The 57,154-nt window shown below is 64.5% G+C and carries 50 protein-coding genes and 1 tRNA gene (1 of these 51 cut by a window edge); 28 read left to right on the top strand and 23 right to left on the bottom strand.

The window, feature by feature from the left end; all coding sequences use genetic code 11:
• From rplI to rpsF, 3 genes are all read right to left on the bottom strand, one after another.
• Nucleotides 1-462, bottom strand: partial view of a 50S ribosomal protein L9 gene (gene rplI, locus ACSQ23_RS18210; RefSeq protein WP_055879315.1) — the 5' portion only. It extends 117 nt beyond the left edge of the window; only the first 462 of its 579 coding nucleotides appear in the window; the start codon lies at nt 460-462; the stop codon falls past the left edge of the window.
• Nucleotides 463-546: 84 nt separating this feature from the next.
• Nucleotides 547-801, bottom strand: coding sequence for a 30S ribosomal protein S18 (gene rpsR / locus ACSQ23_RS18205; RefSeq protein ID WP_055048535.1), 255 nt, complete (start codon nt 799-801; stop codon nt 547-549).
• A gap of 78 nt (nt 802-879) precedes the next feature.
• Entirely contained in the window at nt 880-1,293 is a 414-nt protein-coding gene (gene rpsF / locus ACSQ23_RS18200; RefSeq protein WP_055879312.1) for a 30S ribosomal protein S6, read from the bottom strand.
• 296 nt (nt 1,294-1,589) lie between these two features.
• On the opposite strand from rpsF, the gene ACSQ23_RS18195 reads away from it, so the two are divergent.
• The gene (locus tag ACSQ23_RS18195) at nt 1,590-1,778 is read left to right on the top strand and encodes a hypothetical protein (RefSeq protein ID WP_055879310.1); all 189 of its coding nucleotides are present in this window, start codon (nt 1,590-1,592) and stop codon (nt 1,776-1,778) included.
• Nucleotides 1,779-1,783: 5 nt separating this feature from the next.
• On the opposite strand, the gene ACSQ23_RS18190 is transcribed toward ACSQ23_RS18195, so the two are convergent.
• Complete coding sequence (locus ACSQ23_RS18190) at nt 1,784-1,981, bottom strand: hypothetical protein (protein ID WP_055998018.1); 198 nt, start codon at nt 1,979-1,981, stop codon at nt 1,784-1,786.
• Between the two features lie 81 nt (nt 1,982-2,062).
• Here ACSQ23_RS18190 and ACSQ23_RS18185 point away from each other — a divergent pair, with 81 nt between their 5' ends.
• The 9 genes from ACSQ23_RS18185 to ACSQ23_RS18145 all read left to right on the top strand — a co-directional run bounded on the left by ACSQ23_RS18185 (nt 2,063) and on the right by ACSQ23_RS18145 (nt 9,972).
• The gene (locus tag ACSQ23_RS18185) at nt 2,063-3,019 is read left to right on the top strand and encodes a threonine/serine dehydratase (RefSeq protein ID WP_436091439.1); all 957 of its coding nucleotides are present in this window, start codon (nt 2,063-2,065) and stop codon (nt 3,017-3,019) included.
• Between the two features lie 114 nt (nt 3,020-3,133).
• Nucleotides 3,134-4,084, top strand: a complete 951-nt coding sequence (gene fabD / locus ACSQ23_RS18180; protein ID WP_082528110.1) for an ACP S-malonyltransferase — start codon at nt 3,134-3,136, stop codon at nt 4,082-4,084.
• 26 nt (nt 4,085-4,110) lie between these two features.
• Entirely contained in the window at nt 4,111-4,851 is a 741-nt protein-coding gene (gene fabG, locus ACSQ23_RS18175) for a 3-oxoacyl-[acyl-carrier-protein] reductase (protein WP_055879302.1), read from the top strand.
• 288 nt (nt 4,852-5,139) lie between these two features.
• Nucleotides 5,140-5,376, top strand: a complete 237-nt coding sequence (locus ACSQ23_RS18170) for an acyl carrier protein (RefSeq protein WP_055048542.1) — start codon at nt 5,140-5,142, stop codon at nt 5,374-5,376.
• Nucleotides 5,377-5,409: 33 nt separating this feature from the next.
• Nucleotides 5,410-6,672 carry a beta-ketoacyl-ACP synthase II gene (fabF, locus tag ACSQ23_RS18165; protein WP_055879909.1) on the top strand — a complete coding sequence of 421 codons (1,263 nt, stop codon included), beginning with the start codon at nt 5,410-5,412 and terminating at the stop codon, nt 6,670-6,672.
• Nucleotides 6,673-6,761: 89 nt separating this feature from the next.
• Nucleotides 6,762-7,904 carry an endolytic transglycosylase MltG gene (gene mltG / locus ACSQ23_RS18160; RefSeq protein WP_055879299.1) on the top strand — a complete coding sequence of 381 codons (1,143 nt, stop codon included), beginning with the start codon at nt 6,762-6,764 and terminating at the stop codon, nt 7,902-7,904.
• Nucleotides 7,904-8,797 carry a YicC/YloC family endoribonuclease gene (locus ACSQ23_RS18155; protein WP_055879296.1) on the top strand — a complete coding sequence of 298 codons (894 nt, stop codon included), beginning with the start codon at nt 7,904-7,906 and terminating at the stop codon, nt 8,795-8,797. The genes mltG and ACSQ23_RS18155 overlap by 1 nt, the downstream gene beginning before the upstream one ends.
• A gap of 59 nt (nt 8,798-8,856) precedes the next feature.
• A complete protein-coding gene (gmk, locus tag ACSQ23_RS18150) occupies nt 8,857-9,495 on the top strand; it encodes a guanylate kinase (protein ID WP_055879293.1) in 639 nt (212 codons plus the stop codon).
• Between the two features lie 183 nt (nt 9,496-9,678).
• Nucleotides 9,679-9,972, top strand: coding sequence for a hypothetical protein (locus ACSQ23_RS18145; RefSeq protein ID WP_055879290.1), 294 nt, complete (start codon nt 9,679-9,681; stop codon nt 9,970-9,972).
• A gap of 59 nt (nt 9,973-10,031) precedes the next feature.
• Here ACSQ23_RS18145 and ACSQ23_RS18140 read toward each other — a convergent pair whose 3' ends face one another.
• Together ACSQ23_RS18140 and rsmA are read right to left on the bottom strand one after the other, a co-directional pair.
• On the bottom strand, nt 10,032-10,289 hold the full coding sequence (locus tag ACSQ23_RS18140) for a hypothetical protein (protein ID WP_055879287.1): 258 nt from the start codon (nt 10,287-10,289) through the stop codon (nt 10,032-10,034).
• Complete coding sequence (rsmA, locus tag ACSQ23_RS18135) at nt 10,289-11,119, bottom strand: 16S rRNA (adenine(1518)-N(6)/adenine(1519)-N(6))-dimethyltransferase RsmA (RefSeq protein WP_055879284.1); 831 nt, start codon at nt 11,117-11,119, stop codon at nt 10,289-10,291. The genes ACSQ23_RS18140 and rsmA overlap by 1 nt, the downstream gene beginning before the upstream one ends.
• A gap of 130 nt (nt 11,120-11,249) precedes the next feature.
• Here rsmA and copM point away from each other — a divergent pair, with 130 nt between their 5' ends.
• Nucleotides 11,250-11,681, top strand: coding sequence for a CopM family metallochaperone (gene copM / locus ACSQ23_RS18130; protein ID WP_082528109.1), 432 nt, complete (start codon nt 11,250-11,252; stop codon nt 11,679-11,681).
• Nucleotides 11,682-11,912: 231 nt separating this feature from the next.
• On the opposite strand, the gene pdxA is transcribed toward copM, so the two are convergent.
• The 5 genes from pdxA to ACSQ23_RS18105 all read right to left on the bottom strand — a co-directional run bounded on the left by pdxA (nt 11,913) and on the right by ACSQ23_RS18105 (nt 18,523).
• The gene (gene pdxA, locus ACSQ23_RS18125) at nt 11,913-12,941 is read right to left on the bottom strand and encodes a 4-hydroxythreonine-4-phosphate dehydrogenase PdxA (protein WP_082528108.1); all 1,029 of its coding nucleotides are present in this window, start codon (nt 12,939-12,941) and stop codon (nt 11,913-11,915) included.
• A 130-nt stretch (nt 12,942-13,071) separates the two neighbouring features.
• A complete protein-coding gene (locus ACSQ23_RS18120) occupies nt 13,072-13,947 on the bottom strand; it encodes a SurA N-terminal domain-containing protein (protein WP_436091438.1) in 876 nt (291 codons plus the stop codon).
• A gap of 129 nt (nt 13,948-14,076) precedes the next feature.
• Nucleotides 14,077-16,371: an LPS-assembly protein LptD gene (locus ACSQ23_RS18115; RefSeq protein ID WP_436091785.1), complete on the bottom strand. Its 2,295-nt coding sequence runs from the start codon at nt 16,369-16,371 to the stop codon at nt 14,077-14,079.
• A 5-nt stretch (nt 16,372-16,376) separates the two neighbouring features.
• A complete protein-coding gene (locus tag ACSQ23_RS18110) occupies nt 16,377-17,438 on the bottom strand; it encodes an LptF/LptG family permease (RefSeq protein WP_436091437.1) in 1,062 nt (353 codons plus the stop codon).
• Nucleotides 17,435-18,523 (bottom strand): LptF/LptG family permease, encoded by a 1,089-nt coding sequence (locus ACSQ23_RS18105; RefSeq protein WP_436091436.1) that lies wholly within the window; start codon nt 18,521-18,523, stop codon nt 17,435-17,437. The genes ACSQ23_RS18110 and ACSQ23_RS18105 overlap by 4 nt, the downstream gene beginning before the upstream one ends.
• 229 nt (nt 18,524-18,752) lie before the next feature.
• Here ACSQ23_RS18105 and ACSQ23_RS18100 point away from each other — a divergent pair, with 229 nt between their 5' ends.
• Genes ACSQ23_RS18100 through ACSQ23_RS18090 form a run of 3 tightly spaced genes read left to right on the top strand, consistent with a single transcriptional unit; the run spans nt 18,753 to nt 21,267 of the window.
• Nucleotides 18,753-20,249 (top strand): leucyl aminopeptidase, encoded by a 1,497-nt coding sequence (locus ACSQ23_RS18100; RefSeq protein WP_436091435.1) that lies wholly within the window; start codon nt 18,753-18,755, stop codon nt 20,247-20,249.
• Nucleotides 20,246-20,824: a hypothetical protein gene (locus ACSQ23_RS18095; protein ID WP_436091434.1), complete on the top strand. Its 579-nt coding sequence runs from the start codon at nt 20,246-20,248 to the stop codon at nt 20,822-20,824. Before ACSQ23_RS18100 ends, ACSQ23_RS18095 begins: the two co-directional genes overlap by 4 nt.
• Nucleotides 20,821-21,267, top strand: coding sequence for a DNA polymerase III subunit chi (locus ACSQ23_RS18090; RefSeq protein ID WP_055879267.1), 447 nt, complete (start codon nt 20,821-20,823; stop codon nt 21,265-21,267). The genes ACSQ23_RS18095 and ACSQ23_RS18090 overlap by 4 nt, the downstream gene beginning before the upstream one ends.
• Nucleotides 21,268-21,283: 16 nt before the next feature.
• On the opposite strand, the gene ACSQ23_RS18085 is transcribed toward ACSQ23_RS18090, so the two are convergent.
• On the bottom strand, nt 21,284-21,715 hold the full coding sequence (locus ACSQ23_RS18085) for a cupin domain-containing protein (RefSeq protein WP_436091433.1): 432 nt from the start codon (nt 21,713-21,715) through the stop codon (nt 21,284-21,286).
• Nucleotides 21,712-23,598, bottom strand: a complete 1,887-nt coding sequence (locus ACSQ23_RS18080; RefSeq protein ID WP_436091432.1) for an ATP-binding cassette domain-containing protein — start codon at nt 23,596-23,598, stop codon at nt 21,712-21,714. The genes ACSQ23_RS18085 and ACSQ23_RS18080 overlap by 4 nt, the downstream gene beginning before the upstream one ends.
• Nucleotides 23,599-23,694: 96 nt before the next feature.
• Between ACSQ23_RS18080 and ACSQ23_RS18075 the strand changes: the two genes are divergently transcribed.
• Nucleotides 23,695-24,096, top strand: coding sequence for a hypothetical protein (locus ACSQ23_RS18075; protein ID WP_436091431.1), 402 nt, complete (start codon nt 23,695-23,697; stop codon nt 24,094-24,096).
• Nucleotides 24,097-24,132: 36 nt separating this feature from the next.
• Here the strand turns inward: ACSQ23_RS18075 and ACSQ23_RS18070 are convergent, their stop codons facing one another.
• On the bottom strand, nt 24,133-25,041 hold the full coding sequence (locus ACSQ23_RS18070) for a hypothetical protein (RefSeq protein WP_436091430.1): 909 nt from the start codon (nt 25,039-25,041) through the stop codon (nt 24,133-24,135).
• A gap of 116 nt (nt 25,042-25,157) precedes the next feature.
• Nucleotides 25,158-25,616, bottom strand: a complete 459-nt coding sequence (locus ACSQ23_RS18065) for a GNAT family N-acetyltransferase (RefSeq protein ID WP_436091429.1) — start codon at nt 25,614-25,616, stop codon at nt 25,158-25,160.
• 109 nt (nt 25,617-25,725) lie between these two features.
• Between ACSQ23_RS18065 and ndk the strand changes: the two genes are divergently transcribed.
• From ndk to ACSQ23_RS18045, 4 genes are all read left to right on the top strand, one after another.
• Nucleotides 25,726-26,148: a nucleoside-diphosphate kinase gene (ndk, locus tag ACSQ23_RS18060; protein ID WP_055879252.1), complete on the top strand. Its 423-nt coding sequence runs from the start codon at nt 25,726-25,728 to the stop codon at nt 26,146-26,148.
• Between the two features lie 204 nt (nt 26,149-26,352).
• Nucleotides 26,353-28,362 carry a DEAD/DEAH box helicase gene (locus ACSQ23_RS18055; protein ID WP_082533298.1) on the top strand — a complete coding sequence of 670 codons (2,010 nt, stop codon included), beginning with the start codon at nt 26,353-26,355 and terminating at the stop codon, nt 28,360-28,362.
• A 51-nt stretch (nt 28,363-28,413) separates the two neighbouring features.
• Nucleotides 28,414-28,698, top strand: coding sequence for a tautomerase family protein (locus ACSQ23_RS18050; protein ID WP_082528104.1), 285 nt, complete (start codon nt 28,414-28,416; stop codon nt 28,696-28,698).
• Between the two features lies 1 nt (nt 28,699).
• Nucleotides 28,700-28,885, top strand: a complete 186-nt coding sequence (locus tag ACSQ23_RS18045) for a 2-hydroxymuconate tautomerase (RefSeq protein WP_055879248.1) — start codon at nt 28,700-28,702, stop codon at nt 28,883-28,885.
• 269 nt (nt 28,886-29,154) lie between these two features.
• Here the strand turns inward: ACSQ23_RS18045 and ACSQ23_RS18040 are convergent, their stop codons facing one another.
• The 3 genes from ACSQ23_RS18040 to ACSQ23_RS18030 all read right to left on the bottom strand — a co-directional run bounded on the left by ACSQ23_RS18040 (nt 29,155) and on the right by ACSQ23_RS18030 (nt 32,004).
• The gene (locus ACSQ23_RS18040) at nt 29,155-29,943 is read right to left on the bottom strand and encodes a potassium channel family protein (protein WP_436091428.1); all 789 of its coding nucleotides are present in this window, start codon (nt 29,941-29,943) and stop codon (nt 29,155-29,157) included.
• A 44-nt stretch (nt 29,944-29,987) separates the two neighbouring features.
• Nucleotides 29,988-31,190, bottom strand: coding sequence for a sugar efflux transporter (locus ACSQ23_RS18035; RefSeq protein WP_436091427.1), 1,203 nt, complete (start codon nt 31,188-31,190; stop codon nt 29,988-29,990).
• Nucleotides 31,191-31,296: 106 nt separating this feature from the next.
• Nucleotides 31,297-32,004: a FecR family protein gene (locus ACSQ23_RS18030; protein WP_436091426.1), complete on the bottom strand. Its 708-nt coding sequence runs from the start codon at nt 32,002-32,004 to the stop codon at nt 31,297-31,299.
• Between the two features lie 396 nt (nt 32,005-32,400).
• Between ACSQ23_RS18030 and sugE the strand changes: the two genes are divergently transcribed.
• Together sugE and ACSQ23_RS18020 are read left to right on the top strand one after the other, a co-directional pair.
• Nucleotides 32,401-32,715, top strand: a complete 315-nt coding sequence (gene sugE / locus ACSQ23_RS18025; protein ID WP_055997649.1) for a quaternary ammonium compound efflux SMR transporter SugE — start codon at nt 32,401-32,403, stop codon at nt 32,713-32,715.
• A gap of 204 nt (nt 32,716-32,919) precedes the next feature.
• Nucleotides 32,920-33,075, top strand: a complete 156-nt coding sequence (locus ACSQ23_RS18020) for a hypothetical protein (protein ID WP_156384573.1) — start codon at nt 32,920-32,922, stop codon at nt 33,073-33,075.
• A 20-nt stretch (nt 33,076-33,095) separates the two neighbouring features.
• Here ACSQ23_RS18020 and ACSQ23_RS18015 read toward each other — a convergent pair whose 3' ends face one another.
• From ACSQ23_RS18015 to ACSQ23_RS18005, 3 genes are all read right to left on the bottom strand, one after another.
• Nucleotides 33,096-33,890, bottom strand: a complete 795-nt coding sequence (locus tag ACSQ23_RS18015; RefSeq protein WP_436091425.1) for a calcium-binding protein — start codon at nt 33,888-33,890, stop codon at nt 33,096-33,098.
• Nucleotides 33,891-34,004: 114 nt separating this feature from the next.
• The gene (locus ACSQ23_RS18010; protein WP_436091424.1) at nt 34,005-36,140 is read right to left on the bottom strand and encodes a hypothetical protein; all 2,136 of its coding nucleotides are present in this window, start codon (nt 36,138-36,140) and stop codon (nt 34,005-34,007) included.
• A 228-nt stretch (nt 36,141-36,368) separates the two neighbouring features.
• The gene (locus ACSQ23_RS18005) at nt 36,369-37,181 is read right to left on the bottom strand and encodes a calcium-binding protein (protein ID WP_436091423.1); all 813 of its coding nucleotides are present in this window, start codon (nt 37,179-37,181) and stop codon (nt 36,369-36,371) included.
• 232 nt (nt 37,182-37,413) lie between these two features.
• Here ACSQ23_RS18005 and ACSQ23_RS18000 point away from each other — a divergent pair, with 232 nt between their 5' ends.
• Entirely contained in the window at nt 37,414-39,501 is a 2,088-nt protein-coding gene (locus tag ACSQ23_RS18000) for a molybdopterin-containing oxidoreductase family protein (protein WP_436091422.1), read from the top strand.
• A 138-nt stretch (nt 39,502-39,639) separates the two neighbouring features.
• On the opposite strand, the gene ACSQ23_RS17995 is transcribed toward ACSQ23_RS18000, so the two are convergent.
• The gene (locus tag ACSQ23_RS17995) at nt 39,640-40,458 is read right to left on the bottom strand and encodes a sulfite exporter TauE/SafE family protein (protein WP_244488438.1); all 819 of its coding nucleotides are present in this window, start codon (nt 40,456-40,458) and stop codon (nt 39,640-39,642) included.
• A gap of 45 nt (nt 40,459-40,503) precedes the next feature.
• On the opposite strand from ACSQ23_RS17995, the gene ACSQ23_RS17990 reads away from it, so the two are divergent.
• The 3 genes from ACSQ23_RS17990 to ACSQ23_RS17980 all read left to right on the top strand — a co-directional run bounded on the left by ACSQ23_RS17990 (nt 40,504) and on the right by ACSQ23_RS17980 (nt 42,033).
• Entirely contained in the window at nt 40,504-40,752 is a 249-nt protein-coding gene (locus ACSQ23_RS17990) for a hypothetical protein (protein WP_156384574.1), read from the top strand.
• Complete coding sequence (locus tag ACSQ23_RS17985) at nt 40,727-41,170, top strand: glyoxalase superfamily protein (protein WP_055879224.1); 444 nt, start codon at nt 40,727-40,729, stop codon at nt 41,168-41,170. Before ACSQ23_RS17990 ends, ACSQ23_RS17985 begins: the two co-directional genes overlap by 26 nt.
• A gap of 146 nt (nt 41,171-41,316) precedes the next feature.
• Complete coding sequence (locus tag ACSQ23_RS17980) at nt 41,317-42,033, top strand: glutathione S-transferase N-terminal domain-containing protein (protein WP_436091421.1); 717 nt, start codon at nt 41,317-41,319, stop codon at nt 42,031-42,033.
• Between the two features lie 385 nt (nt 42,034-42,418).
• On the opposite strand, the gene ACSQ23_RS17975 is transcribed toward ACSQ23_RS17980, so the two are convergent.
• On the bottom strand, nt 42,419-42,916 hold the full coding sequence (locus ACSQ23_RS17975; RefSeq protein WP_436091420.1) for a DUF2147 domain-containing protein: 498 nt from the start codon (nt 42,914-42,916) through the stop codon (nt 42,419-42,421).
• A gap of 250 nt (nt 42,917-43,166) precedes the next feature.
• Here ACSQ23_RS17975 and ACSQ23_RS17970 point away from each other — a divergent pair.
• From ACSQ23_RS17970 to ACSQ23_RS17960, 3 genes are all read left to right on the top strand, one after another.
• Nucleotides 43,167-43,257, top strand: a tRNA-Ser gene (locus ACSQ23_RS17970).
• Between the two features lie 640 nt (nt 43,258-43,897).
• Nucleotides 43,898-44,458, top strand: coding sequence for a hypothetical protein (locus ACSQ23_RS17965; RefSeq protein ID WP_436091419.1), 561 nt, complete (start codon nt 43,898-43,900; stop codon nt 44,456-44,458).
• Between the two features lie 1,069 nt (nt 44,459-45,527).
• Nucleotides 45,528-57,154 (top strand): beta strand repeat-containing protein (locus ACSQ23_RS17960; protein WP_436091418.1); only part of this gene is annotated, 11,627 nt, incomplete at its 3' end.

Raw genomic sequence — 57,154 nt, 5'->3', positions numbered from 1 at the left:
CTGACGGGCAGCCTCGTCTTCCGAGCGCGCCACGTTGACGGTGATCGACACGGCAACTTCGGCGTGCAGGTGCAGCGGCACCGGGTGGACGCCGACGGTCTTGATCGGGTTGGCGAGGTCGACCTGCGAACGCGAAACGGTGAAGCCGTCCGAGATCAGCGCGTCGGCCACGTCACGCGACGACACCGAGCCGTAAAGCTGGCCGGTTTCGCCGGCCTGGCGGATGATGACCACCGACTTGCCGTTGAGGCCCGAGGCGATACCGGCAGCGGCCTCGCGGCGCTCCTGGTTGCGCTGCTCGATGTCGGCGCGATCGCGCTCGAACTTCTTGCGGTTGGCCTCGGTGGCGCGCAGCGCCTTCTGCTGCGGGAGCAGGAAGTTACGGGCGAAACCGTCCTTCACCGACACTTCGTCGCCGATGTGGCCGTGCTTGCCGATACGCTCGAGGAGAATGACTTTCATGGTGCTTTCCTTTGCTGTCCTGCCTCGAAGGCAGTTAGGAGCCGCCGACGATCGGCAGCCCCAGCGAGTCCCTGAAACCGGTTCTTACTGAACGGCGTAGGGCATGATGCCGATGAAGCGGGCGCGCTTGATGGCCTTGGCCAGTTCGCGCTGCTTCAGGGCGGAGACCGCAGTGATGCGGGAGGGGACGATCTTGCCGCGCTCCGACACGTAGCGCTGCAGCAGGCGAACGTCCTTGTAGTCGATCTTCGGCGCGTTCGGGCCCGAGAACGGGCAGGTCTTGCGGCGGCGCTGGAACGGACGGCGGGCCGTGGTCGTGGTCAGGTCTTTGATGGCCATTTGGCTTATCCTTCTGGGTGGGTCGCATTCCGAACCGGAAAAGTTTGCAACTTTTCCTGGAATACTCCCGAAGCGTTCTTAGAAGCGGCGCGGGCGACGGTCGCCGCGGTCGAAACCACCACGGTCGCCACGCGGGCCACCCGGACGGTCACCGCGGTCGTCATCGCGATCGCGCTTCTGCATCATGGCCGACGGGCCTTCCTCGAGCTCGTCTACCCGGATGGTCATGAAGCGCAGGATGTCTTCATTGATGCCCATCTGGCGCTCCATCTCGGCCACCGCGGCGTGCGGAGCGTCGATGTTGAGCAGGGTGTAGTGCGCCTTGCGGTTCTTTTTGATGCGGTACGAGAGCGACTTCAGGCCCCAGTACTCGTTCTTGGTGACCTTGCCGCCGCCATTGCTGAGCACTTCGGTCAGGGCTGCGGTCAGCTCTTCCACCTGCGTGGGGGAAACGTCCTGGCGGGCCAGGAAAATGTGTTCGTAAAGGGCCATAAGCGCCTTCCTTCAAGTTGGTTCACAACACTTCCACTCGGCGCGGAGCCCCTTTGAAGCCGGAAAGGCGATCAAAGCAGTCTTCTAAAGAGCGGGAACACGGGAGGACGGGCGAACCCTATCGTACAAATGCACGAACCCTCCGTTCAGCCCCCGGCCGAACGAATGCGAGGCGGGCTATAGGGGAAAACGCCGGCAATGGCAAGCGGCGCGGGGCGGTGACGTCCCGAAGGCGTCTGCCACAGGCGGAACGATATCGGCCAGCCGACCCTTTCCCTTTACATAAGGAGAAGGTCATGACCAATCGCAAAACGCCAGTGCCGCCTGCCACCCAGCCCGACGACATCCCCTTGGACATTCCCGATGCCGAGCAGACCGAGAGGGAACTGCCGGAAGGACAACTGCCCGGCCTGCCGGTATGGCGCGATCCGCTGCTGAACCCGGGGCCGACGCCTTCGGAGCGCGAAACGCCACCGCTCGACTGATCCGGTCAGCCCGATGCGGAGATCTCGCCGGCGCGCTTCGGGATCTCATATCCCTCTGATACCAGCAGCGAGGTGATGGTCGGCGTCAGCGCCCGGCAGCCGCAGTGCTGGGCGTGCTCGTAATGCCAGGCGGCGCGCTGCTTTTTGGTCGCATTGGCCGGCATCCGGTGTTCGCGGTGCCACTCGGAGTTGATCTTGCCCATCGTCGCGGCCTCTTTCATCGTCCCGACACTTGCTTTAGGCAGGCCGGGCGGCTCCACTATGTTAACCTTGTCGAGACCGCCATGACCACCACCGAAGCTGTCGCGTCTGCTCCGCCTGATCGCAACGCGATCCGCGCCGCCGAAGCGGTGATCCGCCCGCACATCCGGCGCACCCCGGTGGGCGAGGTGGCGGCGGCCGATTTCGGGCTCGATGGTGCGCCGTTCTCCTTCAAGCTCGAATTCATGCAGCACTCCGGCACCTTCAAGGCCCGCGGCGCCTTCGCCAACCTCTTGATTCGGCCGGGCGCCGCACGCGGCGTGGTGGCGGCATCGGGCGGCAACCATGGCGCCGCCGTCGCCTACGCGGCGCATAAGCTCGGTATCAAGGCGCATATCTACGTGCCGCGCATCTCCTCGCAGGCCAAGATCAACCGCATCCTGCAATATGGCGCCGAGATCGTCATCGGCGGCGACACCTACATCGATGCCTACAATGCCAGCCACACCTTCGCCGCTGAGAACGACCTGCTCGAGGTGCACGCCTATGACATGTTCGAGACGCTGTGCGGGCAGGGGACGGTCGGGCTCGAATGGCTGGAGCAGGCGCCAGGTCTCGATACGCTGCTGGTGGCAGTGGGTGGTGGCGGGCTGATCGGCGGCATCGCCGCGGCGGCTGCTGGCCGGGTCCGGCTGATCGGCGTCGAGCCGGAGAATGCGCCGACCATGCACAACGCCATCGAGGCGGGGCGGCCGGTCGATGTTCCGGTCAGCGGCGTCGCCGCTGACAGCCTCGGCGCCCGCCGCATCGGCAGCCTGAGCTTTGCGCTGTCCGGCTTCATCGACCGCTCGGCGCTGGTCACAGACGAGGCGATCGTCGCGGCGCAGAAGGCGATCTGGGATGTGCTGCGCGTCGCCGTGGAACCCGGCGGGGCGGCCGCCTTGGCCGCCGTGCTGTCGGGCCGCTATGTCCCGGCGCCCGGCGAAAAGGTCGGGGTGTTGCTCTGCGGTGCCAATACGACGGCGGTGAAGTTCGACTAGCCCGCCTTGACTTTGCCATCCCCCTCCTGCAAACGCCGCCGCCAACTGGACGCCTGTCCGGGCGGGGCTTAGGCTCGGCCTCAACGACGAAGAACAACGGCGGAGGCCACCACCTTGACCAAGCGCGCATTCACCTTCCCGGGGCAGGGCAGCCAGGCTGTCGGCATGGGCAAGGATCTCGCCGACGCTTACCAGGAAGCCCGCAACGTCTTCGCCGAAGTCGACGACGCGCTCGGCCAGAAACTCTCCGCCATCATGTTCGAAGGGCCGGACGAGACGCTGCGCCTCACCGAGAACGCCCAGCCGGCGCTGATGGCCGTCTCCGTCGCGGTGACGCGCGTACTCGAAAGCCGCGGCTTCTCGCTGAAGGATAATGCCGCTTACGTGGCTGGCCACTCGCTCGGCGAATACTCGGCGCTGGCTGCGGCCGGCGCCTTCAGCCTTGCCGACGCGGCGCGGCTGCTGAAGATCCGCGGCCAGGCCATGCAGCAGGCCGTGCCGGTCGGGCAGGGCGCCATGGCGGCGATCCTCGGGCTCGACCTCGAAACCGTGCTGCGCGCCGCCAATGATGCCGAGGACGGTGAGATCTGCGGCGTCGCCAATGACAATGCCCCCGGCCAGGTGGTGATCTCCGGCCATGTCGGCGCGGTCAACCGCGCGATCGAGCTGTTGAAGGCGGCCGGCGCCAAACGCGCCCTGCCGCTGCCGGTCAGCGCCCCGTTCCATTGCGCGCTGATGCGCCCCGCCGCCGACGCGATGGAGCATGCGCTCAACCAGGTGACGGTGAAGTCCCCCATCGTGCCGGTGGTCGCCAACGTCCTGGCCAAGCCCATCACCGATCCCGAAGAGATCAAGAAGCGTCTCGTCGAGCAGGTCACCGGCATGGTCCGCTGGACCGAGTGCGTTGGCTGGCTGGTGAAAGACGGGGGCGTGACGCAGCTGGTCGAGCTCGGCTCAGGCAAGGTGCTCTCGGGCCTCGCCAAGCGCATCGCGCCGGAAACGGCGGCCGTATCGATCGGCGCACCGGCCGATGTCGATGCGTTCCTCGCCGAACTCGGCGCTTGAATCAGTTTCTCCTGAGGAGTCCGTAAATGTTTGATCTCACGGGCAAACGCGCCCTCGTCACCGGTGCTTCCGGCGGCATCGGGCGCGAAATCGCCAAGGCCCTCGCCGCGTCCGGCGCGCGCGTGGCGCTGAGCGGCACCCGCGTCGGTGCCCTCGAAGAGACCCGCGACCTGCTCGGCGGCGGCGATCACCCGATCCTGCCGACCAACCTCTCCGACCTCGACGCGGTGGATAAGCTCATCCCCTCGGCCGAGGCGGCGCTGGGCGGCATCGACATTCTCGTCAACAATGCCGGCGTCACCCGCGACAACCTATTCATGCGCATGAAGAACGAGGAGTGGGACGAGGTGCTGGCGGTGAACCTCACCTCGGCGTTCCACCTCACCCGCGCCGTGCTGCGCGGAATGATGAAGCAGCGCTTCGGCCGCATCATCGGCATCACCTCGGTGGTCGGCGTCGTTGGCAACCCGGGGCAGGGCAACTACGCAGCGTCGAAGGCCGGTCTCATCGGCATGAGCAAGGCCCTGGCCTATGAGGTCGCCTCGCGCAACATCACGGTCAACACCGTGGCGCCCGGCTTTATCGGCTCGGCCATGACCGACGAATTGAACGATAAGCAGCGTGAAAGCATTCTGGGTAAGGTGCCGGCTGGCCGGCTCGGCGCCGCCGATGAGGTTGCTGCTGCGGTGGTGTTCCTTGCCAGCAACGAGGCCGGCTACATCACCGGCCATACGCTGAACGTCAACGGCGGCATGGTGATGCTGTAAGCCGGAGCGTGAGCAGCAAAAGTTGCAGACTTTTGCGGTTCGCGAGCGCGACAAAGGAAAACGTGCCATCGCGAAGGCTGGGGAAACCGGGGCCTGCGCAATATGGCAATGGCGGGGGAAGTATGTTACCTCCGCCGCTGATTTCGGGTTCGGCCCGTACTTGCGAGGGTACGAAGCCGCGCCTACAGTCTGCCGCGAACGGCGGCAAAGGTCGGTGGGCCCGGGCAATTCCGGTGTCTGGGGCCGCGTACGAACGAACAACCTGTTTGGTAACAAGGGAAGTCAAATATGAGCGATATCGCTGATCGCGTCCGCAAGATCGTGGTCGAACACCTCAACGTCGATGCGGAGAAGGTCGTCGATAAGGCCAGCTTCATTGACGATCTGGGCGCGGACTCGCTCGATCAGGTCGAGCTGGTTATGGCTTTCGAAGAAGAGTTCAACGTCGAAATCCCGGACGATGCCGCGGAATCGATCCAGACCTTCGGTGACGCCGTCGCCTATCTGACCAAGGCCGTCGGCTGATCGCCGACCGCTAACGGCTCTTCTTCGATGGAACTGCGCCGCGTCGTCGTCACCGGGATGGGGATCGTCAGCCCTTTGGGCTGCGGGATCGAACCAACCTGGGCCAACATCCTCGCATCCAAGAGCGGTGCTAAGCGCATCGACGACTTCCAGGTCGACGATATTGCTTGCCAGATCGCTCACCGGATCCCGTTGGGCGACTACGCCGACGGCAAGTTCAATCCCGACGAATGGATGGACGTGAAGGATCAACGTAAGGTTGATCCCTTCATCATCTACGCCATGGCGGCGGCCACTCAGGCGATCGAAGATGCCGGGGTGGAACCCAAGACCGAAGAAGAAAAGCACCGCATCGGCACGCTGATCGGCTCGGGCATCGGCGGCATCGGGGGCATCTACGAGACCTCGATCATCCTGCATGAAAAGGGGCCGCGCCGCGTCAGCCCGTTCTTCATCCCGGGCCGCATCATCAACATGGCATCGGGCAACGTCTCGATCCGCTTCGGCCTGAAGGGCCCGAACCACTCGGTGGTGACGGCCTGTTCGACCGGCGCGCACGCCATCGGCGATGCCGCCCGGCTGATCATGCTGGGCGATGCCGACGTGATGGTGGCCGGCGGCGCTGAATCGCCGGTCAACCGCATCTCGATCGCTGGCTTCGCCGCCTGTCGCGCCCTCTCCACCGGTTTCAACGATCGCCCGGAAATGGCTTCGCGTCCCTACGACAAGGACCGCGACGGCTTCGTCATGGGCGAAGGCGCCGGCATCGTCGTGCTCGAGGAATACGAGCGCGCCAAGGCCCGCGGCGCCAAGATCTATGGCGAAGTCATCGGCTACGGCCTCTCTGGCGATGCCTACCACATCACCGCTCCCTCCGAGGACGGCGATGGCGGTTTCCGTTGCATGCAGATGGCGGTCAAGCGGGCCGGCATCGATCCCTCCGAGATCGACTACATCAACGCCCACGGCACCTCGACGCCGCTCGGTGACGAGATCGAACTCGGCTCGGTCACCCGCATGCTGGGTGACGCTGCTCCGAAGGCGGCGATGAGTTCCACCAAGTCGGCCATCGGGCACCTGCTCGGCGCCGCCGGTTCGGTCGAAGCGATCTTCTGCCTGCTCGCCATGCGCGACTCGATCGTGCCGCCGACCATCAATCTCGACAATCCGTCGGTCGCCTCGGTGATCGACCTGGTGCCCCATAAGCCCAGGAAGAAAGAGGTCAATATTGCCCTCTCGAACTCCTTCGGCTTCGGCGGCACCAATGCCTCGCTGATCTTCCGCAAGGCGAGCTAAGCGACCGAACCCTGGCATCCTGCCGGATGCCGGGTTCGCATTGATGTCATTTTTCAAGCGATTAGTGCGCGTTTCTGGAGGTTCGACCGATGGCTAACGAGCGCAGCGAGAAGCGAGCCCGCAAGAAACGGCGGAGCGGCGGCCTCCTCAGCGTCATCAACGCGCTGCTGACTCTGCTTGTGCTCGGCATCCTCGTTGCCGTCGGGATTTTCCTTTACGGCGCCAGCCAGTTCTATGCCCCAGGCGCGGTCAAGACCGAGGCCAACTTCACCGTCGAGAAGGGCTCGTCGGTAATGACCACGGCTCGCCGGCTCGAAGAGCAGGGGCTGATCCCGCAGGGCCAGTTGCTGCCGTCCGAATGGTTATTTTGGGGCGGCGCTCGTGCCTTGAAGAAAGAGGGTGACCTCAAGGCCGGCGTCTACGCGCTGAAGCCGAATTCGTCGATGGCCGACATCCTCACCGAGCTGACCGAGGGCAAGCCGCTCGATTTCTTCGTCAACGTCATCCCGGGCGATACTTCGTTTCAGGTGGCCGAGCGGCTGAATGCCGTAGGCCCGAACCTCACCGGCGAGCCGGTCCCGGTTCCCCCCGAAGGGACGCTCCTGGCGGTGCGCTATGATTTCTTCCCCGGCGACTCCCGCATCTCGGTGCTCGAAAAGATGCAGGCCGAGATGAAGAAGACGGTCGACGAGATCTGGGCCGGCCGCGACCCTGCCATCGACTCGGTGATCAAATCGCCGGCCGAACTGGTGACCATGGCTTCGATCGTCGAGAAGGAAACCGGGGTCGCCTCCGAGCGCCCGCAGGTGGCCGCGGTGTTCATCAACCGGCTGAAGAAGTCGATGCGCCTGCAGACCGACCCCACGGTCCTCTACGGTGTTACCGAGGGTAAGGCGGTGCTGAGCCGCGGCCCGACCTCTTCGGAGCTGAAGGCTAAAACCGCCTACAACACCTACCAGATCGATGGCTTGCCCCCCGGCCCGATCGCCAATCCGGGCGAGGACGCGCTGCGCGCCGTCGCGCACCCGGCGGCGATCAAGGACCTCTACTTCGTCGCCAAGAGCGCCAACCCGGCCGACGGCCACCTCTTCGCTGAGACTTATGCCGAGCACCGAAAGAACGTGAGGCTCTACCGTAAGGCGGCGGCCGAGGCGGACTCGGAAGCCGCCAAGGAAGCGCTGGAAGCCGAGCAGGCCGAGGACGCCGGCGAGACCGTCGAGCCCGCCAACTGATGGCTGCATCGCTTGCCAGCATGACCGGCTACGCCCGCGCCGGCGGTTCGCTGCCGGGCGTCGGTTTCACCATCGAGATCAAGTCGGTCAATGGCCGCGGCCTCGACCTCAGGATGCGCCTCGCCTCCGGCTTCGATGCGCTGGAGAGTGAGATCCGTCGGCTGATCGGCAAATCGATCACCCGCGGCTCGCTGACCATATCGCTGAATGTCGACCGCGAAGGGGAGGGCGGCCGCGTCGTCGTCAATCACCAGGCGCTGGAAGCCGTGCTCGAGGGCTTCAAGTGGCTGGAGGGCCGCGTCGATGCCGACAAGCCCCGCCTCGACGGCATCCTGGCGCTGCGCGGCGTGCTCGAGCAGCACGAGACGGCGCTGTCGGCCGACGAGGAGGAAGCGCTCAACGCCGCCATTCTCGGCGCCGTGGCGGAGGCCGTCACCGGCCTGGTCGCGGCGCGACGCGAGGAGGGGGCCCGTATCGCGGCCATTCTCGCCGAGCGCATCGACGAGATCGCCGCCCTCACCAAGGCCGCCGAGATCCACCCGGGCCGCAGCCGCGACGCCATCCTCGCCCGGCTGCGCCAGCAGGTGGCCGAGCTCAGCGAAGCGAGCCCGACGTTGTCGGATGAGCGGCTGGCGCAGGAAGCCGTGCTGCTCGCCACCAAGGCGGATATCCGTGAAGAGCTCGATCGGCTCGGCGCCCACATCGCTGCGGCGCGCCAGTTGATCTCGGGCGGCGGACCGGTGGGCCGCAAGCTCGACTTCCTGTCACAGGAATTTAACCGCGAAGCGAATACGCTTTGCTCGAAATCCAACGACGTGGCCCTGACCGGCATCGGCCTCGACCTGAAGGCGGTGATCGATCAGCTCCGCGAACAGGTCCAGAATATCGAGTAACCCGGCGAGCGCCGCGAAGCGGCCGAGAGTTCTGCGCAGGGCATAAGGACGAAGTACGAATGGAATTCACCCGACGCGGAGTGATGCTGGTTCTCGCCTCGCCGTCCGGCGCGGGCAAGTCGTCGATTTCTCGCGCCCTGTTCGAGGACGACCCGAACATCGCACTGTCGGTCTCGGTGACGACGCGCGCCCGCCGCACCGATGAGATCGACGGCAAGCACTACCACTTCATCGACGTGCCGACCTTCAAGAAGATGCGTGAGGACGGCGAGCTCTTGGAGAGCGCCGAGGTGCACGGCAATTTCTACGGCACGCCGCGCTCACGCGTCGAAGAGCGGCTCTCGGCCGGCCGCGACATCCTGTTCGATATCGATTTCCAGGGCACGCTGCAGCTCTATGAGAAGTGCCGCAGCGACATGGTGACCATCTTCATCCTGCCGCCATCGATCAAGGAGCTGCGCAAGCGCCTCGAGCGGCGCGCCCAGGATAGCGCCGGCACCATCGAGAAGCGGCTGAAGAACGCCCGCATCGAAATGGAGCACTACGGCGAGTACGACTACGTGCTCGTCAACGAGGATCTCGAGGATTCCACCTCGCGCGTCCGCACGATCCTCGCCGCGGCTCGCCTTGCTCGTCCGCGATTCATCCAATTGGATAAGTTCGTCAAAGACTTGCAGGATCAGATCGACTCTCTCTAACAAGAGACGAGAGGGTTGCGAGCCTCAGGGCGCCAGCAAGGCGCAATAAAATCGTTAAGGTAACACCTTAACTCTTCCGATAGCTGCCTGTGGATAAGCCATGGACATCTGTGGATGGTTCGCGCGCCCGCAGTTCCGAAACCTCGGAATTGGGCGGAACCTACCCTCGCGGGGGACTTGAGCATGCCGTTCGAAGTGAAAGCGTGCAGCATCGATGAAATGCAGCGCCATCCGACCTTTGCCGATCGGACCCAGGCAAAGGTGAAGGTGCTGCTGCGCGAGATCCGCTCGCGCGAAACCTTCGATCACAACCTCACCTTGCGCGTCTGGGCCAACACCCACGACAAGATGAGCCCATCGGAAGTCAAGACCGCGCTGCTGGTCAAGGCCGCCGCCATCCTCAAGCGCACTGTCTCGGTCGCCGAGATCGAGATCAGCGGCGACGGCGCCGTGACCCGGCCGACGATCAGCGGCTGATCTTCTCGCCAAATTATGGTCCGGTGCGGGCCGCAGCCACCGGCCTGTAGGGCGGTCGCCTACCGCCGCGACACCAGCATCACGAACTTCGCGATCGCCCCGGCGGCGAAGCCGAACAGCATCAGGCCGAAGGTGAACGGCCCCAGCGTCTGGGTGATGCCGTCGGGTGAGGCGAGGTCGAGGTTGACCCAGGCGAAGAACAGAGCGCCGAGCCCCAGCAGGATAACCAGGGTCCGCCAGCGCTGCGCGAACAGTGGCACGGCGATCGGGATGCCGAACGCCAGCAGTGCGGTGACGATGGCGATGACGCCGCCCATCAGCGCCGTGCCTTCGCCAGTTTCAGGAACGTCTCGACCGGCAGCACTTCGGCGCGCTCGTCGCCCCTGAGTTCGGCCGCCGTCAGCAGCGGCTCCATCGGCACGCCCAGCGATTTGAGGCTCTGGCGCACCATCTTGCGGCGTTGCCCGAAGGCGGCGCGGGTGACCGCCTCGAGGTCGCGTACGGCGACGCCGTCATTGGTCGCCTTGGGCTTCAGGTGCACCACGCTGGAGGTGATCTTGGGCGGCGGCGTGAACGCCTCGCGCCCGACATTGAAGGCGATCCGGGCCTCGGTGCGCCAGCCGCACAAGACGCCCAGCCGGCCATAGTGATTGTCTCCGGCCTTGGCGACGATCCGCTCGGCTACCTCGCGCTGGAACATCAGCGTCAGGCTCTCGAAGAACGGTGGCCAGTTCTCCACTGTGAGCCAGCGCGTCAGCAGCTCGGTGCCGATATTGTAGGGCAGGTTCGAGACGATGCGGGTAGGGCCGTCGGCCAGCGCGGCGTAGTCGATCTCGAGCGCATCGCCAGCGATCACTTCGAGCCGTCCAGGATAGGCCTCGGCGATCTGGGCAAGCGCGGGCAGGGTGCGCTCGTCGCGCTCGATGGCGATGACCTTCCTCGCGCCCTCGGCGAGCAGCGCCCGGGTCAGCCCGCCGGGACCGGGGCCTACTTCGATCACCGTCGTCGCCTCCAGCGGACCGGCGACGCGGGCGATCCGCGCCGTGAGGTTGAGGTCGAGCAGGAAGTTCTGCCCGAGCTCCTTCTTGGCCCTCAGGTCGTGTGCGGCGATGACCTCGCGAAGCGGCGGGAGATTGTCGATCTGCATGGCAGGGGGATAGCGGATTTATCGGCGAAGGCAAATGGGCCGCGCAGAACACGCTTGACCTTGCCACGATGGGAAGGTGCAGGAAGAGGGTACGGCCACTGAATCAGGCCCGATCTGGAAGGAGATTGATATGCACAAGTTCACCCTCGCCGCCGCGCTGCTGCTGGCACTCGCCGCCCCCGCTGTGGCGCAGCAGGATCATGGCGCTCACGCCGCCACGCCGGCCGCCAACCTTCCGGCCATCTGCCTCGCCAACGCTCCTCAGGCGACAGCCCCCATGACCATGCAGCACCAGGCAGGGGCTTCCGAAGCCCATACCGAGCTGATGGCCGGGATGGACGCGATGAACGCCGACATGATGGCCGGCGGCACGGCCACCGATATCGACGTCGCCTTCGTCTGCTCGATGATCCCGCATCACCGCGGCGCCATCGACATGGCCAAGGCGGAGCTCAAGCACGGCGACGATCCGTGGGTGCGGGAAGTGGCTCAGGCGGTGATCACCGCCCAGGAAAAGGAAATCGCCGACATGCTGGCCTGGCTGGCAAAGCAACCGCAGTAGCAGCCGTACTGAAGCAGACGGCCCCTCCCGGCCTCCCCCATGAAGGGGGAGGTGAAGAGTCGAGGCTCGGCCTTCGATCGCGCCAAATACACCGGCGGAGCACCTCCCCCTTCATGGGGGACTTCGAGCCGTCCCGTAGGGCAAATCGCTCCAGTGGAGCGATTTGAGGGGAGAAGGCCATGAGAGCTACGCTCGAATGGCCACGGAGGGGGCCGTCTCTCTCAGTAGTGCCTACTGCGCCGCCGCCCGATGCACTGCGCCGCCAGTCAGCTCATCCGCCAGCCGGATCGCATTGAGGAAGCTTGCATCTGAGCCCTTGCCGGTCCCGGCGAGGTCGAACGCCGTGCCGTGGTCGGGCGAGGTGCGCACGATCGGCAGCCCGAGCGTGACATTGACCGCCTGGTCGAACGCCACCGTCTTGATCGGGATCAGCGCCTGGTCGTGGTACATGGCGATCACCGCGTCATACCTCCGCCAGTGCGGCAGGTGGAACAGCGTGTCCGCCGGCATCGGGCCTTCGGCGAGGATCCCCTCGTGCTGCAATTGGGCGATCGCCGGGCCGACAATGTCATAATCCTCGGTGCCGATATTGCCGCCTTCGCTGGCATGCGGATTGAGCCCGGCAAAGCCGATGCGGGGCTCGGCGATGCCGAAGCGGGTCCTGAGGCTGTGCGCCACGATCCGCCCGGTGCTCACCACCAGCTCGAACGTCAGCAGCGAGGGCACGGCGCTGATCGGCACGTGGATGGTCGCCGGGATCACCCGCAGCGCCTCATGCGCCAGCATCATCACCGGCGTCGGCGTTGCGCCGCCCTGAGCACAGAGCGCCGCGAGGAACTCGGTATGACCGGGATACTTGAAGCCGGCGGAATACAGCACCGCCTTATGAATCGGCGCCGTGACGATGGCGCGGCAGACGCCGGTAAGGCTGTGCTCCACGGCGCGGCTGATCGCTTCAATCACCACCTTGCCCGAGAGCGCTGTCGGATCGCCCGGCTTGTCGGGCACGAGCCCGTCGATATGCACCACCGGCAGCGCTTCGGCGAACCTGGCCGGCGCCTCGAGCGGCGTGCTCTCGACCATCGCCACCGGCAGCCGCAGCCGCGCAGCACGGGCGCGCAGAAAGTCGACATGGCCGTAGACGATAAACGGTGGCAGGCCCAGCTCGTCGCGCTTGGCATAGAGCCTCAGGATCAGGTCTGGCCCGATCCCCGCGGGCTCACCCATGCTCACGGCCAGCGGCGCTTGATTGTCGGCCACGGTGTCCTCGCTTGCGTAAACACAACTGGCGCAGCCAATCGCCGCGCCAGGTCTGCTGCCACTAGCATGGACTCGCTAAGCCAACGGGCTGCTATTGCCTTCGATTTGTCGAAAGGCCGGCAAGAGTCCGTTAGTTGTAGACGATCTTGGCCTTGGTCCGCAGCTCGGCCTTGTACTTCTCGGCCTCGGTCTTCATCTGCTCGCCGCCCTGCTCGTTGCGCAGCTTGTTCTTGAGGAAGGTGGTGTCGCGCGCTTCGTTCTTGGCGCAGATGGCCAGCATCGACACACCCGACTCGGTCACGCGCGGCTTAGTGATGCCGCCCACGTTGAGTTTGGCGAGTTCGGCGGCCAGCGGCTCGGGCAACTGGGTGGCGTGGCGGCGGCCCATGTCGCGTACTGCGGCGTCGGTGAAGTTCAGCGACACCTGCACAGCGCTGTCGCAGCCTTTGAAGGCCTGGCGATACTGGTTGGCCTGGCCGGTGCGGGCCGAAGCATTGCCGGTCGAGCTGATGAACAGCACTTCCTTGAGGATGTAGTCATAGCTCGACGCCTGGTCGAGCTTGGCCTCGGCGGCCTTCTCGAGGTCGAGGTCCGACACCTTGACGCGCGAGGCGACCACCATGCCGCTCACCTGCTGCCAGGCGATCGCGGCGCGGAGGCGGGCGCGCATCGTCTCATTGTTGACGCCGGCCTGCTGCAGAATCTGGCGAAGCTTGTCGCTCGACACCTTGATGTTGCGCGCCACCTGCTGGAACGCGTCATCGACCTGCTGGTCGGAAATGACGATGTTCATCCGCTTGGCTTCCTGGATCTGCAACTGCTCGTCGATCAGCTGTTCCATGGCCTTCTTGGTGCCGCCGCCGCCTTCCAGCGCCAGCAGCTTGGTGCGCTGGGCGACTTCGATATCCGAGATCGGCACGCCGTTGACCGTGACCTTGGTCGCGGCGAAGGCCGGCATGACGCTCAGGGTAAGGCCGATCAGCGTTGCAGCGATGAGGCGGAGCATTGTCGTCACCATTTTCAGTTCTTTGGGAAAGCCACCGGATCGCCCCCGGCTCGGCCATCTCAATGTTGGAAGAATACGGCCAAAATCGGTTGGCCGAGGTCGTTGCACCGGTCGATCGCACCGACCGGACTAGTAGTTGAGAATATCGAACTGCGCCCCTGGCGCCTTCAGCTTGAACTGCACGCCGAACGTCACCGAGTTTGGCGTCTCGTGCGTCGCCCCGTTCGCCTGCGCAAAGCCGCCTGCGAGGAAGAAGCCGTCGTCATAAATCAGCTCGCCTCGGGCCTCCAGCCACTCGCTGGCGGCGATATCCCACGAAACGCTGCCGATGGCGCGCCAGTAGTCGAGCGGCAGTGGCGTGCTGCCACGCACCGTCACTTCATGTTGATCCACCGGCACGCCCGTTGCAGCGTCGGCAGGCAGGTAGACGTAGTCGCTGCCCACCGAGTAGGGGCCGATGGCATAGTTGCCGCCGACGCCGGCGCGCGCCACGCGTGGACCGTCGGGGTCGACCTGCAGCTTGGCGCCCAGCGTCAGCCCCGCATAGGGCGAGCCGCGAGCGCCCAGCACCATGTAGGACGCATCGTCCTCCATGCCGCTGCCGAGGCCGGTATTGACCGGATCGTCGACGCCGAACGCGTTGACCCCGGCAAGATGGAAGCTCTGCCCGGCGACGATCTCCAGCCACTGGCCACCGGAGAAATTGGCGAGATAGCGTGCCCCGACATTGGCGCGGAGCCCGGTTTCCTGCCGGTCGGTGCCGGTGAAGCGATCGTAGGAGAAGATGTTGGTGTCATCGAGCACGAAGCTGTGCGCGTTGTCGTTGGTGATGCCCACCAGCGAGGTGTCGCTGCCGCGATAGACCAACTGCGCGATCGGCTCGAGCAGGTGGGTATCGAGCCCGTTGGCGGCAAACAGCGGCCAGCGGAAATCGACCGCGGCAATCGGCGTCGCCGCAAAAAGAAACTGGTCGGAGGGCTCACCAGCGGTGAGGGCATCGCCACTGTCGTAGTTCGCGACGTCGGCGCGGAGCCCAAGGTACGGCGTCACGACCACGCCGCCCGACGCGATGATCTGGTTCTGCCAGACGAGTTCGCCCGAGGCATGGGTCTTGGAGCCTTCGTAGCCGAACACGTAGTCCTTCGTGCCATATGTTGCCGCAGAATCCAGGTCGCGTTGAACGCCGAGCAAATTGCCGTTAGCTCGCACCTGGCCCCAGTCACCGAGGTCGAAGTAGCCAGCTCCTCGAGCATTCGGCACTGCCAGTGCCTGCTGGGCCTGTGCGTCGTCTGCGCCCTTGATCGTGCCGTACTGCCCCAGCTTCAGAAACTCCTGCAGGCGCAGATCGGCATAAAAATCGCTGCTGAGGTGCGTCGCGTAGACCTCGTTGGTCACCCAGTCGGCGGTGCTGAAATCGTAGTCGTCGAAATAGGCGGCATCGGTGAAGGCGCTGTACGACCAGCCGACGGTCCAGTCGGCAATCGGCTGGAAGCGGCCGGAGCTCTGGATCGCGCCGCGCCATTCGCGGTTGCCGAGCTCGCTGAACGCACCCGGATCGAGCTGGTAGAGGCCCGACGCCTTCACCGTAAGCGAGCCGTAGTCGAACTGCTGCTGCCACTCGGCTGCCATCAGGAAGCCCTGGCGCGACATCAGCGAGGGCGCCAGCAGGATCTGCGTGTCGTCGCCGATATTGATGAAATACGGCGCCGTGATCCGGCCGCCATAGATCTGCTTGTAGTTGACCCGGGGGAGCAGGAACCCGTTGCTCTGCTTCGAGCTCGGATCGGGCAGCGACAACCACGGCAGCCAGGCCACGGGAATGCCGAGCACTTCCAGCGACGGCTGCTCGAAATAGATCGTCTTGGTGTCGGCGTTCTGGATCAGCTTGGCGGCTTTCACCCTCCAGCCGATGCGGTTGCCCTTGGCGTCGATACATTCGCCGCACGGCGTGTAGGTCGCCTGGTTGAGCACGGTCTCGAGCGTGCTGGAATACTGCACGTCGTTGGCGGTCACCCGCGCGCCATCGGTGGTCGTAAGGGTCAGCGACTGGATGAAGGCCTGCTTCATCCCGCCGGTTACCTCGATCGTCTCGGCGGTGTATCTGGTGCCCGCCGGATCAACCAGTTGCACGTTGCCGATGCAATTCAGGTTGCCGGTCTGCTGCTCATAGCGCAGGTCGTCGCAGGCGATCGAATAGCCTTCGTACTGCATCAGCACGCGGCCCTGCGCGCTGATCACGTCGCTGCTTTTGTCATAGGAGAGGACGTTGGCCTCGACCTTGGCCGGGGCACCCGGCTCGGGCAGCGTGGCAAAGAACCCTTCGGGCAGGAACTGCGCCGCGGCGGGCGATGCGGCCACCAGGGCGAGCACAAGCACCGCGCCGAACTGGCGCAGGCGCGTCCCCATCCCCCGGTCGCGGCGCATAATGCTCACGTCCGCCCGTCTTCCCTGTTGAGCAGCACCGTCACTCCAATGACGATAGCTACTACCGCCGGCCCTGCAACTGCGATGGCCGGATGCATCACGCCGGCACCCCCGGCGCGTCCCGCCATCTCGGTCACGACATAAACCAAGACGCCAAGGACGATACCATAAAGCACCGCCCCACCATACTTATTGGTCCTTCGATAACCGGCCGTAAACGCGAAGGCAATGACCAGCGAGCCACACAGCGTAAGTGGCAGTGCAAGCAGCCTGAGGAACCGCGTTTCCGTCTCGGCGCGTTCCCGGGAATCGGTGAGCCGGGCCGCCAGCGATCCGGCCAGTTCCCACACTGTCATGTCCTTGATCGAGGCGATCCGGGCCCGCATGTCGCCGGCCGTCCGAGCGGTTGGCAGCCGGAAATCGGTCATTGCCTCAGGCATTTCGTTGGAGCGATAGCGCGTCGCTTGCGCCATCACCCACTCGTTGCCGACCAGCTCGGCAGCCGGCGCCTCGATCCGGTCGCGCGGGGCTTCCATCATGAAGACGTTGATGCTGCCCAGCGCCGTCCCCGACGGGTTCACGTACCCGGCCTCGAGAATGTAGTGGACATCGCCCTGTCGCTCGTCGAGCCAAAGCGTGCCGGAACTGCCGACCTCGCCGCTCGTGGTGCTTAGCGACAGCGTGCGATTGAGCTGAATCACCGCCGTGTCGACCAGCAGCGTCACCAGCACCCCGCCGGCGAAGGTGACCGCCAGCGGCACCATCATCACCCGCCAGACCGAGCGGCCCGAGGCCTTGATCACCGTCATCTCGCGTGTCGCCTGCAGGTTCAGCAACCCGGCGACGGTGCCGACGAGGAAGGTGAGCGGCAGCGTGTCGATGATCCATCGGGCCGCTGCCAGCGCCACGGCGGTCAGCGCCAGCGGTGCACCGCCGGTTGCCGAGAGGGCTGAAAAGCGGCTGGTATTGAGCGATTCGACCAGCAGTACGATGCCGAACAGCACGGCGAGCGTCAGCCCGACATTGCTCGCCACGCGCCGAACGATGATCAGGTCGATCCGGTTCATCGGCTGTGCGCCTCCCGGGGCAGCGGAGCAAACAGCCGCAACCGGTAGATCAGGATGGCCACTGAGATCACGATCAGCGCGATGACGCCGCTGGTCTCGCGCGCCCAGCCCGCAACCGGCGCGTAGGAGGTGACCGCGCGCTCGAACAGCACTGCGCCCAGCACGGTGATTTCTACCGGCAGCACCGGCTCCTTGCGGCGCCCCGAGGGGAAAGCGCTGATCGCGGCGACGAACAGGCAGAGCGCCAGCACCCGGAAGCCGTCCGATGTCCGTTCGGCCATGCGGCGCAGCGACTCGGCGGGCCACTCCCCCTCCGTCAGCCCGCGCATGATCATGCCGTAGGTACTCTGATCGCCGCGCCGCTCGCCGGTGTCTTCATCGCCGGTCAGGCGCTCCAGTGCGATGTCGTAGCGCTCGAACGAGATCTCCGAGAACTGCCCGTCGGCGGTGCGATACTGGATGGTCCCGTCTTCGAGCTGCAGCACGTAGCCGAGCTCGTCGGCCGTAATCAGGGCAGAGTCGGCGATGTAGGTGCGTCGGGTGCCCGCGTCGCGCCGGTCGTCGGCGAAGAACGAGGTGATCTCGCCGTCGGCTCCGCGACCGCCAACCGTGATCGTCACGCCATCACCCAGTTCGGCGAAGCGGTTGGGCACCAGCGAACGCCCCACCAGGTCCGCCGCAGCCTGGGCCTTGATCTGGTTGTTCTCGCGGCTCGCCAGCGGTTCGATCACATGCGCCAGCAGCAGGACCATCAGCGTGCCGATGGCAGCGTACCCAAGGATGGTACCGATCAGCGCCGGCAGCCGCTGCGAGACATGGATGATGTGCAACTCGCGCGAGCCTTGCATGGCGCGCAGCGCCCGCGCCAGCCCGATGGCGAGGCACACATAGAGGAACGCGATGGAGAGTGGTGGCAGGCCGAGAATGGTCTGCCAGAACAGGGTACCCAGCCCGCGATCGCGCACGGCCCCGATCTCGACGATTCTGAGCAACTGCACGAGGTATAGAATGGTCAGCGCGACCCCGAAAAGCGCAGCGGCCTCGGCGGCAAAAAGCCTGAAAAGATAAGTGCCTAGCCGAGTCATGCCGACAATCTGGTTCCGACGCGCGCTCACCTCCCGTCTGCCCCCGGGCAGGTGAACCGGGCGGACATTGCCCGCCCCCGACATGGCTTGGCAAGCCAATCGGGCGGGGTCGTGGCGGTCGGCCTCCCGGGTGTTGCGGGATTGACGCGACGGGCGTAGCCACTATCAGTCGTGAACCTGCCGTTCTCGGACAACGCGTCCGCCCCATTGCCATAAGGTATTTTCGCCCATGCCGAACCGGATCGAGATCAAGACCGCCGCCCTGCCGCTGAAGGCGACCGGGACACTGGTTGTCTACGTCGCCGAAGGCGCTGCGCCTGCCGGGGCCGCAGCCGACGTCTGGAAGGCCACCGGGCTCGACTGGCAGAAGGTCTCCGCCGCCGCCAGCTTCAAGGGCAAACAAGGGCAGGTGATCGACCTGCTGGCGCCGGCCGGTGTGGCGGCTGACCGCTTGCTGGTGCTGGGCAGCGGCAAGGCAGAGCAGGGCGCCAGCCTGTCGGCCTGGACCGACCGTGGCGGCTCGCTCGCCGGCAAGCTCACGGCGATCAAGGCAAGCAAGGCTGCGGTGCTGCTGGACGAGGCCGAAGCGACGCCCGAACGCATCGGCGAACTCGCTGCCGGCCTCCGGCTCCGCCACTACAAGTTCGACCGCTACAAGCCGGCCAAGCCCGACGACAACGGCAATAGCGCGTTGACCGTCACGCTGCACGTCGATGCCAAATCCGCCGTCGATAAGGCCATCGCCGACCGCCAGGCCACTGCCGAAGGGACGCTGCTGGCCCGCGATCTGATCCATCTGCCGCCCAACGTCCTGGGCACCCTCGAATTTGCCGCCGAGGCGGCCAAGCTCGCCGAGCTTGGCGTCGAGATCGAACAGCTCGACGAAAAGGCCATGCGCAAGCTTGGGATGAACGCGCTGCTCGGGGTGGCGCAGGGCTCGGCCCGGCCGCCGCGGCTCGTCATCATGCGCTGGAATGGTGGCAAGGCGAAGGAGCAGCCGATCGCCTTCATCGGCAAAGGCGTGGTGTTCGATTCCGGCGGCATCTCGCTGAAGCCCGGCCTCGGCATGGAGGATATGAAGGGCGATATGGGCGGCGCCGCCGCCGTCACCGGGCTGATGCATGCGCTCGCCAGCCGCAAGGCCAAGGTCAACGCCATCGGCATCATCGGGCTGGTCGAGAACATGCCGTCGGGCACGGCTTATCGCCCGGGCGATATCCTCACGGCGATGAGCGGCACCACCATCGAGATCGTCAACACCGACGCCGAGGGCCGCCTCGTCCTCGCCGACGCGCTCTGGTACACACAGGACCGCTTCAAGCCGAAGTTCATGATCAACCTCGCGACCCTCACCGGCGCTATCGGCGTGGCGCTCGGCAGCGATCACGCCGGCCTCTTCTCCAACAACGACGATCTTTCGGCCAAGCTGCTGGCGGCTGGCCTCGCCACCGGCGAAAAGCTCTGGCGCCTGCCGATGGGCGCTGCCTATGACAAGCAGATCGACAGCCGCTTCGCCGACATCAAGAACTCGGGCGGCCGCCCGGCCGGCTCGATCACCGCTGCGCAGTTCCTCGCCCGTTTCGTCAACGATGTGCCATGGGCGCACCTCGACATCGCCGCCGTGGCGCTGGCCTCACCCACCAGCGAGACCAACACCGCCTGGGCTTCCGGCTTCGGCGTAGCGTTGCTCGATCGGCTGGTGCGCGATAATTACGAGGCCAAATGACCGGCGCCCAAACCACCGGCGCGCTACCTGATCTGCCGCTCGTCGCCAACCCCTCGCGCCTGTGGCTGTCGCCGATCGCGGCGATCGCCCTGTTCGCCGGACTGGTGGCGCTGCTGCCGACCCTCCTGCTGCTGGCGAGCCTCGTTGGCTTGCTCGGCATGCACCCGAGTGTCGAATTGACGCTGCTGGCGCTGCCGACGCTGGCGGTCGGGGTGTTCTTCCTCGCCGTCGGCAGCGTGGTGATCGGTGATCTCCGCCTCATGCGTCCGGTACTGACCATCGACGAGCACGGCGTCTTCGACCGCCGCGTCACCGACAGCCCGATCGCCTGGTCCGACGTGGTGGAGGTCGCCCCAGCCCCTGGGGGCGGCGGCGTCCTGCTGGCGCTGAAGACGCCGCTCGAAACCCGCCTCAGCCCCTATCGCGCCGGAACTGCCGGATTTCGCCAACCGGCCGCCGGCCTCGCCAACATCCCGGTACGGGGCATGGACCGCCCGGCAAAGCTGCTTGCCGAAACGCTGACCGCGCTGGCGCTGCGCAACGGCGCCGTACCGCCGGCGGAGGAAGCCGCGTGACCGAGATCCTGTTCTATCACCTCGAAAGCCAGCCGCTCGAACGCGTGCTGCCGGTGCTCCTGGAAAAGTCGCTGGAGCGCGGCTGGAGCGCCGTTGTCGAGACCAGCAGCGACGAGCGTGCGCAGGAACTCGATTACATACTCTGGACCTACCGCGACGACAGTTTCTTGCCGCACTCACTCGCCGGCGGCGATGCCGACCACCTGCAGCCGGTGCTGATCACCACCCGGCCGCACAACCCCAACAAAGCCGAAGTGCGCTTCTTCGTCGACCGCGCCGTGCCGCAATCGGGTGAAGGCTACCAGCGTATCGTCTTCATGTTCTCCGGCCACGACCCGGATGCGGTGACCGAAGCCCGGGCCGCGTGGAAAGCGCTGCGTGATGGCAATGAGGTGACCTATTGGCAGCAGGACGGCAACGGCCGCTGGGCAAAGAAAGGGTAGGGCAGTCGAGGAGCGACTAAGCTCCCGGCTCCCAGCCCGGTTCCGCCTGCTCGAACTTCGAGAACTGGAACCCCGGCGCCACCGTACAACCGACCAGCGTCCAGTCACCCAGGCACGCCGCGCGCTGCCAGGCGTCGCCGGGGATCACCAGTTGCGGCCGTTCGCCGGCAACAAGGCCGTTGCCCAGCGCGTGCTCGGTAACGCTTTTGCCGTCGAGCGAGATGTCGAGCCGCATCGGGGCGCCGGCATACCAGTGCCAGACCTCGGCCGAATCCACACGGTGCCAGGCGCCGGTCTGGTGGTTGCTGAGCAGGTAGTAGATCAGCGTCGAGTGCGGCCGGCCGGCGGCATTCGGCCCATCGGCGAAGGTCTGTCGGTAGAAACCGCCCTCGATATGCGGCTCGAGCCCGAGCAGGGCGACGATCTCGGCGGCGGTCATCGCAGTCATCCCATCGCCCTCTCTGCCTGCTCCAGCTCTTCGCTGAGCGTCAGCCAGCTTTCCTCGATCTTTGCGATCTCGCCTTCGAACCGCGCTTTGTCCTTGCCGAGCAGGATGACCCGCTCGGGCGCCCCGTCATAGGTCTTGGGGTCGGCGAGGAAGCCGTCCACCCGCGCCAGCTCGTTCTTGAGCCGCCCAAGCTTCTGCTCGAGGTCCTTGATCGATTTGCGCAGCGGCGCCACTTCGGCGCGCTTGGCCGCGGCATCCTGGCGGGCGGCCTTCCGATCCTCGACCACCGGCGCGGCCGCTTCTTTCTTGCCCTTGCCGCTGCTGTTGGAGGTCAACAGCCGCTGGTAAGTATCGAGATCCTCGTCGAATTCCTCGATCGTGCCGTTCTGCGCGATCCACAGTTTGTCGACGGTGGCGTCGATCAGGTGGCGGTCGTGGCTGATGATCAGCACGGCGCCCGAATAGTCGTTGAGCGCCGCCACCAGCGCGTCGCGGCTGTCGATATCGAGGTGATTGGTCGGCTCGTCGAGGATCAGCATCCCCGGCCCGCCAAAGGTGATGAGCCCAAGCAGCAGGCGCGCCCGCTCGCCACCCGAGAGGTTTTTCACCTTGGTGTCCATGCGCGAGGTGGTGAGCCCCATCTGCGCCACGCGCGAGCGGCGCTTGGCCTCGCTGTCATAGGGCATCAGGTCGATGACATGCTCGAACGGCGTCTGTTCCGGCTTCAGCTTGTCGAGCTGGTGCTGGGCGAAATAGGCGATCTCCAGCCCCTTGCCCTTGCGCATCTCGCCGCCCATCGGCTTCAGGTCGCCCGACAGGAGCTTGGCGAAGGTCGACTTGCCGTTGCCGTTGACGCCGATCAGCGCGATGCGGTCGTCCGGATCGATCCGGTTGGTGATGTGGCGGAGGATCACCTTGTCGCCATAGCCCACCGACACGTTGTCGAAGGTCATCATCGGCGAGGCCGGGACCTTCTTGGGGTCGGGGAAGTTGAACGGCGACGAGCTCTCGTCGAACATCGCCGCCGGCGGCTTCAGTTTGGCGATCATTTTGACGCGCGCTTGCGCCTGTTTGGCTTTGGTGGCCTTGGCCTTGAAGCGGTCGACGAATTTCTGCAGGTGCGCGATCTGGTCGAGCGTCTTCTCGCGGCTCTTGTTGTTGAGCTCCATCTGCATCCGGCGCGTCTCTTCGAACGTATCGTAGTTGCCCTTGTAGAAGGTCAGCTTCCGATGCTCGAGATGCGCGATCGAGTTCACCGCCTTGTTGAGCAGGTCACGGTCGTGGCTGATCATGAATACGGTGTAGGGGTAGGTCGCGAGGTACTTCTCGAGCCACAGCGTGCCTTCGAGATCGAGATAGTTGGTCGGCTCGTCCAGCAGCAGCAGATCAGGCTGCGAGAACAGCACACCCGCCAGCGACACGCGCATGCGCCAGCCACCCGAAAGCTCCGAGGTCGGGCCCAACTGCCGGTCCTTCTCGAACCCCAGCCCCTTCAAGATGGTCGAGGCGCGCGCTTCGGCGGTATGCGCATCGATCTCGGCGAGCCGCGTGTGGATATCACCGATGCGGTGCGGGTCGGTCGCCGTCTCGGCTTCCGCCAGCAAGGCTGTCCGCTCTTTGTCGGCTGACAGCACCACGTCGAGCACGCTGATCGAGCTCGCCACCGCTTCCTGCGCCACCGCGCCGATACGGGCCTTCTTGTTGACCTCGATCGTCCCGCCCTCGGGCGCGATCTGCCCAAGGATCAGCTGAAACAGCGTAGTTTTGCCCGTGCCGTTCTTGCCCACGAAACCGGTCTTCGATCCGTCGGGCAAAACGAGCGAGGCATTTTCGAACAGGGGACGACCCTGGATGCGATAACTGAGATCGGTAATGGTCAACATGGCGCGGCCGATGCATCCGCGGCGCGCGGAATGCGTTACGAGAGGGATAGGGTCAAATCGAAGCGACCCAATAGACCGAGAACCCGGAGAAGTCCAATGCGCCTCGTCCCAGCCACCTTCGCCCTGTGCCTCGTCTCCGGCATCGCCCTCGCCCAGGAACTGGCTCCGCTCAACGATTTGAAGGCTTGCCGCCTCGATGCCGAACTGGTGTCGCTGAGCTTCAGCTACGATGGCGGCGCCTGCGAGCAGACCGGAAACGGCAGCGTCGACCTCGTCGAATCCGGCACGGCGACGGTCACCATCCCGATCGTCTCCACTGCCGAGGTCTGCACCATGCAGGTGGTGAAGGTGAGCCACACCGGCGCCATCAATGCTGTCGAAGACGTCACCGCCCTCGACGTGCAACTGGTCAGCCCCGGCGGCGAAGTGCAGGCCAAGGGCAAGGTCGAGATCGCGCCGCATACCCCGGACTGCCTGCCGCCGGCGCCGAAGGACTAGGGCACTCAGGCCCGGCAAGGGCCGTCGCGGGCCCTGTCACTTCGATCGGTCGCGGTGCGCCAGCTGCAGCGACACAGCCGCCAGTAAAATCAGAACAGTCAGCAGCAAGGCTCGGGTCAGCGTCATCACTACGCCGTACTCAAACGCCCCCTGGTTGGTCCGCAGATACTGCTGCAACAGGTCGTCGATCTCGCCTGACAACGACGATGTCGACGCGTTCCGGAGTTCGAGAAGCCGCTTGAGGTGAGCGACTTCGCCACTCACAACGGCCTGTAGCCACCGCAGCCCATTCCGCGCGTCGTCGGCACTGATATGGGAGTAGATCGAAGAGAGTTGCCGACTCTCCTCCGCAGTAAGCGTGACGGTGGCGATCGGGTACCGAACGATGCCACTTTCGTCCCTTGGCACCGTGAACAGGCAGAAAAACAGGTCCAGCGCGACCAGCTTGCTGCCATCGGCCATCGTATCGATATCGCGTCTGGCGCTCCAGACCGGCGTCGACCACGGATAGCCGGCGGTGCAGGATTGCTCGAGGTCGAGCACCCTCCGCAGGTCGAGGAATGCCTCGATCATCGGGCCGGCGCCGCCGCTTTCCGCGGTGTTCCCCAGCAGCCTCGTGATGGTCGAGAGGTAGGGCGCATCGACTTTGCTGCGCTCCTCCATCAGGAAGATGTCGCGTGAGTAAGTATTGTAGTCGCGGAACTTCGACTTGAGGCTGCCGAACACCTCGCTCGTCGATGCCGAAGCTGCCGAGTTGTCCTCGCTGGTCCTGAAGAAATGTGACCAGGCGTAGCCGAACCCGGCATAGTCAGTCAGTGCGATCGCCAGGGCGATCACCACGATCAGGGAGCCGACCAGAACCCGCCTGTCGGTCCATATCCGGCTGCCGCGCCGGGTGGTCGTGATGTCGCCATGCGGCGTATGCGCAGATCCCACAGAAGACATTTGTCCCCTCCGGTTGATCCCGACTGTTGCCATCCTACTCCCGTTCGACCGTGGTGTCAGAGGGCGCGAGTGCACGTATCGCCCGTCTCGGACGCCGTCCCGCCAACGGAGTAGGGCTAGTTCAGCCCCACGCGCATCAACAGCGCCTTGCCGAACTGCGTCTCGGTCACGCCGGTCTCGACGAAGCCGACCGACCGGTAGAAGGCGAGGGCGTCATCGGCGGCGACGACATGCAGCGTCGACGCGCCCATGGCCCGTGCCAGTTCCTTGGCCCGTTCGACCAGCCGGCGCCCGATGCCGAGGCGCTGCATCGCCGGATCGACGAACAGCCCGTCGAGTTCCGCATCACCGTCCGGCCTCGGCAGCACGACGGCGAAACCGGCCGTGGTGTCGGCGGCGTCCGCCACGCACGCCGTTATCGGCGTCAACTGTTCGATCGGCACCTGCACCGCTTCCGGGTGCGCCAGCAGCGTGTCCCGATCGCGTTCACTTGCCATCACCGTCTTCCAGACGATAGCGACCAGCGTCGGCTGATCATCGGCCCTTGCCGGGCGAATAGTGTATTCGGAGCCCATCGGCCCTCCGGTAGCTGCAATGCTGGTGACGGAACGCCCGTCTTGCGCCCGTCACGCCTTCCCGTTAGAAGGCCGCACCCAATTCAGACCCACTCCAAGGACCAGACACATGGCCATTGAGCGCACCTTCTCCATCATCAAGCCCGACGCGGTCCGCCGCAACCTGATCGGCAACATCCTTGCCGTGTTCGAAAAGAGCGGCCTGCGTCCGGTCGCGCTGAAGAAGATCAAGATGACCCGCGCCCAGGCCGAGGGCTTCTATGCCGTGCACAAGGACCGCCCGTTCTATGGCGAGCTGGTTGAGACCATGACCTCGGGTCCGGTCGTCGTGCAGGTGCTGGAAGGCGAGAACGCCATCCTGAAGAACCGCGAAGTGATGGGTGCCACCAACCCGGCCAACGCGGCCGAGGGCACCATCCGCAAGCTCTATGCCGTTTCGGTCGGCGAGAACTCGGTGCACGGCTCGGACGCTCCCGAGACTGCGGCCGAGGAGATCAAGTTCTTCTTCACCGACGACGAGATCGTCGGCTGATCGCCGGCTAGACCACGATTTTCCGAGGGCCGCCTCCGGGCGGCCCTTTTGTTTTGCTAGTGCCGCATCCACGATGTCCTCCCCGCGCAAGCGGGGACCTCCGTTTTTGCGACCGCGCCGCAGGCCAGAATACTGAGGTTCCCGCTTTTGCGGGAATGACCCGGTGAGTGTGATACTCATCGAGCAAACAGCAAAGATGCACCCGTGAACCTTCCCGAGACCATTCATCCCGCGCTCGCCGCCGCCCTCACGGCCCGCGGCTACGACACGCTGACGCCGGTTCAGTTGAGCGTGCTCGCGCCCGAGGCCGCCGAGCGGGACCTCCTGGTGTCGGCGCAGACCGGTTCGGGCAAGACGGTGGCCTTCGGCATGGCCATTGCCCCGACCCTGCTGGGTGAGGCCGAAAAGTTCGAGCGCGCCGCCACCCCGCTGGCGCTGCTGATCGCCCCGACCCGCGAACTGGCCATGCAGGTGCAGCGCGAGCTCGAATGGCTCTATGCCGAGACCGGCGCGCAGATTGCCGCCGGGGTAGGGGGCATGGACATCCGCACCGAGCGGCGGGCCTTCGAGCGCGGCGCCCATATCGTCGTCGGTACCCCCGGGCGGCTGCGCGACCATATCTCGAAGGGGGCCCTCGATCTGAGCAACGTCCGCGCCGTGGTGCTGGACGAAGCCGACGAAATGCTCGACCTGGGCTTCCGCGAGGACCTCGAGTTCATCCTCGACGCCGCGCCGGAAGGCCGCCGCACCCTGATGTTCTCGGCCACCGTACCGCGCGCCATCGCCGATCTCGCCAAAACCTTCCAGCGCGATGCGCTTCGCCTTGTCGCCACCAGCGCCGGCGAGCAGCATGCCGATATCGAGTACCAGCAGATCGTCGTCCGCAACGACGAGCGCGAGCATGCCGTCATCAACATGCTGCTGCTGCACGACAGCTCCAACACCATCGTCTTCTGCCACACCCGCGAGTCGGTGAAGCATCTGACCGCCCGCCTCGCCAATCGCGGCTTCCCGGTGGTGGCGCTATCGGGCGAACTGACCCAGGCCGAGCGCTCCAACGCGCTGCAGGCGATGCGCGATGGCCGCGCCCGCGTCTGCGTCGCAACCGACGTCGCCGCCCGTGGCATCGACCTGCCCAACCTCGATCTGGTCATCCACGCCGACGTCCCGTCCAATCCCGAGACGCTGCTGCACCGTTCGGGCCGCACCGGCCGCGCCGGCCGCAAGGGCATTTGTGCGCTGATCGTACCGCTGCATCGCCGCAGCGCCGCTGCCCGAGTGCTGCGCGCCGCCAACCTCGACGCCACCAGCCGCGGCGCCCCAACCATCGCCGAAATTGATGCCCGCAACCGCGAGCAGATCATCGCCACGGCGGTGGCCGTCACCGCGCCGAATGAGATCGAGGCGCCGTTCGTCACCGAACTGCTCGCCCGCCTGACGCCAGAGCAGCTCGCCGCCGCCTATATCCGCCGCGAGCTCGCGGCCCGTCCGGCGCCCGAGGAAGTGTCCGAGCAGGCGGTTCCCGCTTTCAACGAGAAGCCGCCGCGCCGCGACAAGCGCTTCGTCGACGAAGACGGCGCACCGCGCGGCAAGCCGGAGCCGATGCAGAACGGCCGTTGGTTCACCCTGTCGATCGGCCGCAACCGCCGCGCCGACCCCAAGTGGCTGCTGCCGATGATCTGCAAAGCCGGCGACGTTACTAAGCGCGATGTCGGCTCGATCAAGATCCTCGACAACGAAACTCGCTTCGAGATCGCCGCCGACAAGGCCGATGCCTTCGCGGCGGCCATCGGTCGCGTCGGCGGGCAGATCGAGAACAACACCACCATTGCCGCCTCCGGCCCGCCCTCGGCGCCGCAGAAGAAGAGCTACAATCGCGACAGCGCCCCGCGCTTCAAGAAGCCCGACGACGCGCCGCGCTACGACAAGCCGCCACGCGAGGACGGCCCGCGCTACAAGGTGCGCTCCGACAAGGGCGCCAAGCTCGCCACCAAGCCGGCCCGCGAGATCACCCCGCCAGTAGCATTCGACGCGCCGCCGGCCACCCGTGAGCCGGTGCTGTTCAACAGGAAGCCCACCGAGAAGCCGAAGGTGAATCCCAAGGACAAGGGCAAGCCGAAATACAAGAACCGCGAGAAGCGCGACCCGCCCGCCGACGCTGCCGGGGCGGCTCCCCGCAAGAAGCCGAAAAAGGGCTACGATCCGCTCGGTTGACGAACGTACCTCGGCTGCCGCATCCTCCGCTCGGCTTAGGGGGAGGAAACCATGCCTTACGTCCGTATCGAAATCACCGACGGCGCGACTTACGAACAGAAGTTGCAGATCTACAAAGAGACCACGGAGATGCTGGTCCGGATCCTGAACAAGAAGCCGGAATATACCTTCGTGGTCATCGAAGAGGTCGACAACAAGAACTGGGGCCACATGGGTACGTCCGTGGCCAAGATCCGCGAGGCCGAGGCCAAAGAGAAGGCGGCCGGCAGCAAGAAAGCCGGGGCCGGCAAGAGCGCCACCAAAGCGGTGAAGAAAAGCTCAACCAAGAAGGCCTGACGTGCCCGAGATTCTCGTCCACATCGTCGAAGGCCGCTCGAAAGAGAGCAAGAAGGCGCTGATGAAGGACATCACCGACGCGGTGGTGAAGAACTTCAACGTCCCCGCCGAGCGCGTCGTCGTGCAGATCGTCGAAAGTCCGAAAGACAGCAAGTCGAGGGGCGGCGTGCCCTTCGACGAAATGTAGGCCGGAGCCAGAGCGCTTCACGGACGAACTGAACCACCCTGCAGCGCCCCTGCCGCTGACAGCCGGCGGTAGTCGTAATGCGGCGCCGTGGTCGAGCCGATCCACCGCGATCACCCCACCTACGATGTCATCCCAGCGAAAGCTGGGACCCAACCATCAGCTTGTGCAAGCGGTGAAATGGGTCCCAGCTTTCGCTGGGATGACACCGGTGGGTGGGGCACGGGTCGAACCCATCAGCTTCGCCGGTGAACCGCTCTACTCCCTGGAACTTAGGTCCCCGGATCGGGGATATTCAGCACGTGCCCGCAGGCCTTGCAGTGCACGGCGTCCGGCTCGTGCCGCTGCAAGCCGCATTGCGGGCAGGGGAAGAACACCTTGTGCGGGCGGAACAGTGACTGCGCCAGCCGCACGAACAGCGTGATGCCCACAATCATCACCGCGATCGAGGTGAGCCTGCCGGCCGTGCCCGGCAGCGTTACGTCGCCGTAGCCGGTGGTCGTCACCGAGGTGACGGTGAAATAGAGCGCGTCGACATAGCCTTCGATGCCGGAATCTGGAGCAGCGAAGAAGGTCAGCACGAACCCCGAGACGAGGAACAGGAACGTCACGATGTTGACGATCGCCTCGCCCTGTTCGCGGTACTGCGTCAGCTTGAACTTCTTCAGCGGCCGCCACAGCACGCCGCTTTGCGACAGTGTCCAGAGCCGCAGGATCCGCAGGAAGCCGAAATTGGCCAGCCAGGCAGGGAGCAGCAGCGTCACGAGGATGAACACGTCAACGATCGTTGTCGGTTGCTTCAGCCAGCGCATCGGATCGGTGGAGGCGAGCCCGCGGGCCACCAGGTCCGCGATCAGCAGCACGGCGACGGCGATGTCGATCCAGATGAAGCTCGGCCGGTCGCGCAGCAGCGGCGTCGCGATAAAGAAGGCGATGATCGCAAGGTCCACCAGCAGCACGGCGAACTGGAAGCGCAGCGCGGTGGTCGAACTGCCGTGGTAGAGCAGCCGTAAGGTCGAGCGGAGCCGCGTCAGGCCGTGCTCGGGCTTTGCCTCATCCATCGCGTTGTCTCCTCACCGGGAGCTTGCCCGGACGGCATCTGCTGTCAATGCTGCACGGCCGGCTGCCGCTGCAGGACATTGTGCGCCACCACCAGCACCAATGCACCGCAGGTCGCCAGCGCGGCGGCGACCCAGAACAGCTCGAGATAGCGGCCCGGCGCCGCCACCAGCCCGAAAATCCCGGCCGAAAGCATGCCCGAAGCAACGATGGTCACGTCGAGCAGTGAAGTCGAGAGCCCAACCCGGCCGCGGATCGCCTCCTGCATGTAGCTGATCGGCACGCCCATCAGCACGGCGATCGCAACCGCCCGCGGGATCTGCAGCCAGAACACCTCGGTGACCCCGCTCGCCTGGGTCAGCAGCACCTGGTAGAGCGCGTAGATCAGCGCCCCGGCGGCGATCAGCGTGTGCTTCCTGAACCGGCGGCCGAGCAGGCCCCAGGCCAGCATCAGCGGAATCTCGAGAAATGCCCCGATGCCCGCGGCGATGCCGACATCGCCGATATTGCCGCCGAAATGGCTGACCATCGCCAGTGGCGTCGCCGTGCCGCTGACCTTGATCGCCACATTGATCAGCAGCACGCCGCAGATGCCGACCAGCATCGGCAGCGCGATGCCGCCTTTGCCGTCGGGGCTCGGCTTGGGCGGAGCGGAGATCACCCGGGTGGCGGGGTCGGCCAGCATGACCAGCGAGATGGCGCCGCAGACGACATAGGCCACGGCCGCCAGCAGGTAGACGTCGAACACCTGGTAGACCGCGGCGATCCAGCCGGCGAGCGGCGGCACCATCACCCATGATGCCGCATAGATCGAGCGCAGCACGGTGATGCGGAATTCGGCATCTTCAGGCCGCGTCTGGTCATAGTAGACGCGGGCATAAGCAAAGGTCTGGCTGAATGCCGAGTTGCCGAATGGCAGGATCACGCAATAGGCGACGACAAAGGCCATCGGGCTGCGCAGCCAGTACATCAGGCCCATGCCGAGCGCGCCGAGCAGTGCGGTGACCAGCATCAGCAGCCGGCGGTCGCCGATCCGGTCCGACAGCCAGCCGAGCGCCACTGAAGCGACGACGCCGACGATCGAGGCGAGTGTCAGGATCAGTGCGAAATCGCCGTGCCCGATCTTCAACGCGTCGATGGCGATGATCGCGTCATAGGGTGCCGTCGAGGCATAGCCCACGCCGATCGACAACAGGCTCGCAGAAATGAGCGCCGCCATCGGCAGGCGTGGCTGGGCCGTCTCGGTCATGTCGTTGCTTCTCCCCACCGATCCCTAAAGCAGAATCGCGGGGGGCAAGCCAGTGCTGAGTAGCTGTGCGCGCGGCGCGGCGCGCGGTATCAGCCAGCCTGATGGCTCAGTTGCAGACGTCGAACTGGCACTCCTCCGGCGGCGGTTCCTCACCCAGGTCGGGACTCGGGTCGCCGCCCTCTCCATAGATCAGGCTCTGCGGCGTGTTGGCCGCAAAGCCCTTCTGGAAACACTCCTTGGCTTCTTCGACGCGGAACGCACCGAGCAGCGGGGCCTGCGACTGCGCATACTTGAAGTTCGCCTTCAGATCGTCGCGGGCAGCGCCCTTGAAGTCGTCGGTGTCCCCAAGAATCTCGGACTTGCCGAGGTCATAGGCGCCCAGCTCGCAGGTGTCGTCGAGCGTCACGCAGGTGTTGCTCAGGTTACAGAGCACGACCTGCCCATGATACAGCAGCACCTTGGTTTCCTGGGTGCTGGAGTTGAAATCGAACGAGGTGCCGCGTACCCCGATCGTGCCGGTCGGCGTCTCGATGATGTAGCGATCCTTCGGCGCCCGGCCGGTGGTGAAGCGGAAGGTGCCTGACAGCGCGTTGATGGCGAACTTGCCGGCCGAGTCATCCTGACGCAGCAGGTAGTCCTCGATCAACAGCGCAGAGTTCGGGCCGACCACCAGTTCGGTCTGGTCGCTGAACTTGATCTGCACCTGGCCCTTGGCGCCGGTGACCACACGGTCGCCGATGAAGATGTCGGCGCCGACCGTCAGTGTCTTGGTGTCCGCCTTGGTTTCGACCGCGGCGGCGGGATCGACTCCCAACGCCTTGCCGCTGGCGGCGAGTGTGGGGAATGAAAAGGAAATGAATCCAAGCGCAGCAAGTGCGCAGGCGAGGGGGGCTCGCCACATCAGGGGGTGCATGTGCGTCCTCGGCTATGCAGTGGCACGGAAATCGCCCGGCCCCCCGGCGGGTGCGATCGTCGGTCTCCTACACAAGCCAGTATGCCGGTTCCAGCCCGAAAAACCGGATTCATCCGTGCTGGTGACCGGCTTGTTCAGGAAGCGTTCAGCTTGTCCGCGCCGCGAAGGCGGGCCAGCAGATCTGCGCCCCGGGCACTTCTCAGCAGCTTGGCTCGAGCCTATATCCACTGCGCCGGGGACGACCCCGACACTTCCCAATAATCAGGCGGGACGGCCCGCGCTCAAGGAGTAACTCCCATGGCGTGGGTTTACCTCACTATTGCCGGCCTCTTGGAAGTGGTGTGGGCCATCGGCCTCAAATACACCGAGGGCTTTTCGAGGCTCGGCCCGACCGCCATCACCGTGGCGGCGATGGTCGCCAGTGTCATACTGCTGGGCATCGCGCTGCGAGACCTGCCCGTCGGTACCGGCTATGCGATCTGGACCGGCATCGGCACTGTTGGTACGGCTGTGCTCGGCATCCTGATTTTCCAGGAGCCTGCCACCGCCTTGCGGCTCGCCAGCATCGGCCTGATTGTTGCCGGCATCGTCGGCCTCAAGCTGGTCAGCTGAACGGGGGCTGTTGCTTCCGCGCCAGCCTGTTTGACGAAAATGCGGGATAACGCAAAAGTTGATGGAACCTTTTGCGCTTTTCCGTAACGTGATTTGCGGGGGCTCCGTCAGGCGGAGCTAATCCGCGCCGAGCGTCAGCGCATCTCGAAAAGAAAGTAAAGGGGAGCCATGCTGTTCCGCTCTGCTGAGGTCGTGTCTGTCCTCATGCTCGTTGTTGCCTTGATCATTGCCAAGCATCTGCCGCTGTTTTCCGGCCTGCCCTTGTCGCAGATCACCGGCATTGTCTGCTTCATGTTCGCCATCTATCTCAGCCTGCGCATCTACAATGCCGAGCTGAAAAAGCTTCGCGCCGAAGAGTAGGCCGGGCCACAGCCCGCCATTTAGAGAATGAAGTCGGCTGCGTACATCGGCAGCCGGCCATTCAGTTCGATCTGAAAATCCGCCACGCCGTCACCGTCTGTGTCGCCTTCGACCAGCGTTACGGCGGAAAGGTCGGCGCGCTGCTCGTAGACCCAGCGCAACTCGCCGGCCTTGCCGGTGAACTCGGCAAAGCCCAGCAGCTGGAACGCCTGGTTACCGGCGAACTGCTCGTTGGCGTCGATCGACCCGAGGTTGATTTTGTCCCCCGTCGGCTTGAAGTCCCAGATCACGTCTCGCGTCGTCTCGCCGATACCGATCTCCTCGACGCTGCGAAAATCGAAGCGATCCCGGCCCTGTCCACCGAGCATGAACTCCGTGCCGAGCCCGCCGATCAACAGGTCATTGCCGGCCCCGGCGTTGAGATAGTCGTCACCGTCGCGCCCGTCGAGCCGGTTGCTGCCGCCCCAGTCGATCAGCTCGTTGTCCGACGCGTTGCCCAGCAGCGCCCGGCCGGAATAGTCGATGGCCATGGTGAGGTTCTCGATCTCGGGATAATCCTCGAGATCGATCGCCACCGTGGCGCGGATGGTGTCCACCCCACCGATATCGATGATGGTGTCGGAGCGATCGTCGATAAGCTGGTAGATGTCGTCGCCTAGCCCGCCCTCGAGCAGGTCGGCGCCGCCATGCCCGAACAGTTGGTCGCTGCCGCCCAGTCCGATGATGTGATCGTCGCCGGCAAACCCGAGGATGGCGTCGTTGGCATCGCTGCCGGTGAGCGTCTCGGGCGCGTCGGTGCCCATGATGTAGGCCATGGAATTCTCCCTCAGAGCGCTTTCAGGAAAAGTTGCAGGCTTTTCCGGTTCGAAAGCGCGACCAAATCAATGACCTAGATACTTTCGCCTTTTCACTTGAAACGGTGAGAAGATCTAGAGAATGAAGTCGCCCGCCGTCAGCACATGCTGGCCGCGCAGTTCGAGGCCGAAATCGGCCTCCCCATCGCCATCCATGTCACCCTCGATGATGGTCACCACTTCACCATTGGTGAAGGTGAAGTAGTCGTAGCGGAGCTGGCCCCACTTGCCGGTGAACTCGCCGTCGCCGATGAACGTGAAGGCCTGGTTGCCGTTGCGCCAGACGTTCGAGTCGACGCCGGCAAGGTTGATCACGTCGCCCGCTTCGAAGTCGACGATCACGTCGCGACCCACGGTCGGTTCGCTCTGGTAGTTGGCGAAATCGAACCGATCCGTTCCGGCGCCGCCAATCAGCACATCGCGCCCAAAGCCACCGATCAGGATGTCGTTGCCGCCGCCGCCCTCGAGCCGGTCATTGCCGTTCCCGCCGGAGAGCACGTTGTCGCCAAAGCCGCCAACCAGTCGGTTGTTAAGGTCGTTGCCGCTCACGTGCCAATCGCCCGCATCGGCAAGCACCAGGTTTTCGATCTCGGGATTACCGGCGAGGTCCCAGTGCGTCGTGGCGCGGATTGTGTCGATGCCGCCGGTATCGATGATGCTGTCGGTGCGGTCGGCGAACACGAAGTATTCGTCGTTGCCAAGTCCGCCTTCGAGGGTGTCTGAGCCCGCGACGCTGCGCAGCGAGTCATTGCCAACATCGCCGATCAGGTGGTCGTCGCCGCCATGGCTGATCAGCACGTCGTTGCCGAGCCCGCCACGCACCGTCTGGTCGCCGGCGGCGTCGATCCGGGTCACCGCTTCGGTGGGCTTCAGCCCGTACACCACCGCGGTGGTCCCGGAGAGATAGAGGCCGCCCGGGCTGGCGTTGCTGTTGCCGAAGGCGAGGTCGGCGAAGCCGTCGCCGTTGAAGTCGCCGAGCCCGGCAACGTTTTCGACGCCGGAATAGGGGTCGGAGCTGTCGATTTCGAAGCCGCTGCTACCGTCGAGATCGTCGACGTCGAAGCCCGGCGTGTGGAAGTTCGCGCGGCCGAACACGACGTGCGCGCGGCTGTAGCCGGTCTGCACCAGCACATCGTCGAAGCCGTCGCCGTTCACATCCCCGGCGCCGGCCACCTCGGTCCCCAGCCGTGACAGGGTCGGTCCGCGGATGACAAAGCCATCGCTGCCGTCGAGCGCCTCGAGGTCGAGCGAAGCGTCGAACCCGTCCGCCTTGCCGAACACCACATAGGCCTCGCCGCCCTCGATATGGCCGTGCGGTCTGGCATTGGGATTGCCGATGATGAAGTCGTCGATGCCGTCGCCGTTCACATCGCCCGCCGCCGCGACCGTGCGGGTGACATCGGGGTCGAGCCGGAAGCCGTTGCTGCCGTCGAGCAGGTCGACGGTAAGGTCGGCGGGAAAGCCATCTGCCCCGCCGAAGATCACCGCCTCGCCAATGGCGACGTCGCCATACCCGTCCCCATTGATATCGCCGATACCGGATGGAGGCTCGTACCCGCGCTCCAACTGCCTGAAGATCGATGTGGTGACGTCGGTGACGATCGCATCCGGCGCAAAGCCGTCCGCCTTGCCAAGCAGTAGCCGGGCCTCGTAATCGGTGGTGATCAGCACATCGTCGAAGCCGTCGCCATTGGTGTCGCCGGCCGAGGCGATGGTGTAGCTGGCGGTCGATCGCGGCGGTCCGTTGAGCGTAAAACCGTTCTCGCCGTCGAGCTGCTCGAGCCAGAAATACGGCTCGAACCCATCCGCTTTGCCGAAGACGACGTTCACGTCCTCGTAGCCGTACTGGTCAGTGTCGTTGGTGGTGCCGACCATCAGGTCGTCATAGCCGTCGCCGTTGATGTCGCCGGCGCCTTGGACGTGCCAGGGCTTGTCCACCGTATCGATGGCAAAGCCGTTGCTGCCATCGAGTTCGGTGATGTTGAAATCGGCCGGAAATGGTTCGGCCGAACCGAAGACCACGTAGTTGTAGACCGCGCCGCCCATCCGGTCGCGGCCGCTGACGATGATATCGTCGAAACCGTCGCCGTTGACGTCGCCGGCGTCCTCAACGCTGGTCCCCAGCCTGTCGTCGGTGGTGGCGCCGGTGATGTTGAAGCCGTCGCTGCCATCGAGCGCGTCCGGATCGATGCTAGGTGGATAATAGGCCATGCTGAAAATCCTCCCGAATATCGTTCAAGGCTCCGCCTCGGCCCGCGATCCGGGAACGCAGCGACCTGCATGGGGGACATGTCAGCCGCGCATGGATCGGCCTGCTTTCGGCGCTTCCATCGCCACATCAGAGCTGGCGGATGCCTATTTTTGCGGCATCCGCTCACCGCGCAGCGTGGGCGCCTGTCAGGCGGGCACAGATGAGCGTCCGCCCGCTCCGGCTCGAACCTAGAGGATGAAGTCGCCGGCGCTGAGCCCGATGCTGCCACGCAGCTCGATCTCGAAATCGGCGAGACCGTCGCCGTCGGTATCGCCGGCAATCACCGTCACCGTTTCGGTGCCGGCATTGATCAGTTCCTCGTAGGTCACGAGCTCGCCGGCCGAGCCGGTGAAGCTGGAGGCGCCGAGAAAGCGGAAGCCCTGGTTGCCGGAGTGTCCGGCGTCGGCGTCGATCGTGCCCAGATGGATGAGGTCATCACCGGCCGTGAAATCCATGATCTGGTCGCGGCGGTCGATACCCGGACCCGAGCCGATGCCGGTTTCGGCCACGTCGTGGAAGTCGAAGCGATCGTCGCCGCTGCCGCCCTGCAGGTCGTCGGCGCCGAGCCCGCCGGTGAGGATGTCGTCGCCACCACCGGCAACGAGATAGTCCTGGCCCTCGCGTCCATCGAGGATGTTGCTGCCACCCCGATCGAAGATTTCGTTGTTCAGCGCGTTGCCCAGGGCGCGCCGGCCGGAAGCTTCGGTAGCCATCACCAGGTTCTCGATCTCCGGGTAGTCTCTGAGGTCGAGGCTGGTGGTGGCGCGGATGGTGTCCCAGCCGCTGACGTCGATGATGGTGTCCGAGCGGTCGGCGTTGAGCTCGTAGGTATCGTCGCCTTCACCGCCCTCGAGCAGGTCGGCGCCAGGGCCGCCGAGGAGACCATCATTGCCGTTGAGCCCGATGAGGTGATCGTCACCACCGAGGCCCAAGATCCTGTCGTCGTCGTCCTCCGCGCCGATAATCGTATCCGGCCCGGACGTGCCGATAATGATTGCCATGATGTTCTCCCTCTCACACCCCAGCTTGCGACGGCCTTGTTCGGCGCAGCACAACCGCGATCGGCATGACGGCTACGCTCAGGCCGCATGGCGACAGCAGATTCTGCTGCAAATGGTCCCGGCGGCTGCCTAATTCCTGGGCGTGACGGTTCTCGGCGCTCGGCGCTGCCTGGCCACTTGGCAGCGGCCTCGCCAGTCGCACGCGACGTCGCCCCGTGCTAAATGTGCGCCCATGAACGCCATCATCACGCCTCGCACCGCCCGTTCGGTCTGCCCACATGATTGCCCGTCGACCTGCGCGCTCGACGTCGAACTGATCGACGAGCGGACCATCGGCCGGGTGCGCGGCGCCAAGGACGATCTGTACACGGCCGGCGTCATCTGCGAGAAGGTGGCGCGCTACGCCGAGCGGATTCATCACCCGAACCGTTTGACGCATCCCCTTCGCCGCGTTGGCAAAAAGGGCTCCGGCGAGTTCCAGCAGATCAGCTGGGATGAAGCGATGGATGAGATCGTCGCGCGCTGGCTGGAGATCGAGCGCACTGACGGCCCCGAGGCGATCTGGCCCTACTTCTACGCCGGCACCATGGGCCACGTGCAGCGCGACGGCATCGAGCGGCTGCGCCACGCCCGCGGCTACTCGCTGCAATATGACACCATCTGCACCGGCACCGCCTGGCCCGGCTTCATCGCCGGCACCGGCGCGCTGGCCGGGCCGAACCCCGAGTCGATGGCCGACAGCGATTGCGTGGTCATCTGGGGCACCAACGCCGTCGCCACCCAGGTCAACGTGATGACCCACGCCATTCGCGCCCGCAAGGAGCGCGGGGCCAAGATCGTCGCCATCGACATCTACCGCAACGGCACCATGGAGCAGGCCGATATGGCGCTGGTGCTGCGGCCTGGCACCGATGGAGCGCTGGCCGTGGCGGTGATGCACATCCTGTTGCGCGAAGGCCTCGCCGACCGTGCCTACATGGCCAGCTACACCGACTTCTCGACCGAGTTCGAGGCGCACCTTTCGACCCGCACCCCCGAGTGGGCCGCGGCCATCACTGGCCTTGCCGTCACCGAGATCGAGGCATTCGCGCGTCTCGTCGGCACCACGCCAAAAACCTACTTCCGCCTCGGCTACGGCTTCACCCGCCAGCGCAACGGCTCGACCTCGATGCATGCGGCGCTGTCGGTCGCGGCGATGACCGGCTCCTGGCAGCACCATGGCGGCGGCGCCTTCCACTCCAACTCCGGCTCGTGGAAGCTCGACAAGTCGATGATCACCGGCGCCGAGATGGGGCCGGGCGGGCGCGAGCTCGACATGTCCGAGATCGGCAAGGTGCTCACCGGCGACAGCACGGCGCTGAAGGGCGGCGGCCCGGTCAAGGCGCTGTTCATCCAGAACACCAACCCGGTCAATGTCAGCCCGGAGCAGGGGCTGACCCGCGCCGGCTTTGCGCGCGAAGACCTGTTCACGGTCGTCCACGAGCAGTTCATGACCGATACGGCCAAGCTCGCCGATATCGTGCTGCCCGCCACCATGTTCCTCGAGCACAACGACTATTACCGCCGCGGCGGCCATACGCGGCTGCTCTACGGCCCCAAGCTGGTCGACGCTCCCGGCGAGTGCCGCTCCAATTTCGAGGTGGTCAACGAACTGCTGCGCCGCCTCGGCACCGACCACGCCTCGATGCACCTTACCGATCGTGAGATGGTGGCCGAGACCTTCCGCCGCTCCGGCTTCGGCGAGCTCGACGAGATCGAAAAGACCGGCTTCATCGACGGCGCCTGGCCCGACGAGAAAGCCCGTTTCGCCGATGGTTTCGCCTGGCCCGACAAGCGCTATCGCTTCGAGCCGGACTGGGACGCCGTGGCGCGGCTTAAGGGCTACACCTGGGTCTGCGATCCCTCGGAGATGCCGCGCTTCGCCGACCATTGGGATGTCACCGAGCGGGTCGACGCCGAAACCCCGTTCCGCCTTGCCACCAGCCCGTCGCGCAGCTTCCTCAACTCGACCTTTGCCGAAACCGCCGGCAGCCAGAAGCGCCAGCCCGAGCCGACCGTGTTCGTTCATCCCAACGATGCTGCCGAGCTCGGCATCGCCGATGGCGACCCGGTGACGCTCGGCAACCGCCGCGGCGAGGTAGCGCTGAAGGCGGTGTTCTTTGCCGGCATGCAGCGCGGCGTGCTGATCGCCGAGGGCATCCACCCCAACTCGGCGCATCGCAACGGCCAGGGCATCAACACGCTGATCGGCTCGGACCCGGTCCGCCCCTTCGGCGGCGCGGCCTTCCACGATACGTCGGTGTGGGTGCGTAAGGACTGAAGCAGCCACCGGCCTCTCAACATCTCCCCCTTCGCCGGGGGAGAAAGCGAAAACTCGGGCTTAGCGCAGCTAAGTCCTTAGTTTTCGCAGAGAGGGGGGTGCGGAGCCACCAGATCGTGGCTCAGCGGAGCGGCATGGCTACGCCCCGTAAGCCTGCCAGAAGAACCAGCCGGTCAGCCCGATCCCGTAGACGATGACCAGGCCGCGGATCAGCTTGGTGGGGATGCGTTTGGCCACCCGCGCCGCGACATAGCCGCCGATGGTCACGCCGACTAGCGCGATCGAGCCGTGATACCAGTCGATGGCGCCGGATAGCGCGAAGCGGATCACGCAAACCAGCGCCACCAGGGTCGAAATCCAGAGTTTCAGCCCGTTCATGGCGTGGATGTCGGTGAACCCGGCCAGCGCCAGGAAGGCCAGCAGCAGCACCCCGAGCCCGGCGTTGAAGAAGCCGCCATAAACGCAGATGCCGGCGAGCAGTACGAATAGCAGCACCACGCCGGCATGCCGGCTGCGGCCGTTGCCGCCGCCTAGCTGGCGCACATAGCTGTTGATCCGCCCGCCAAAGGCGAACAGCAGCACTGCGAACAGCAGCAGCCACGGCACCACCAGCACGAAGGTTTCGTTGGAAACCCGCAGCAGCAGTTCGGCCCCGACATAGCCGAAGACCAGCGAGACGATGGTGTAGCCGATCAGCTTGTCTCGATGCGCGACGATCTCGCGCCAGAAGCCGAACGCGCCGCTCGCATAGCCGGGAAAGCTCGCATAGGTGTTCGACGCATTGGCGATCACCGGCGGCACGCCGGCGAACAGCAATGCCGGAAACAGGATAAACGAGCCGCCGCCCGCCAGCGTATTGATGGTGCCGGCAATGAGCCCCGCGACGAACAGCATGGGTTCGGGAAAGCGGGCCATGTCGGCAATAAGGCTGGTGAAGAAAAGCAGGATCTCGGACATGTGACTTCCCTAGCCCCTTGCACGCCGGCACTCCAACGAGAAACCGTGATCTTCGCCATCAGCGGCACGAATGGCGGCAAGTTGACAAAGCCCGCCCGATCCACCACATGTTGCGCCGTGCTGCTGGCGCCTGCCGCTCGCCGGGGAAACCCGATGGTCAAGTCCAGCCGCGGATCATCCGTGACGCATCACATGATCGCTCCCTTCGAGGCGGTTCATGGCAAGGCGAGCCCCATGAAGAAATCCGCCTCTGTTGAAGAGGACCGATATGACTTTCTCTCTCGATACCCCTAGTGCCGCCACGCTCAAGGCTGAGGCTAAGGCGCTGCGCGCCGAACGCGCCCTCGCGGGCAATCCGCTGGGGCAGGGCGCCGCGCTCGAAGAAATCGCCCACCGCCACGGCTACCGCGATTGGAACACCGCATCAGCGGCAATGCCGGAACGCGCGGTCAGCCCGGTGCAGGTTGGCCAGCGCGTCAAGGGCACCTACCTCAGCCAGCCGTTCATCGGTATGGTCATCGGGGTACAACTGCTCGCCGACATGAACCACTACGAGGTGACCGTGAAGTTCGATCGCCCCGTAAACGTGTCGAAATCCGAGCTGATGGGCCCGATCTACCGCCAGCGGGTGCGCGCCACGGTCGATCTGCGCGGCATCTCGGCGGCGCGCACCAGCGACGGTGAACCGCATATGCGCATCCAGCGCGCCTAACAGAATGGATTTTCAACGGCGGGGCTCGCTCCGCCGTTGTCATTCCCGTGTGCGGGTTGTCTTCCATCGTCAGGTGCCGATATATGGAGCCCTCGTCCTCCGGTGGCGTTCCGTCACCACTTCAGCAGCAGACCGGGACTCCCCCAATGACCACCCAGACCTTGCCGATCGATCTCTATTACGCCGCCACGCCGAATGGCCGGAAGATCACCATCATCCTCGAAGAGCTGGCGCTGCCCTACGCCCTCTACCCGATCAATATCGGCCGCGGCGACCAGTTCAAGCCCGATTTCCTCGCCATCTCGCCCAACAACAAGATCCCGGCGATCGTCGACCCCGAGGGGCCGGAGGGCAAGCCCGTCTCCATCTTCGAGTCCGGCGCGATCCTGAAGTACCTCGCCGAGAAGTTCGGCAAGTTCTACGGCACCAGCTGGTCCGAGCGGATCAAGATCGACGAGTGGCTGTTCTGGCAGGTCGGCGGCTTCGGCCCGATGCTGGGGCAGAACAACCACTTCTCGCGCTACGCCCCCGAGAAGATCCCCTACGCCATCAAGCGCTATCAGGATGAGAGCCACCGGCTCTACCGGGTGCTCGACACCCAGCTGAAGAAGCAGGCCGAACTCGGCAAGGACTATGTCGCGGGCGACTATTCGATCGCCGATATCGCCATCTTCGATTGGTCGCGCGGCTCGGACAATCACGGCATCGACATCACCGAGTTCCCCAGCTTTGCCGCCTGGCGCCAGCGCGTCACCGACCGGCCGGCCGTGCAGCGCGCCCTCGGCATCACGCTCGAACAAAGCCAGCAGATCAGCGCCGCCACGGACAAGGAAGCGCAGAAAATCCTGTTCAACCAGCGCTGAGTTCGGTGATCCTCCCCTGCTTGGCGGGGGGAGCCGCAAACACCGTGGCTCCGCACACCCCCTCCGAGCTTCGACAGCTAGCTCGCTGCGGTCCCAAGCTTCGCTTGCCTCCCCCGTCGAGGGGGAGGTGGGCATCGAGTGCTTGGCTGGACCTTGCCATAACCACCGGCCGGCACCCTCCCCTTGACGGGCTTCGAGCCGGCCGTAGGCAAAATCGCTCCAGTGGAGCGATTTTAGGGGAGAAGGCCATGAGAGCTGCGCTCGAATGGCCGGGATGGGGTGGGGTGTGCCACACGCGCTATGCTTGCAGGCCCACCTATGCTGTGAGCCAACGCCAGCAATTGGTTTAGCCCCTCAGCGAGAGCAGGGAACTCCCTAAAGCACCCTACTCAGTCACAACTTCCGCCGGCACCCGCGACCAGTCCTGCTCCTGGCAGAGCACATAGAGCACGCAGCCCTTGAGCCGGATCAGGTCTGCCGACAGCACCTCCACCGACCCCGAGTAGATGTTCCCATCCTCGGGGTTGTAGATCTCACCTTCATAGAACATCGGGTTGCCGGTCTGCCGTAGCGCCAGGATCTGCAGCCCCTGGATCGGCCGCCCCTGCAGGGCCGGATTCTTGTTGTTGGCGTCGGTGAAGGATGCCGGATCAATCGATTCCAGCTGATCGCCGTACTTCTCTTTGATCGCCTCGGGGATCACGGTCTTGGTGATGTGACCGCAATAGCCGACTGGACAGGCGACAATCGTCAGCTCGGTCCGTGCCGTCGTCAGCCATACCCCCTCGATCAGCGCCGGCATTGCCTGCTGCGCTGCCACGGGGCCCGCGCCCAGCGCCATCGAAACCGTCACGATGCTCGTCAGCTTGTGTAACCAGGCCATGGGTTCATCCTCCGCAAAGATCGCCCATCCGGTCCGCTCGAATCGAGGAGAACTCCCCGATTGCGGCAACTGCGGTCATCGTTGCGCAGCCTCTGGTCAAATCAATGGCAAAGTTCAGCAAGTATCGTGACACCACGGCCAGCGCGGCACTTCTGCATCACTTGCCCGGCGCCGGTCATTTATTGCGTTGTCGCCACCCCCGAAAAACCCCTTGCCCGCCCGGACGATTGCCCCTATCAGACCCTCCGACGGAGAGGTGGCCGAGTGGTCGAAGGCACGCCCCTGCTAAGGGCGCAGACCTCTAAAGGGTCTCGTGGGTTCGAATCCCATCCTCTCCGCCACCCTACGCCCTGACGGGCTCCAGGTGGCAGGCCACCTGGAGCCCGTCAGGGCGTAGGGTGATCTCCCGAAGCTGCAGAGCAGCGCAGGGAGACAGTGCCTCCCGTGCGGCCCCCAATTCCTCAGCAGACAATCTGAAGCGGCGCTTCAGCTCACGTCGAGTGCGCGGGTTCTTTCAACACGACCCGCTGCCCGTCGCGCCGAGCTCCTGCGTCCGTGGTCGGAGCACGCGCGAGTTTCGGCTACCGCAACTCCGTTTCATGCAAGGCCATGGCCTGAAGCGCTTCACGAGCGTGACTCGGTTGGATTGGTCCGTGCGAACAGGCGGGCCGGTCGCATCGAATGCGGTCCGATCTCATCGATCTCGGCACATCAGAGCGTCGCAGACGTGATCGTCTGACGCTGCCGAACCACGCTCGCGTGACGTAGGTACGACAATCTCGATCGCCACCGTTGCTTAGAACATTGATCATTCGGAACAAAAGCCTTCATCAACAGAAGCTCTCTCTCGAGCAGATGGCCGCCATCAAACAAATCCGCCTGCGTTGATAAAGATTTCTACGTATTCCCCCTTGTTAAGAACTTGGCCTTGTGATCCTGTGAGGTCATAGGGGCCAATTTCACAGTAGAGAGCAAATCCCGATGGATGCGCAGGTCAACCCGGTCGACGAGGCCGGGGAACGGTCGCGCTTGCCTGAAAGTCAGGGGGTGGTCATCGTCAAGATGACGTCGCCGCGCGAGGCGGTGCTATTGTTGCCGCTGGTGCGCGCCTGGCACGCTGAGAGCCAGTATCGGCACCTGCCATTCTCCGAACGCAAGTTTCTCGCCCAGGTCATCAAAGCGCTGCAGCGGCGTGATGATGGCGCGACGTTCTACGCGCTCCACCGCGGTGAGGCGATTGGTCTGATCGATGTTGCGGCTGGCGAGGCGTGGCTTAGCGAGGGTGGGCGGTACGCGACTTGCCTGGCTTGGTTCGTGCGGCCTGACATTCGAGCCAGTTTGCTCGGTGGGCGCCTTTCCGGGCGATTGCTGTACCAGGCACGGGCGTGGGCGATTGAAACGGGGGCCGCGTCACTGTTTTTGAACGGCACTCACGGGATGAGGAGTTCCCTGTCCAGATTGGGCAAGATCATGGGGCACAATGTCGAGATTGGCCTCGCTGAAGCGGGGGTAGGCGGAGACGATCGGGGAAGAGCACGGTGATTTCGTCACGAAGTTTAGCGTTTCGTGTTGTATTGTGGATACTATTGTGCGCGACATCTGCCGAAAAAGCTGCGGCAGAGACGTCTTGTCCGCCAATTAATCAAAAAGAATTTGACGCGTATGTAGAGAGTGTTGACCTAAGTGTAGACAACATAGAATTAGTCACCGGGGCGAAATTTGATGGCACGTGGTTTTACTGCAGCGAAAGTACACCGACCGACGGGGAATTGTCATTATCGGCTACCCGAAAGGACGAACTTGTCACAGTCGAGGTGGTGCTCGCGACTGGGGAGGCGCGGGGTCTACCTCAAGGCAAGTGGACCGTGGGCGAACAAGCAGATTTTCCTGGCATGAAGATCTATCTCACGCCGCTCTATCGCGACCATCGCATGTTTGTCGCGAAGATATCTCATTGGCTCTTTGAGAAATAATCATGGCTAAGATCACATTCGACGACTCCGTCCCGGCCTCCGAGCGGCCCGGTATTACTACGCAGTTCAACAACCTGACGGCGAACTATGGCGGCATCGCCGCGATCGCGAAGGGTTCCGAGTATAACGGAGTCGGAGGGTACTTCACCAAGGTTAACGCAATAACCGTGACGTTCGACGCGTCCGACGTCGGACAGAGTAACACAAATGACTATCTAAGTGGACAGCTTGCTGGGTACGCCTCTGGAAGTACCGTGTATATCGCGCCAGACTCTTATTATAGTAACTATGGAGCGAAGACCGGGGTTAGATATAAGGATGTTGCGTCGGAATTTATTCATGAGATAACGCACATTCTATTTCCAAAGATTTCGTCGGGGCAATCATCGCCGCATACGGTAGAATTCTATAAAGCGGCGGCTCTTGTTCAGTTCTTCAGTGGCACCGGCGGTGCCATGCACGCTACCGATTTGGTAAAGTATAAGCAGGCAATTGAGAAAGCTATCCACAGCGGGAAATGGAGCGGTTCAGGTGCCGCGGGTAGTCCTGATCTCATTGATGTGCCTGCGCTCTTCGTAAATGCTCAACACGCTAGCATCGTGCTGGGCGGCAACATCTCGCCGTCCCAGCAGTACGAATTGGTCAACGAAGGTGCGTTCCTGAAGTACCAGGTCAATGGCAGCGGCCCGCTTGTTAAGCTCGCCTCGGGCTCCGTGGCGGCGGTCGGGACGAAGTTTGCTACCGGTGACGGCTACGAGCATATCGTCAACCCGAATGGCTCGGTTACCAACCTCAAGACCGGCTACACGTCCGCGCCCGGCAGCACTTACAAGGAGGAGTACAAGCAGCAGTCCGATGGTTCATTCAAGGATAGTAAGGGAACTTACTATCCCCCAACGAACTACAAGTCTGAAGCAACGGGGCAACCGCTCTATAAGCAGACAGTATCCACTTATAACCACGATACCGGAAAGTTCGAGCAGAAGACCGTCTACAAAACGACGCCGCCCTCAGGAAGCGGCTCCGGTAGCGGAAGTGGCAGTGGTAGCGGAAGCGGAAGCGGTGGTGGCACCACCAGCACCTCCACCAAGTCCTCGCCGATCCTCATCGACCTCGACGGCGACGGCATCGAGATCGACCAGCTGACCGCGTCGAACTTCTTCTACGACGTGGCGGGTGACGGCCTGCAGCATCGCACCGCCTGGGCCGGCGCGGGCGATGGCGTGCTGGTGCGTGATTCCGGCAATGACGGGGTGATCAACCTCCGCAACGAAATCGATTTCACCCAGTGGGATCCGACGGCGGAGGGGGATATGCAGGCCCTTCTCAACGTCTTCGACACCAACAAGAACGGCAAGCTCGACGCGGGCGACGCCGAGTGGGCGCTGTTCAAGGTGCTTGTCACCAACCCCGACGGCACCACCACGCTCAAGACGCTGGCCGAACTCGGCATTACCTCGATCAACCTGGTGAGCAATAACCAGGAGATCAATCTCGCCGACGGCTCCAAGATCTCGGGTACGGCGAGCTACACCAAGGCCGACGGCTCGACCGGTATCGTAGCCGACGCCACCCTCTCTTACGATCCCAACGGCTATGTCGTGGGCAACACCGTTACCCATAACGGGGACGGTTCGACCACTGTGGTCAATCGCGCGTTGCGCCCTGACGGCAGCCTTGCGCACCAGACCACTACCGTCACTAGTGCCGACGGCAAGTCGCGAACCGTAACGTTCGACACCGATGGCGACGGAGTTCCCGAGCGGAAGCAGACCGACGTGACCGTGGTGAATGGCGATGGTTCGATCACCCGGACCGTGCAGGACTACGAAAGCACGTCCACGATCCTGCTTCGCAAGGAGGTGACCGTCACCAGCGCCGACGGCAAAACCGTAACCGTAAGCCGCGACGTCGATGGCTCCGGCAACTACGATCAAGTGGAGTCCCGCATCACGGCAGGTGATGGTAGCCTGTCGCTGACCATCACCAACCTCCACCCCAACGGCACCACCAGAGACGAAAAGACTGTCGTCACCAGCGCTGATGGGCTGGCCAAGACGACGCAGCTCGAACTGACCGGCAGTGCCGTGGTCAATGCCACACGCACCGAAACCACTTCCGTCGCCGGCAACGGCACGCGCACAGAGACGGTCACCAACTATGCCGGCAATGGCACCAGCAGTGCGCATATGGTGGCTCGCCAGGTGACGGTGACCAGCGCCGATGGCAGCAACAAGAGCGTCGCCGCCGACCTCGATGGCAACGGTACCACCGACCTCACCGACACCAGCACTATTGTCCGCAACGGCGACGACAGCACGACGATGACGGAGCGCCGGACGAACGGCGACGGCTCGGTACGCCAAAGTACGGTCACCGATCTCAGTGCCGACGGGCTAAGCGAGACAGTCCGCGTCGACGTCAATGGCGACGGGACCTACGAGCTGACGACAGCCGATCTGACCCTGATCGGCGTAGACGGTTCGACGACGAAAACCGTCACCAGCAGGGCTGCCAACGGCACGGTGCTCGAACGCGCTGTCGCTACCTGGAGCGCCGATGGCAAGACCCGCAGCACCAGTATCGACACGGACGGAGACGGGGCGTTCGACCGCGTCGAGACGGTTGCCGTCGTTTCCGGCAACTCTGTCAACACGGCCTCGATCTATGCGCCGAACGGCTCAACGCTGTTGTCCAAGGCGGTGACCACCACCAGCTCGGACGGTCTCACCAGGACCACGCAGCTCGACGCCAATGGCGACGGCACCTATGACGCGACGAGCACTGCGACCACCGTGGTCAATGGTGACGGGTCGTCGACCATCACCAGCATCACCAAGAACGGCGCCGGCACGATCCAGATCAGCAAAACAATCGTGTCGACCAGCGCCGACGGCCTGTCGACGACGAGCCAGAGCTACCTCAACTCACAGACCTCGCCCTACAAGACCGTCACCGACGTGACGGTGAAGAACCCCAACAGTTCGCTGACCCAGACTGTGACGGTGCTGGAAGGCACCAGCCAGGTGCAGACCGGCAAGGTGATCACCACGGTCAGCGCCGATCGATTGACCACGACCGTCAGCAATTATGTGGGGACCAATGCCTCGCCGCAGGACGTGGTCACGACGGTGACCAATGCCGACGGCTCGAAGGTACAGATCAGCTCGAGCTACAGCCCGAATGGCGCGACGCTGCTCAGCCGGACCACCGCCACGATCAGCTCGGACGGGCTAACACAGACCAAAGTGGTGGATGCGAACGGTAACGGCGTTACCGATGCCACCGAGGTGACGGCAAAGGCGCTGAACACCGATGGCACCACGACCGTTACCACCACCGCTTACCAGGGCTCGGGTACCGCCGGCGCCAATAAGATCGGCCAGACGGTGGTCACCACCAGCGGCAACGGCTTGGTCGTCAGCAAGCAGGTCGACGCCAATGGCGACGGGACCTTCGATGCCAAGGCCACCGAGAGCACGGTACTCAATGCCGATGGCTCCAGGACGCTGACTGTTACCAACTATAACGGCGCCGGGACGATCCAGACCGGCAAGTCGGTCACGACCGTGAGCGACGACGGCCTGAGCAAAACCGTCTCGACCTATCTCGGTTCTCACACCAGCGCGGACGTCGTCACCACCAGCACGACCACGCTCAACCCGGATGGCTCGAAGACCGATACCGCTTCCACCTACAGCGCCAGCAACGCCCTCGTCGGGCGAACGATAGCGACCACGAGCGGCAATGGCCTCTCGGCGACCGTCGCCAGCGACCTCGATGGCAACGGTGTCAACGACCTGGTGGTCACTTCATCGACCAACGCCAATGGCTCAGTTACCACCGTTTCGTCGACCTACAGCGCCACGGGCATCTTGACCTCGCGTTCGACCCAAACCGTCTCGGGCGACGGCCTCAGCAAGAGTGTTTCGACCGATCTCGACGGCAACGGCACGATGGACCAGTCGCAGACGGTCGTCACGGTGCTCAACGCCGATGGCTCGAAGACCCAGACCATCTCGAATTTCCTCGCGAGCGGGGCGCTGAAGGACAAGACGGTCATCACCACCAGTGCCGACGGGTTGTCGACGACAACCCAGTGGGACAAGACCGGTGGCGGCAGCTTCACCGGCAGCCAGACCGACGTCATCACCATCAACGCCGACGGGTCGGCGACCCGGGTCGTCTCAGTGCTCAATGCCAATGGTTCGCTGCACGATCGCACCACCATCGTCACCAGCGCAGACAAGCTGACGGTTACGACCACCGAAGACGTCGACGGCAACAGCACCGTCGACCATACCTTCGTCCAGGTGCGCAACGCCGACGGCACGCTCTCGATTTCGAACATGGACGGCGCGGTGCAATCGGCATCGGGTCGCCTCTACGGCAACGCCAAAGGCGAGTACCAGACGCAGAGCGCCGACGGCCTGTCGACGACCATTCGTTACGACGCGAACGGTAACGGCCTGGCGGAAAGCCAGGTCACCGACACCGTCACGCTGAACACCGACGGCTCCAAGGTCGAGACCATCTCCTACTCGAACCTCAGCGGCGGCACCGCCTCGTCTGCCAACCCGACCTACACCGAGACGCTGAAAGAGAAGGCGGTCGTCACCACCAGCGCCAATGGTCTGTCGACCACGAGCCAATATGATCTGACGGGATCGGGCAGCTATGGCGAGAGCAAGACCGACGTTACCGTGCTCAACGCTGACGGCTCGACGACACAGACCACCAGCACTTTTGCTGGCGCTACGCTGAAGAGCCGTTATGCGCTCACCGAGAGCGCGGATGGGCTGTCGACGACAGCACAATGGGATCGGGCCGGCACCGGCACCTACACCGAGACCTCGACGAAGGTTGTCGTCAACAACGCCAGCGGTTCAACCACCGAGACCGTAACCAGCACCGGTGCAGGCGGCGCGCTCATTTCCAAGATCGTGACCACAACCAGCGCCGATGGCCGGACGACCACCATCCAGAAGGACATGGACGGCAACGGCGCCTATGAGGAAAGCCAGACGGTCACAAAGGCGACGGCTGCCGACGGCTCGACCACGGTAGTGACGAGCACCTACAACGGCTCGGGCGGCCTCATCAATCGTTCGACGGTCCAGACGAGTGCCGACGGGCGAACCGTCACCTCCACGCGAGACGCCGACGGCAATGGAACCGTCGATCAAACGGACTTGAACACGACGCTTGTCGACGGCAGTTCGAGCAAAGTTGTGACCGACTGGGCGGCGAACGGTAGCAAGACAGGGCTGCTGACCTCGACCACCAGTGCCGACGGCCTGCTCGTCACGTCCAGCCGTGACCTCGATGGCGACGGCATCATCGACCGCACCTACACCCGCAAGCAGGTGAACAATGCCGACGGCTCCACCAGCAGCACGCTCGAGACCTTCAAGGTCAGCGAGAAGGCGGCGAACGGTACTGTCACGGTCATCTCGCCAACCCTGACGCAGAAGACGATCACCACCGTCAGCGCCGATGGCCGCACGACCACCGTCACCAGCGACGTCGACGGCAGTAACGGCGTGGATGAGACCATCACCACCAACACCAGGATCAACGGTTCCGCCGTTACCACCACCACTGACGATGCCGATGCACGAAAGCTCGGTGCTGGGCCGGGCGACGTGGCCTGGGTGTCCGCTCTCAATGGGGCCGGCACGGCAGCTTCCACCACGACCACTATCAGCGCCGATGGCAACACCCGCACGGTCGAGGCCGACTACGACGGCAATGGCAGCAAGGAGCACACCGAGACCTGGGTCACCCGGATCGATGGCTCTCAGGTTGGCACCATCACCGACAAGAACGCCAAGAACAAGGTGGTTGCCTCGGCCACCGAGACGATCAGCGCCGATGGCCTGACGGTGCGGCTGGCCAAGGACAAGGATAACAACGGCAGTATCGACGTCGTCGAAACCTCGGTCATCCGCGTCGACGGCAGCAAGGTGAAGACCATCACCGAATACAGCGGTTCCACGGTCACCAAGCAGACGGTCGTGACCGTCAGCGCCAACGGCGAGCGTGCGGACTTCGCGGTTACCGGTGGGAGTTCCCAGGACACCCTCTATGGCGGGGATGGCAATGACAGCCTCAACGGCGGCGGCAGCAACGATCAACTGGTCGGCGGCAAGGGCGACGACACCTATTACGTCGATAACGCCAACGACCAGGTCTACGAGTCGGCCAATGAGGGCACCGACACGGTCTATTCCTCGACCAACTTCCAACTCTCCGAAAACATCGAGAATCTGTTCCTCACCGGCTCCGGACACATTTCGGGAACCGGCAACTCGTCCAACAACTGGATCGTCGGCAACACCGGCAACAATCAGCTGAGCGGCGGCGGCGGTGATGACACGCTCGTCGGCGGCGCCGGCAGTGACGTGCTTTCCGGCGACAATGGAACTGACACCGCCAACTACAGCAATTCTGCGTCTGCGGTGACCGTTTCGATGGAAAAGGCGGGTAAGAAATCCGGCGTCCAGACTTCGGTCAACGAGAACGGCTCGGCCGATACCCTCGCCAGCATTGAGAAGCTCATCGGCTCTGCCTTTGATGACAGGCTGCTGGGTAGCCACGTCTCCGGCGGTGCGGGCAATGACATTATCGACGGCATGAGCGGCAACGACACGCTGTTCGGCGATAGTGGCGATGATCTGATCGACGGCAAGGCTGGCTCCGACACGATGGCGGGCGGCACCGGCAACGATCGCTTCCTGGTCGATGCGGCGGGCGATGTGGTGACCGAGCTCGCGGACGGTGGCAACGACACCGTCATCACCGCGCTCGGTTATGCGCTCGGCGCGAACGTCGAGAACCTGACGCTCACCGGCACGGCTGCCGTCAACGGGACCGGCAACGCCCTCAACAACGTCCTCGTCGGCAACTCGGCGAACAACATCCTGACCGGTGGAGGGGGCAACGATATCTTCAACGGTCTCGAGGGCACCGACACGCTGATCGGCGGCCTGGGGGATGATCTCTACATCCTCGAGACGGGCTCGCCGGACACCATCACCGAGGCGGCCGCAGAAGGCACGGACACTGTCCAGGCCGGGATGACCTACACTCTGGGCAGTAACCTCGAGAACCTGATCCTCTCGGGCACTGCCGCGATCAATGGCACCGGCAATACGCTCGACAATGCCCTGCTCGGCAATGCCGCCGCCAACGTGCTCACCGGCGGTTCCGGCAACGACGTGCTCGATGGTGGCGCCGGCGCCGACACGCTGATCGGCGGCATCGGCAATGATGCCTATGTCATCGACAATGCGGGCGACGTCATCCAGGAGAATAGCGCAGAGGGCACCGATACGGTGTACACCGCCCTCGACGCCTACACCTTGGGGAGCCATTTCGAGCAACTGGTGCTGCAGGGCAGCGCCGCGCTGAGCGCTACCGGCAACTCGCTCGATAACTACATGCTCGGCAATGCCGCCGCGAATGCGCTCACCTCCGGTGCCGGCAACGACACCCTCGATGGCGGCGCAGGTGCCGATACCCTCACCGGCGGCACCGGGGACGACGTGTATTACGTCGATACCGGCTCCGATCTGGTGGTCGAACTCTCCAGCGAAGGCACCGACCTGGTGGTGTCGTCGGCCGCCGGATACCTGCTCGCCGCCAATGTCGAAAACCTGACGCTGACCGGCACCGCCGGTAACGGCACCGGCAACAGCCTCAACAACACCATCACCGGCAATGCCGGCGCCAACGTCCTCGACGGCGGCGCCGGAGCCGACAGCCTGATCGGCGGGGCCGGCAACGACACCTATGTCGTCGACAACGCTGGCGACACCGTCACCGAGACGGCGAGCAACGGCACCGACACGGTGCTCTCCGCCGTCAGCTTTGTTCTAGGAGCAAACGTCGAGCACCTGACCCTCACCGGGGCGGGCTCGGTCAACGCCACCGGCAACACGCTGAACAACACGCTTATCGGCAATGCCGGGGCCAACACCCTCGATGGTGGCGCCGGCGCCGATGCCATGACCGGCGGCGCCGGCGACGACATCTACGTCGTCGATCAGGCCGATGACGTGGTGGTCGAGCTTGGCAGCCAGGGCAGCGATACGGTGCGCTCGGCGATCAGCTATTCGCTCGGGCAGAACGTCGAACACCTGGTCTTGACCGGCAGTTCGGCGATCAGTGGCCTCGGCAATTCGCTGGCCAACAGCATGACGGGCAACTCCGCCGCCAACACCCTCGATGGCGGGGTAGGGGCGGACTCCCTGATAGGCGGCGCCGGCGACGATACCTATGTTGTCGACAACGCCGGTGACGTGGTGACGGAAGCGGCGAGTGAAGGCACCGATACGGTGCAGGCGCGCGTCTCCTACACCCTTGCGGCCAATGTCGAGAACCTGGTTCTCGTCGGTAATGCGGCGAGCAGCGGGACGGGCAACTCGGCCGCCAATGTGCTCACCGGCAACTCCGCCGCCAACAGCCTCAACGGGGCCGGCGGCAACGATACGCTCAATGGCGCGGGCGGTAATGACACGCTCACCGGCGGCACGGGCAATGACAGCTATGTCTATGCCCGTGGCGGCGGCAATGACGTGGTGATCGAAGGGGCCGGCGAAGGCACCAGCGACGAGCTCGTGCTCTCCGGGATTTCCAGCGGCGCCATCAGCTTCGCTCGCAACGGCTTCGACATCCTCGTCACCATCGCTCCGTCGGCGGTGGGTGCCGGCGATGGCGGTACCATCGTGCTGAAGGATCAGCTCCGCACCGGCGAATATGGCGTCGAGACCGTCACCAACGGCGCGGGAGCCAGCTGGACCAAGGCCCAGTTGGTCGGCATGTTCGAGGCACCCAGCATCACCTCGAGCGGCGGCGGCGCCACCGCGTCGATCGAGCTGCCGGAAAACAATACCGGCGTCGTGACCGTTACCGCCACCGATAGCGGCACCGTCACCTATTCGATCGTCGGCGGCGCCGATGCGGCCAAGTTCACCATCAACAGCACCACCGGCGCGCTGAGCTTCTTCTCGGCCCCGGATTTCGACGTGCCGGGCGATACCAACGCCGACAATATCTATATCGTTATCGTCCAGGCCTCCGACGGCACGCTCACCGACACGCAGACCATCTCGGTCAAGGTGGGCGACGCCAACGACGCGCCGATCATTGCCTCGGGCGGCGGTGGCGCCACGGCCAGCATCAGCGTCAGCGAGGGGGCGACTGCCGTCTCGACGGTTGTCGCGACCGACAGTGATGTCGGTGCAGTGGTGACCTACTCGATCACCGGCGGTGCCGACGCCGCCAAGTTCGTGATCGATCCGCATACCGGCGTGCTGAGCTTCGTCTCGGCCCCGAACTACGAAGCGCCCGGCGATGCCGGGGCGAACAACGTTTATGACGTGGTGGTCACCGCCGCGGACGGCTGGCTGACCGACAGCCAGGCGATCGCGGTGTCGGTCGGCAATGCCAACGAAGCGCCGACCATCTCGTCGGGCAGTGGCGCCGACGAGGCGGCCGTTTCGCTGACGGAAGGCACGTCGGCAGTCACCACGGTGACGGCCACCGACGTCGATGCCGGCACGACACTGACCTTCGATATCGCCGGCGGTGCCGATGCCAGCAAGTTCACCATCAACGCCACCACCGGCGCCCTGAGCTTTGTTGCAGCTCCCGATTACGACCAACCGGCCGATGCCGACGGCAACAATGTCTACGACGTGATTATCAGGGTTTCCGACGGCACGCTGAGCGACACGCAGATCATCTCGGTGACGGTGGGCAACCAGAACGAAGCGCCCACCATCCTGTCCAATGGCGGTGGCGCGACCGCTTCGATCGCCATCGACGAGCTGAGCTCCGCCGTCACCACGGTGGCGGCGGGCGATCCGGACGCCGGGACCAGCATCGTCTATTCGATCGTTGGTGGCGCCGATGCGACGAAGTTCAGCATCGACCCGACGACCGGGCAGCTCAGCTTCAAGAGTGCGCCCGACTTCGACCATCCGACCGATGTCGGGGCCAACAACGTCTACAACGTCACGGTGCAGGCCTCCGATGGCTCGCTGACCGATACGCAGGCTATCGCCGTCACCATCAACAATCTCGATCGGACGATTGTCGGCACTGCCGGCGTGGACGAGCTGGTCAGCGGAAGGGGCGACGACCTGCTGGAGGGCGGGCTTGAGAACGACACTTACCGTTACACCCGAGGCGATGGTGACGACGTCATCGATGAAGGGCAGGGCGGTGGCAGGGGGGATGTCCTCCGCGTCGCGGGTGTCAACGGCTTCACCCAGACCTACCTGGTCGCCGTCGGCGCCGACTTGCACATCCAGATCGCCGAAAGCGTTACCGGCGCCGGCGATGGCAGCACCATCGTGGTCAAGAACCAGTTCAGGACCGACGGCGAGTGGGGTGTCGAAACCATCATCGATGGTGACGGCAACATCTGGACCAAGGAGGCCCTGGTCACCTTCATGTTCGGGGCAGGTGGCCCCGGCCAGACCGGCACCTCCGGCAACAATACCCTCACCGGATCGGTGCTGAGCGAGACCTTCTATGGCCTCGGCGGTAACGATCAGATCAGCGCCGGCGAGGGTGACGACATCCTGATCGGCGGCGCTGGCGCCGACGTCCTCAATGGCGGGCTTGGCTGGGATATCGCCTCGTATGTCACGGCGGCCGCCGGCGTGAATCTCGATATGCGCAACGCCAGCTCGACCTGGTCGGGCGACGCCACCAGTGACACCCTGACCTCGATCGAGCAGATCATCGGCACTGCCTTTGCCGACAACATCGTCGTCAACGTGGACGGGATGTCAGTGCTCGGCGGCGCCGGCAACGACTATCTCGAGACGGTCGGCGACGGCAGCTACCTCGACGGCGAGGACGGCGACGACCAGCTCGCGGGTGACCGCGGCGTCGACATCCTCATCGGCGGCAACGGTGCCGATCTGATCTACGGCTATGGCGGCGGAGACCGCATCTTCGGCGGCGATGGCATCGACACCATCCTCAGCGGTGACGGCAGTGATGTCATCTTCGCCGGGGCCGGCGATGATGCGGTCGCCGGCGAGGCCGACGATGATGCCATCTTCGGCGAGGAGGGTGACGACTCGCTGCAGGGCGGCGACGGCGACGATGCCATCCAGGGCGATGACGGCAATGACTGGATCGATGGCGAACTGGGGGCCGACTGGGTCAGCGGTGGCCTGGGGGATGACAACCTCAACGGCGGCGACGGCGACGACTACCTCGTCGGCGGTGCCGGTGCCGACCAGCTGAACGGCGGCGACGGCTTCGATATCGCCGGCTACGAAAATGCCGAAGCCGGCATCAGCCTCAACACCAACCTCGCGGCATCCACCTATACCGGCGATGCTTTGGGCGACACCTTCTCCGGCATCGAGTTCTTCTGGGGCAGCGCCTATGCCGACAACATCACTGTCGGTTTCAACGGCATCGAAATCTGGGGCGGCTCCGGCGATGACACCATCACCGTCACCGGGGTGGGCAGCAAGCTGCGCGGTGACGACGGTGCCGACCTGATTACCGGCGGCAGCGGCATTGACGAGATCCTCGGTGGCGAGGGGAACGACACCATTAATGGCGCTGGCGGCGATGACGCCCTCTCCGGCGACGAAGGCGATGACATCCTCAATGGCGGTGCCGGAGTGGACTGGCTGCACGGGAGTGACGGCAACGACACGCTCAATGGTGGCGACGACAACGACTACCTGATGGGTGGCGCCGGAGCCGACGCACTCAATGGTGGAGCGGGTACGGACTTCGTCAGCTACTTCTGGGCCGAAGCCGGCGTGAGCTTCGACACGGCAGCGGCGGCGTCGACCTATACCGGCGATGCCCTGGGCGACACCTTCGCCGATCTCGAGATCTTCATCGGCAGCGATTTCGGCGATGCGATCACCGTGCACTTCAACGACACCACTATCCATGCCGAGGCTGGTGACGACGTGGTCACCGTCACCGGGGTGGGGAGTTTGGTACATGGTGACGGCGGTGACGATATCATTACCGGCGGCACCGGCATCGACACCATCTTCGGCGACGCCGGCGACGACACCATCCACGCCGGCGACGGCGCGGATTCCCTCCAAGGCGATGCCGGCAACGACGAGATCCATGCGGGCGCCGGCGACGACTGGGCCGGCGGCGATGACGGCGACGACATCCTCTACGGCGATGATGGCGTCGACTACCTCTCGGGCGGCCTCGGCGCCGACTCGCTCTATGGCGGGGCCGGCAACGACCGGTTCACCTA

This window comes from Devosia sp. LjRoot16 (assembly GCF_964252795.1).
GTDB lineage: Bacteria > Pseudomonadota > Alphaproteobacteria > Rhizobiales > Devosiaceae > Devosia_A.
The sequence above is the reverse complement of the archived record's forward strand: the minus strand, read 5'-3'. Positions and strand labels throughout refer to the sequence as shown.

What these genes read in the sequence shown, in the direction of transcription:
- rpsR (WP_055048535.1), bottom strand. Translation starts at nt 801, where the DNA reads ATGGCCATCAAAGACCTGACCACGACCACGGCCCGCCGTCCGTTCCAG.
- rpsF (WP_055879312.1), bottom strand. Translation starts at nt 1,293, where the DNA reads ATGGCCCTTTACGAACACATTTTCCTGGCCCGCCAGGACGTTTCCCCC.
- ACSQ23_RS18195 (WP_055879310.1), top strand. Translation starts at nt 1,590, where the DNA reads ATGACCAATCGCAAAACGCCAGTGCCGCCTGCCACCCAGCCCGACGAC.
- ACSQ23_RS18190 (WP_055998018.1), bottom strand. Translation starts at nt 1,981, where the DNA reads ATGGGCAAGATCAACTCCGAGTGGCACCGCGAACACCGGATGCCGGCC.
- ACSQ23_RS18185 (WP_436091439.1), top strand. Translation starts at nt 2,063, where the DNA reads ATGACCACCACCGAAGCTGTCGCGTCTGCTCCGCCTGATCGCAACGCG.
- fabG (WP_055879302.1), top strand. Translation starts at nt 4,111, where the DNA reads ATGTTTGATCTCACGGGCAAACGCGCCCTCGTCACCGGTGCTTCCGGC.
- ACSQ23_RS18170 (WP_055048542.1), top strand. Translation starts at nt 5,140, where the DNA reads ATGAGCGATATCGCTGATCGCGTCCGCAAGATCGTGGTCGAACACCTC.
- mltG (WP_055879299.1), top strand. Translation starts at nt 6,762, where the DNA reads ATGGCTAACGAGCGCAGCGAGAAGCGAGCCCGCAAGAAACGGCGGAGC.
- ACSQ23_RS18155 (WP_055879296.1), top strand. Translation starts at nt 7,904, where the DNA reads ATGGCTGCATCGCTTGCCAGCATGACCGGCTACGCCCGCGCCGGCGGT.
- gmk (WP_055879293.1), top strand. Translation starts at nt 8,857, where the DNA reads ATGGAATTCACCCGACGCGGAGTGATGCTGGTTCTCGCCTCGCCGTCC.
- ACSQ23_RS18145 (WP_055879290.1), top strand. Translation starts at nt 9,679, where the DNA reads ATGCCGTTCGAAGTGAAAGCGTGCAGCATCGATGAAATGCAGCGCCAT.
- ACSQ23_RS18140 (WP_055879287.1), bottom strand. Translation starts at nt 10,289, where the DNA reads ATGGGCGGCGTCATCGCCATCGTCACCGCACTGCTGGCGTTCGGCATC.
- rsmA (WP_055879284.1), bottom strand. Translation starts at nt 11,119, where the DNA reads ATGCAGATCGACAATCTCCCGCCGCTTCGCGAGGTCATCGCCGCACAC.
- copM (WP_082528109.1), top strand. Translation starts at nt 11,250, where the DNA reads ATGCACAAGTTCACCCTCGCCGCCGCGCTGCTGCTGGCACTCGCCGCC.
- ACSQ23_RS18120 (WP_436091438.1), bottom strand. Translation starts at nt 13,947, where the DNA reads ATGCTCCGCCTCATCGCTGCAACGCTGATCGGCCTTACCCTGAGCGTC.
- ACSQ23_RS18115 (WP_436091785.1), bottom strand. Translation starts at nt 16,371, where the DNA reads ATGCGCCGCGACCGGGGGATGGGGACGCGCCTGCGCCAGTTCGGCGCG.
- ACSQ23_RS18110 (WP_436091437.1), bottom strand. Translation starts at nt 17,438, where the DNA reads ATGAACCGGATCGACCTGATCATCGTTCGGCGCGTGGCGAGCAATGTC.
- ACSQ23_RS18105 (WP_436091436.1), bottom strand. Translation starts at nt 18,523, where the DNA reads ATGACTCGGCTAGGCACTTATCTTTTCAGGCTTTTTGCCGCCGAGGCC.
- ACSQ23_RS18100 (WP_436091435.1), top strand. Translation starts at nt 18,753, where the DNA reads ATGCCGAACCGGATCGAGATCAAGACCGCCGCCCTGCCGCTGAAGGCG.
- ACSQ23_RS18095 (WP_436091434.1), top strand. Translation starts at nt 20,246, where the DNA reads ATGACCGGCGCCCAAACCACCGGCGCGCTACCTGATCTGCCGCTCGTC.
- ACSQ23_RS18085 (WP_436091433.1), bottom strand. Translation starts at nt 21,715, where the DNA reads ATGACTGCGATGACCGCCGCCGAGATCGTCGCCCTGCTCGGGCTCGAG.
- ACSQ23_RS18080 (WP_436091432.1), bottom strand. Translation starts at nt 23,598, where the DNA reads ATGTTGACCATTACCGATCTCAGTTATCGCATCCAGGGTCGTCCCCTG.
- ACSQ23_RS18075 (WP_436091431.1), top strand. Translation starts at nt 23,695, where the DNA reads ATGCGCCTCGTCCCAGCCACCTTCGCCCTGTGCCTCGTCTCCGGCATC.
- ACSQ23_RS18070 (WP_436091430.1), bottom strand. Translation starts at nt 25,041, where the DNA reads ATGTCTTCTGTGGGATCTGCGCATACGCCGCATGGCGACATCACGACC.
- ACSQ23_RS18065 (WP_436091429.1), bottom strand. Translation starts at nt 25,616, where the DNA reads ATGGGCTCCGAATACACTATTCGCCCGGCAAGGGCCGATGATCAGCCG.
- ndk (WP_055879252.1), top strand. Translation starts at nt 25,726, where the DNA reads ATGGCCATTGAGCGCACCTTCTCCATCATCAAGCCCGACGCGGTCCGC.
- ACSQ23_RS18050 (WP_082528104.1), top strand. Translation starts at nt 28,414, where the DNA reads ATGCCTTACGTCCGTATCGAAATCACCGACGGCGCGACTTACGAACAG.
- ACSQ23_RS18040 (WP_436091428.1), bottom strand. Translation starts at nt 29,943, where the DNA reads ATGGATGAGGCAAAGCCCGAGCACGGCCTGACGCGGCTCCGCTCGACC.
- ACSQ23_RS18035 (WP_436091427.1), bottom strand. Translation starts at nt 31,190, where the DNA reads ATGACCGAGACGGCCCAGCCACGCCTGCCGATGGCGGCGCTCATTTCT.
- sugE (WP_055997649.1), top strand. Translation starts at nt 32,401, where the DNA reads ATGGCGTGGGTTTACCTCACTATTGCCGGCCTCTTGGAAGTGGTGTGG.
- ACSQ23_RS18020 (WP_156384573.1), top strand. Translation starts at nt 32,920, where the DNA reads ATGCTCGTTGTTGCCTTGATCATTGCCAAGCATCTGCCGCTGTTTTCC.
- ACSQ23_RS18015 (WP_436091425.1), bottom strand. Translation starts at nt 33,890, where the DNA reads ATGGCCTACATCATGGGCACCGACGCGCCCGAGACGCTCACCGGCAGC.
- ACSQ23_RS18010 (WP_436091424.1), bottom strand. Translation starts at nt 36,140, where the DNA reads ATGGCCTATTATCCACCTAGCATCGATCCGGACGCGCTCGATGGCAGC.
- ACSQ23_RS18005 (WP_436091423.1), bottom strand. Translation starts at nt 37,181, where the DNA reads ATGGCAATCATTATCGGCACGTCCGGGCCGGATACGATTATCGGCGCG.
- ACSQ23_RS18000 (WP_436091422.1), top strand. Translation starts at nt 37,414, where the DNA reads ATGAACGCCATCATCACGCCTCGCACCGCCCGTTCGGTCTGCCCACAT.
- ACSQ23_RS17995 (WP_244488438.1), bottom strand. Translation starts at nt 40,458, where the DNA reads ATGTCCGAGATCCTGCTTTTCTTCACCAGCCTTATTGCCGACATGGCC.
- ACSQ23_RS17985 (WP_055879224.1), top strand. Translation starts at nt 40,727, where the DNA reads ATGACTTTCTCTCTCGATACCCCTAGTGCCGCCACGCTCAAGGCTGAG.
- ACSQ23_RS17980 (WP_436091421.1), top strand. Translation starts at nt 41,317, where the DNA reads ATGACCACCCAGACCTTGCCGATCGATCTCTATTACGCCGCCACGCCG.
- ACSQ23_RS17975 (WP_436091420.1), bottom strand. Translation starts at nt 42,916, where the DNA reads ATGGCCTGGTTACACAAGCTGACGAGCATCGTGACGGTTTCGATGGCG.
- ACSQ23_RS17965 (WP_436091419.1), top strand. Translation starts at nt 43,898, where the DNA reads ATGGATGCGCAGGTCAACCCGGTCGACGAGGCCGGGGAACGGTCGCGC.